Origin of the sequence: Flavobacterium sp., assembly GCF_050696275.1 — a bacterium.
Taxonomy (GTDB): Bacteria; Bacteroidota; Bacteroidia; order Flavobacteriales; family Flavobacteriaceae; genus Flavobacterium.
The window spans coordinates 1-48,713 of sequence record NZ_JBOGUT010000030.1; the positions used below are offsets into that span (position 1 = coordinate 1).

The following is a 48,713-nucleotide window of genomic DNA, read 5'->3' on the forward strand; positions in this document are numbered from 1 at the left end:
CTACTTGCGAAATAACAGCTAATTTAAAGCCCAAATTATAATCGCGTTGACTACGCTTTTCTGCGCTGTTTTCTGATCTATTCATAATAAGTCAATTTTATGTCAACTTATTTCAGGACGGGACATACCCATAAAAAAAGCTGTTCTCAATGGAACAGCTTTTTTATTTCAAATAAATCAATTAGTACATACCTCTACCCGATCTTGAAGACTTTTCTTTACCTGCAAACCTCTCAATCTTATACGTTAAAGAAAACATCAGATAACGCTTTAAAACAGTATTTTCCTCATCTCTGATTGTTGATGGAGCTATTGTTCGTATTGTGCTCTGATTCTGATTCAGCACATCATATACTTTTACTTTCGCAGTCATTTTTTTATCAAAGAAATTGTACGCCAAACTAGTATTCCATAGGTAGAAATCTTTCTTAAAACCATCCGCAATATTTGAATTATAAGTATATCCGAAATCATTTCCAAAAACCCAGTTTTTAGGCCAATAGTTTGTGGTTTGAATGTTAAACTGATGTTGGTAAGTTGATGCTGAGCCTATACTGAAATTGGTGTATTTTGTAGTATTGTAAGTGTAATTATACGAAGGATTTATTGTCAGCAATTCTCCATATTCATAGGTAAACATACTTCTTAACCTGAGTCGAACACCAAAAGCATCATACATTTCATTGTTGGCAAATCCTTTCGACATTGAAAAATTTGCTCCCGTTCCAGCGCTAAATTTGAAAGTATTTGCCTCTTTCTTAATCGTTTTATTCCAGTTGAGGCCTGACCAAGTGTAATACGTATCTTCTACGTTTTTATACGTTGTGGTTCTTTTTGCGTTATTCCCAAAAGTTGTAGAAGGAACCACTTGACTGTCGTAATAATTCCCACCAAAATAAAAACTATACCCCGAACGCGTTGCATTGTCAAAATTTCTAAAACTAAAATAAAGGTAATGGTTTTTGTTAAGGTCTAAATTCGGATTTCCAATAGTCGTATACAATGGATTAGTTAAATCTTCAACCGGTAAAACCTGGCTTGCAGAAGGAAGCTCTGATTCATATCTGTAATTTAACCATATAGATTTCGATTTACTTATTTTATAATTGAAAGTTGTACTAACAAATGGCAGAACAAATTCCTTGCTTAAGTTGGTCAGGCTTCCAAGATAGAAAGAGTGGTTATCAAATTGAATTAGCGAAGTTCCTGTAGTTAAATAGAAATTGAATTTTTTCTTTTCTATATTAAAACCAACATTAGGCTTGAAAGTTTTTGCTGTAGAAGAAATATCATTTGTCAAATTCTCATTCACATCTGAATACGACTGAGTAATTTCGTCATAATCGAATGCTTTTCTGTTCTCAGAAGATTTAATCCAATTATAATTCATCCCTACCTGAACACTTAAAGAATCCTTCAAAGGTTCCGAATAATCGAAATCGAGCGTATAGTTATCTTTTAAATTTCTACTGTTTCGAATTTGATTTCTGATATCGTCAGGATCTGTACCCTGATGAAAAATTGTAGCCGATTGATTTGAAGCAAAAACTTCGTCTTTTTTATTATCGTTCGTTAAGGAAAAATTTAAGTAGCGTCCTCTTTTGTTTAATGATTTATTGAAAACGATTTCACTGGTAAAGCCATCACTTCCTTTATCATTGAATGTCGAAGAATTACTTTCATTTAACAAATTATTATTTTCATCTCTGGATGATTGAAACATTACCTCGTTGTACTTGCTCTTTGACTTAGTGAACTTCGGTATAAACGAAAGGGTAGTCGTCGAGTCAATTTTATATTCAAATTGAAGGTTTGCATTATGAACATAGGCTTCCGTTTTAGTATTCGAGTTAGATTCGGTTGTAAAATCACCAGCTGGTAAAAAATTAATTTGCTTGACCCGATTGTTATTTTTAGTGTTTTGATTATTGAAAAAATAACTTCCATTGGTTTCAAAACCTTTGGCCCATTCATCAGAATAGTTAATTCCAACCATATCCGAATGGGTTATTCCTGCGCCGCCTCCAAAACGCATTCCATTCAAAGAAAATCCCCCATTTTCCGTATAATACATAGAAGTATTGCGGCCGCCACCCATATTATCAAATATCTCATCCATAGAGAAACCTGTTGAATTGATATTATTGGAAGAAGCCAAAACACTTATTTTTCTTTTATTCTTAAAATAATTAACCAGGCCACTGCTTTCATAACGCTTGTCTGAGCCATGCCCGGCCATAAATTTTGCAAAAAGCCCTTTGTTCTTATTCTCATCAATCGTAAGGTTGATACTGGCATTATCGGAACTTGCAGCCTTGCCTGTCAATTCTTCTTTTTTGGTTTTAGTATCAGTAATTTGGACTTTTTTAATGATTTCAGAAGGCAAATTCTGTAGTGCAACCTTCCCATCTTTATCAAAAAATGGCTTTCCATTAACCAAAATCTGATTCACCTCTTTACCATTTACAGTAATTTTCCCATCGGACCCAACTTCTACACCAGGTAATTGTTTAAGTAAAGTTTCCACATTTGAATCCGGTCTGACTTTAAACGATGCCACATTAAATTCCAAAGTATCTTTTTTGATACGAACAGGAGGCGCTTCCGATCTAACAACAATTTCTCCCAGCATTTGTGAGCCTTCTATAATCGCAACAGTCTCTAAATCGATTTCTGAAGCAATTTTTTCAATTTGTTTTTTATAATCACTAAAGCCAAGAGCAGAAACTTTAAGCAAAGTAGGTTTATCTGTAAGTTTTGTTTTCAAAGAAAATAATCCATTACGGTCAGTAATAGTATAATCAATAACTGTTGAATCCTTCACATACGAAAGATATACGGTTGCTGACTCGATTGGTAATTTGGTTTCAGAATTGATCACTTTCCCTTTAAGTCGGGTGGTAGTTTGTCCGAAGGAGATAATACTAAAGAATAAAAAGGCAAAAAGAAGGGTAAATTTTGGCATAAAAATTAGCAGTAAGTTATAAATATAATTGCCGCAAAATAAAGTTTTAAAAATGTAAGAAAAGACGATGTTAGTAAATCTTTAACAGTCTATTTCTCTCCAATACAAATAGCACTATAAACCTCTGAAAACCTTAGCTTTTACATATTTATTCCCCAGATAAGAACCACTTCTTAAGAACCAATACTGTAGTTAAGCATTCGAAAATCTTCAGTTAAACGACCATTAACATCTTAATTTATTGAAAAAAAAGCATTTTTCCTGTTTAAAAAAGGGTGCAATTCCCCCACCACAAACAGGTTTTATCCTAACTATTTTTTTATCCGAAGGTGCCGGAAATGTAAAAGACACGTTCCATTTGGTTACCAAAGAAGAAGCAAAGCAAAGAGAAGGATTGTTACTTTATAGAAAGAGAACAGATGCAAATGGAAATTTTGAAATTGAGATTGATGAAAAATACATGGGATCTGATTTTGATATCGATTTTGTGTGCGGTTCCCAGGAACAAGAAAGCATAATGGAGACTTTGGAGATTCTGACGGCAGCTCTCCTTTAGAGCAAATTTTCTTCTATGACATTTAAATAATGATCATTGAATAAACAAAAAAAGCAACATTTCGATTTTGAAATGTTGCTTTTTTATTAGGATAAAAAGAGACGTTTTATTTCTCTCTAATATAAATATCTATCGGAACTCCTGAAAAATCCCAATTTTCACGGATTTTATTCTCCAGGAAACGTTTGTAAGGTTCCTTAACATATTGTGGTAAATTAGCAAAGAACACAAACTGAGGTGTTGGTGTTGGCAACTGCATACAATATTTAATTTTCACATATTTTCCTTTCAATGCCGGTGGTGGCATATGCTCGATAATTTTCAACATATAGTCATTGAATTTTGATGTTGAAATTCTTTGACTTCTGTTTTCATGAACTTGAACCGTTGCTTCCAGTGCTTTTAGCAAACGTTGTTTTGTTAATGCAGAAACAAACAAAATCGGCACATCAGTAAAAGGCTGTAATTCCTCACGGATCTTCGCTTCATAATCACGGGTTGACATCGTGTCTTTTTCGACCAAATCCCATTTGTTAACCAAAATCACAACGCCTTTTCTATTTTTCTCAGCCAGCCAGAAAATACTTTGGTCCTGACCTTCAAATCCACGGGTTGCATCTATAATCAGAATACAAACATCTGCATGCTCAATGGCACGCACTGAACGCATTACCGAATAAAATTCTAAATCTTCTTTTACTTTTGCCTTACGACGGATTCCGGCCGTATCAACCAAGTTGAATTCAAAACCAAAACGGTCAAATTTTGTATCAATCGCGTCACGTGTCGTTCCTGCAATATCGGTAACCATAAAACGGTCTTTGCCAATTAAGGCATTTATAAAGCTTGATTTTCCAGCATTAGGACGACCCACAACTGCAAAACGAGGCAATTCAATTTCTTCTTTAGTAGGTTCTGGCTTAATTGGGAAAGACTCAATTAAAGCATCCAATAAATCTCCTGTTCCGCTTCCTGAAATACTCGCAAACGTAAAATAATCTCCTAAACCAAGGTTGTAAAACTCTACCGCGTCTTTTTCACGCATGGCATTATCTACCTTATTGACAGCCAATAAAACCGGCTTAGTCACTTTACGAAGCAATTTCGCCACCGTTTCATCCATGGGTGTGATGCCTTCTTCTACATCAACTACAAAAATGATTACGTCAGCTTCATCAATAGCCAATTCAACTTGTTTGCGGATCTCACCTTCAAAAACATCATCTGAACCTTTTATATATCCACCTGTGTCAATTACCGAAAACTCTTTTCCGTTCCATTCGCTTTTGCCGTAATTACGGTCACGGGTTACCCCTGAAACCGAATCCACAATCGCTTCTCTTCTCTGTATCAACCTGTTAAAAAGTGTCGATTTCCCTACGTTAGGCCTTCCTACAATGGCTACAATGTTATTCATAATGCTTTTGAAATATTTATTCCCTTGTTCCACCTTTTCAGAACCCGGGGTGCAAAGGTAATCTATTATTTTTGAATGTACTATCCGTTTTTGCGTGAAGGATAGTAGTGTAAATCCTTTGTTGCCTTTCTTTTGGCAACAAAGATTGAAACGAATAGCCTGACCTTTAGGTCATGCCCAAATCTAAATTATTGGTTGTAACCGAATCGTTTCAGCATATTCGCATTGCTTCTCCAGTTCTTATTTACTTTTACATAGAGTTCAATATGGATCTGCTTTCCGAAAAACTTCTCTAAATCGGCACGGGATTCCATACCTACTTTTTTCAGAGCGGCGCCTTTATGGCCAATAATAATTCCTTTTTGTGTATCGCGTTCTACCATAATAAGGGAACGGATTCTGATAATATCTTCGTCTTCAAAAAATTCTTCAGTCACTATTTCTACTGCGTATGGAATTTCTTTGCTGTAATTGATCAGGATTTTTTCACGGATCGTTTCGTTCACAAAAAAACGTTCCGGCTTGTCCGTTAATGCATCTTTTGGATAAAAAGGTGGCGAAAGCGGCAACAATTCAATGATTCTGGCAAAAACCTCTTTTACATTAAAATCCTGCAAGGCCGAAATTGGGAAAATCTCCGCATTAGGCACTTTTTCAGTCCAGAAAGTCACTTGTTCTTCCAGTTGCTCCTGATTCGAAGTATCAATTTTATTCAATAATAACAAAACAGGTATTTTAGCATGTATGATTTTATTGAAAAAAGCGTCGTCTTTTAGTTCCTTCTCTCCTATTTCAACCATATAAATTAAAATGTCCGCATCTTCGAAAGCCGATTTCACGAAATTCATCATGGATTCCTGCATTTCATAAGCCGGTTTAATAATACCTGGCGTATCCGATAGAATTACCTGAAAATCATCTCCATTTACAATTCCAAGGATTCTATGACGTGTTGTTTGTGCTTTTGAAGTAATAATAGATAATCTTTCTCCAACAAAGGCATTCATTAATGTTGATTTCCCAACATTTGGATTTCCTATGATGTTTACAAAACCTGCTTTATGTGACATTTATATCGTATTTATATTTTTACTTCGTACAATTTGACCATTGGTCTCGGGTGCAAAGGTAGTCATATCAAGTGAATAGACGAAAAAAAGAATTCATTGTTACTGAAAACTATTAAATTCCAATAAAACACAAATTTACAATCACCTAAATACCAGTAGTTTGCAATTAATATGCTCTTTTTTACGATTTTTTACGCTTTTTTGTTGCACGAGTCGAATTTCGTTGTATATTTGCACTCGAAACAGCGCGGGATAGAGCAGTAGGCAGCTCGTCGGGCTCATAACCCGAAGGTCACAGGTTCGAGTCCTGTTCCCGCTACTAAGAATGACCCATCAAAATTTTGATGGGTTTTTTGTTTTTTATTACCTCCCTCATACCTTGGAAATGTTGAAACTAAGCTAAAAATAAGGTTAACTTTTTCGGTTAGATACTGCCTGTTTTCTGCCCTAATTGACAATCCTTCAGGAAATACCAAGTTTTGAATTCTTATTTTGCGCTCAACATCTCCTTCTCTCCAGTATTTACTGATGTTCGAAACTTTTTCTACTACCTGATCAATATGTCTACTGTGGTTAGATATTTTTTTGGTGTTGATCATTATCTGGCTTTCAATTATCTTTAGTTCGGTCTCAAACTCAAGTACATATTTATTATACTTTTCGTCTCCAAAATTTGGGTTGTCAAAATAACGTTTGTCTAAATTCTCGATTTTAGTTTCTATATTTTTTTTCTTCTCTATTAAACTTTTCATTTCCTCTTTAGCCTCTTCATTCATAACATCAAATATTTTATTCAACTGCATTTTGAAAGGCTCTGCAAATCGGGAGTTTAATGAAAAATTTGACAAAAAACGTTCAAAAGAATCGTTCAAACCTTCCATTTTTGATTTTTGAGTAGTCAGCGCATTAAAACTGGCATTTGTACACTTTTGGCATTTGTAATAATGTGCCTTCTTTTTTCGAACCTCATAACTTGTCAGCAGGCATCCGCACTCACATCTCAAAAACCCTGTAAGTGGTCTAAACTCATTGACTTTAGCTTTAGAATATTCCTTAACTGTAACTTTATTGTCATGAGAAAGCATATCATCAATTTTCAAGAAGTCTTCCTGACTAATTAGTCCCGCCCAATTTCCTTTTACCGGCTCTTCAATTAATGAATTAACTAAGATTCCGCAGTAAAATGGATTACGCCACATAGAACTCATACCCTGCTTTGAAATAATCAAATTTAGTTTTTCGAGTTTTTGTCTGATTACAAAATCCCTTTCTCCTGCAAGTTTCCATTTCCAAGCTTTTTTTAAAATTTCTCCTTCTTCATTAATTGTAATAGATTGTGTATCCTGCATTAAGGCATAATCCCCTACTTTCTTTCCTCTCATAGTATAGCCTCTCGGAGCTTTCCCCAACCAGTTTCCTGATCTAAGCAATGCCTTCATCCCGGGAAGTGTTTTTTCTAATCTATCCATATTCTCCCTTCTAGCATCCAAGAGCTTGCTGTAAATATCTAGCTTGCTGTATTCATCATTAGTGCAGAGTCCTGATGAAGTCTCAATCAAATGAACCCCAAGCTTATCTACTAGTTCGTGTACAATAGTAATAGCATTACCTCCTGTTCGGGAGAATCTGCTGATAAATTTAATGGCAATTGCGAAAGGTTTCTGCTTTGCGCTTTTAACCTCCTCCAATAATTTTGTAAACTCTTTTCTTGTGAAATCTCCTGAAGCACTTTCATAAGTACCCCCAAGTATATTTTTAAGTGTATATCCATTCTTAGAAGCAAACTGCACAATTTCACTACGCTGTTCTTCCAAACTATTATTTACTAACTGTAGTTTAGAGCTTACTCTAGTGTAACCCCAAATCTCTTTTACCTCGATTCTTTGAGTGAGTTTTTCTTTTTGAAATTTTTTAAAATTTTCAATACTCATATTTTTAGTTTTAAAAATTATAAACTATTACTGCTAATTGAAATAGGCTTTCAATTATATTCCTCCCTTCTGATTCTGATACGGTTTCAAAACCTTTACAACTTCTTAATTCTTCAATAGTTAATTTTACCTGATTCTTTTCAGCTTTTTCCTTTTGATCGCAAAAAATGCTTTCTCTTTGTTCGAATCTTAAATCCAGACTTTTAGCCTGTGGCTTTATTAAGACTCTACCTACTGTATTTTTCCCTTTAACCTTTTCCTCATTTCCCATACTGCACCTCCAGCTTTAAAAAGCAAAAGACCATTTTGATAGTCTTTACTAATTATACATTATTACACTTATTTAATAAATGTAATAATGTATCTATGAAGCCATTGCAGTAATACTACTGTTGGTACTCTTTGTCTTTTAATGTCGTAATAACCAATACAAAATTACACGCGGGCATCTGTGATTTATACATTAAAGAGCTGTGATAGAACAGATACGAAAGGTACATTTTTTATGTCAAATAGCAATTAAAAAAAGAATTCTGTTTTTGCATAACCACGAAGTTATTAGGTAATGTTACAGATTAGGTGTTTTTATAATTTAAGCACTTAACCGACTGAAAAAGAAGATTAAATTTTAATTATTGAATAGAAAAAGAGACAACCTGCTGGTCGTCTCTTTCTTTTTTGTCTTTAAATAAGCCTTAAAATGCTTTTGCCTTATCTTAGTGTTTCAAATTAGGTCATGAAAATAAAATGGATATATAAACAAAAAATGAAGACCGAGTTAAGAAAAACTATATGATCTTTTACTGTTCTTTTTGTTTTCATATCCAATTTATGGTCCATGTGTCTAAAAACAGTCAAACTATCAATCAAAAAAACATTTTCATTATATAAGATCTTCTAATGAAAATTGACACCATCAGTCTTATCTAAATTTGTTGTTTCTTCTTTTTTAAGCTCTTGAATAAAAAAAGAAACTGGCATCCCAGTTCTAGTGAAGAATGCATTAGCAAATCTCTGCGTACTGCTAAACCCAACCTCCTCAGCTAGGGCTTTATTGGTATAATTCCTATATAATTTATCTTTTTGCAACAAAGAAATCAAGTAATCGACTTTAAGGTCATTGATGTAATCGACAAACTTTTTTTCTCTGTAATGGTAGATCACTTTAGATAGATATTTTGCATTTGAATCAAATGTAGCTGCTAATTTGACTGAAGTTAAGTCCTTTTCAAGAAATTTATTTTCTTTCTCAAATTTTTCCAATTGTCTCAAAAGTAATTTTACCTTATCCTGATTAATATCAGCAATTATATTATTCATCTGTTTTGCTTCAACTCTTGGTGTTTTACCTTTACTCATTAGCTCTTCGTACTTTTGTCTGTAAATACGTTTATTCCGAATGTTTCTGTATGATAAAAAGAGAAGAGATATAAATAGCAAGCCAATAACCAACCCTAGAATCAAATCATTGTACTTCCTTTTATTCAGAAGATTTTCTATACTTCTTTTGTCATGTAAAAGTTTTTTTGTGTCATACTCTTTATGAATCTTATTTGATAAGTACTGATACCTTCTGTCCAAAATATTATCAACCTTTAATAACTTTTGTATGTAGTAAAGCTGAAGACTTAAATTATCCTTTGATTTATAATAATTAATCATCAATTCATAATTTTCACGTAGATCCGGACGAACATAATTTTTAGCTTCAATAATATTAACTACTTTTTTAAAGTAAGGCAATGCTACTTCCTGCTCATTCAGTTGCCAATAGCTCTTACCTATATAAAAATAGCCAACAGCTTCGTTTGCAAAGTCTTCTTTTTCTTTTATAACAGATAATGAGTAGTTTATATGGTTAATCGCTTCCCTATAATTCTTAAGGGAATACTGATTTATACCTTCTGAGTGAATAAAGTATGAATCCATTGCTCTTTCAGACAATCTTTTCCCTTCGGCTAGCCCTTTTTTGTTTATATCAGAACATAAACCAAAATTTCCAATTCTGTTATAACATAATCCAAGTGAATGTATTGAATTTAAGTAACCTCTAACATCCTCATTTTCAAAATAGGCAATACATTCTCGAAATAATGCTATCGCTTCATAATAGAAACCTAAATAATATTTTATGTGGCCTATTGTATACTTTACCTTATAAATCAAGTAATTGTCGGTTGTTCTCGAAATATAATCATTCGCAATAAGGTAATTATCAAGTGCCTTTTTGTGTTCCTTTCGACCATAGTAGACAATTCCTTTTGATAAATAAGCAGAACCAATCAGACTGTTATTTTTGGATTGTCTTGCAACGAATATCATGCTATCTGAATAAACAAGCTTTAAATTATCTGATGAATAATGGAGGTAGTTTTTATATCCATTGACCATTTCCTCAAAGTTCTTCTCTGACTTCGCTTTTAGTAAAAACAATTTTAAATATAAGGACTGTTTGGTACTATCACTTCCGAATTCTTCAATGCGATCAAAAATATAATCAAAATCTTTGGATAGAAGAGTATCCGGAATTTTAAATGTATGCTCTTGAGCAAAAGACTGACTTCCCAAACACACAAACACAATAAACAGGTATTTTTTGAGCATAGGTTATGAATAAAAATGAATACTATGTAGCTATAATTAATCTTAAAAATGAAGGTATATCTGTTGTAATTGTCTCGCTAAAAACAAATCACACATATTTAAGGAGCTGATAGGAAATAATTTATTCATCAAATATAATTATCTTATAGTGAAATAGTTTTACACAAAAGTGTAGCAAAATAGAACATGTTTAGAAGAAATATAATTTAAAGGCATATTTAACTTATCTAAGATCAGTAAAACACAAACAGTATAAAAGTTTTTGCTACTCTAATTTTGGATTTAAGAGAAATATGAAAAAATATTTTTAGAAAGAAAAGCAGTGTGGATTTTCGGAAAATCCATACTGCTTTTTCGGAAAATCCAAAATGCTTGTGTTGTGCAACTCAAATGTGGCTTCTAGCTTTGTTCCGAATTCAAAAGCAAAATGTTTGGCATCGTGCCAAATAAAAGTTCTGCTTCTCGGGGAAAGAACTGGTGAAATAAAAGTAGCCGGTCATCTTTAACAAATCTAAACATGAAAAATTTATTACTATGGACAAGTATTATTACAATCCTATCTATTGCTTGCACAAATGATTCTGCAACTGAAATTGAGTTTGAAAAAATCAATTATCAAAAAGCATCAACTTCCAAAGCGGATAAATCGAATGTGCCCATTGTAGATCAAAACTCACTAAAAATTGCAATCAACACTCTAATTGATCAATTTTATGATCAAAGCAATTTCAGTGCAATATCTCTTTATTCCATTAATCAAGTTATCCATCCAACAGCAAACCCTACAATAATATTATATGCAGGAAATTTAAATCTTTCAAAGTCTTCAATTGCTTCAATCAGGAGTATTGCTAACCAATCACCAAGTACCCTTAATTTGAATGTAGAAAATTCAGCTATGTCATCCACTGCAAAAAGCAGTTTGTCCATTTTCGTTAAACATATGATGCAGTTCAGCAATGGTGACTATGATGGTATTCTAGCGTCAATAGAATCTTATGAATGTGAGATATCTAGTAGCCCTTATTATACTGAAGAAGATAAAGCCATTATGCTTACTATAACATCGATTGCAAACTCCTCACTTTTTTGTGAAAGAAAACGTAAAGATAAAGATTGGGAAACAGCAGTTGGTAACAAACCTGAAGATTTTATCCCTACAGATGAAGCTACTTTTAGAACAGTACGATTGGCCCTGCTCTCAGGAATTATAGAATAACTTACAAAAAAATTAATCATGTATTTAACAGCAGTAGCGGAAAAAAAGATAATAATCATATTTTGTTTATTTCTAATTCTCCTGAATCTTACAGCTCTTTATTTCATAATGGATCTTTTAAGTTATGATGAAATGATTGGATATTTATCCATGGATGAAATAAAAAGTCACAAAACCCGACCTATAGCATTTCTCTTCTTGGCCGGTACTTTTGCAAATTTACTATTCGTTTCCATTTTCTTGATGAGAATATTAATGTTTAGCCGTCTCAGTTTGGATTAAGCTAATTTAAAGAAGCTATACAAATATTTTTCCCATAAAATGCAAAAGATATGCTACATAAAGATTTGGAAATAGAAGTTCTGATTTATGAAAAGTTTCCCTCTAAACTTGCACTTGAACAGCATTTCACTGGGAGTCGTGTTATTTTACTGCTCGTAAGATCTGGATTAATAAATTTAAAGGGAAATCAAGTTCATTATTCTTTAGGACAAAACGAACTCCTAGTAATTCCGATTGCAACTGCTTGTGAGATTTTATCAATGAGTAATGCATTGCAAGTTACTTTACTGACTTTTACACAAAGTTTTATTTTTAAAAACAGTATACGAAAACCAAACATAGGTTTTTTCGAGTTCTTTGTTACAAAACTTCCTTCGAAGGTAAGCCTGCAAGATGACGATACCGCTTTATTAGAAGATTTATTTTCGATACTGGCAAATACTAATTATAAAATAGAGAAGTATCCTTTCTATAAAGAAGTAGTGATTTTGGGTTTCAATATTTTATTTTATGTGGTTGCTTCACTATACAACAGTTCTTCCTGGTCTTTAAAAGAAAGATATTCCAGAAAAGAAAAATTAGTTTTTCGCTTTTTAGAAATTTTGAATCTGCATTGTATCGAGCAACACAATGTAAAATTCTATTCGAATACTTTACTTATTTCAGAAGGTCATCTTAGCAAAGTGGTTAAAGAGATAACTAATAAGACAATTAAAGAGTTTATTATAGAAGCGATTACTGTAGAAGCAAAAATTATGTTGCAAAATAGCGACTTAACAATTTTGCAGATTGTTGAGGAATTACATTTTAGTAGTTCCTCTTCTTTCAGCAATTTTTTTAAAAAGTCTACCTCTATGTCTCCTTCTGAATATCGATTAAGATTAACATTGTGAATAGTTAATTACGAGCCAACAAATTATTTAAAAGAAGAAATAATATGAATGAATTAAATATTCGATTTATTGCTTAATATGATAATGGAGTCCACTTATAAAGATGCTCTTTACAGTATTCTGAAAAAAGAACAGGAAATAAGCCTGGAATCGGTACATATTATTGATGAATCCTATCGGATGATTATTTTCCTTCAAGAGTTGCTTTCAAATATAAAAAAATATGTTCTAGAGCATCATTTTACAGAGGAAAACGAAGAAATCGAATTCTTCAGGATCATTAAACCGCAGATACTTGGAAAGTTAATTTACTACAACAAAGTTTATAGAATAGAAACTTCCTGTCCAGTAAATAATGGAAAGATGTACTATAAATATTTTTCCAATGAATTACAGCAATTAAAAAATGATTATAAAGAACATATCTGCAATTCTGATTTTTATCGTTATTATCGTTCAGGAAGGACTGATAGGGATCACGATTTCTTCAGATTAGGAAAAATAAATCTCAACACAGGTTTGAACAGTTTTATCTTTGAAGTTGACACCCAATTCTCTACTTATTACGATTACAAAATTTCTCGTATTATAGCCGATGAACTACTTTATAATTATTTGATTATTAAAATCAATCCCGTTGATAAGCCAGACATAATTTTAAAGAATACAGAATCAACCAAAGATATTTTTTGGACTGAATCGAAAAATGCAATGATTGAATTAATATATGCTCTATATGCTTCTGGTGCGATTTCCCATGGTAAAATTGGAATCCGTAAAATTAGTTCCGTTTTTCAAATATTATTTCGCACTGAATTAGGGGATATTCATCATGCTTTTCATCGTATGAAAGACCGGGCTGGTAATCGAACTTTATTCCTAGATCAACTCAAATCTTCTCTTGAGCAATACATGGATAAAGATCTTTAATAACTACAGAATCGAAGCAATAAGAGGTGGTGTTTATTACATCACCTTTTTTATCTATACCCATTTCTGTACATTGGCAAAAACTAGCAAATTTTCCTGTCTTACTACAAAAAAAGCAATGAAACCTGAAAAAATCTGAATTTATAAATTATAAAAAAAGTCATATGCAATTGGCAAAACTTGGCATAAAATCTTATAAATGCTTTACAATTTTGTATTTGTTAATAATCAAGAAAAATTTCTATTATGAATATCGACAGAATGGAATTTATAGCATGGATGGAACGTATAATGGAGCGTTTCGATATACTTGGCGAACGATTTGAAAATGCACATAAACAAAAGACAGCTATTGATGGAGAAGAGCTGTTGGACAACCAGGATCTTTTCATGATGTTGAAAGTGAGCGCGAGGTCTTTGCAACGTTATAGATCCTCCGGCAAACTTCCATATTACACTATTAGTGGCAAACTTTATTACAAACTATCCGACGTAAACCAATTTATTCGGGAAAGTTTTTCAAACTCACAAAAAAATAAATAAAGACAATGCCTGACAAATAAGGCCAAATGGAGACTTAGTAATCCTAACTGTTTAATCTTGATTTACTTTCGACATAATTTTAACCAAATAAGAATAAAATTATGATCGAACAAGATATAGTTAAAATAGAATCCCCGGAGCAACTTACAGATATTCTCTTAGTGTTTGATAAGGAAAAAATGAAAATTGAGGCAGTAAAAGGAATTGATAAAAATGGAGAACTAACAACGACAGCGGTTAATAAAAAGAATCAAAATCAGTTCATGCGGGTAGATAAGCAGGGAGATATCTTCTCCAATTTCTTTTCCAATTTTCTAAACCAGCTGCAAAACCCCACCCGCTTCGAGTTTTTTAAAGTCCCCAAATTATTGTCTGTTAAAATTGCTAAAGAGATGCAGCAACACATAAACAATCCTACACCAGAAGGGGAAAAAATTATGAAAGAGCACCAAGTTAAGATTGAATCAATAAAAGAGAATAACAACGAAAATATAGATACTATGGAAACAGCAGAAAAAAAACAGGAAGCAAGCGAATATCGTTTCAAACCGGAAGATATTGATTGGGACACAATGTCTAATTTGGGACTGAGCAAAGAAAAACTCGAAAAAATGAATTTGCTGGACCCATTGTTAAAAGGTTATAAAACAAATGAACTTGTTCCAATCAGTCTAAATTTAGGAACAGCCATTACTAGACTAGATGCCCGACTATCCCTCCAAACTTCTGAAGATGGCAAGGTTGTGATGGCAATTCATGGCATACGAAAAGAACCACAACTGAACTTTGCTTTTTTCGGACATGAATTCAGCAAGGAAGATAAAGATAATCTACTTAAGACCGGCAATATGGGTCGTGTAGTCGACCTCACTGTTCTTAAAACAGGTGAGCAAACCCCATCAATCATTAGTGTAGACAGGCTTACAAATGAACTAGTAGCCCTACGCGTTGATAAAATAAAAATACCAGAAGAAATAAAAGGAGTTAAACTTAACGATGAGCAAAAACAAGCATTAATGGATGGTAAACCACTTCTCATTGAAGGAATGGTTTCAAAAAAAGGAGAACCATTTGATGCCGTGGTCCAGTTCAATGCTGACAAACGATATGTGGAATTCCAATTCGACAGAGCCAATAAAACTAATCAAACTCAACAACAAGAACAAAACCAGGAAGCTCCGAGAGTCATACGAGGTAAAGAACTAAATGAAAAACAGTTTGAAGATTTTAAAGAAGGGAAAACTATTTTTTTAGATGGTTTGATAGATAAGAAAGGTAAGGAATACAAAGGTTATTTCACATTCAACAGCGACAGTGGCAAAGCAGATTTTTCTTTTAGCAATCCAAATAGTGCGAAGGTTCAACCAGCGGAAGAGCATAAAACACAGACTGCTGTTAATTCCGAAGGTAAAACCAATGAATCTACCAAAAAAATCAATGAACCATTAAAATCCGCACAAAAAGAGCCTGATACCCAAAAACAACAGCAAGAACAAGAGGCGGACAGTACGCCAGCAAAAAACAGAGGCAGAAAAATGTAACCTAAAAAACCTGAGATATGAAAGCAGTAATTGCCGAGAAGCCGAGTGTAGCCCGTGAAATAGCTGCATTATTAGGCGCATCAGATAAAAAAGAAGGTTTCTATATGGGAAATGGCTATAAGGTGACTTGGGCACTAGGGCATTTGGTGGGATTGGGTATGCCTGATGATTATGGAATTTCAGGTTTTCAGAAAGAAGCCCTGCCTATTCTACCCAATCCTTTTTTATTAAAAATACGCCAGATCAAAAAAGAGAAAAAATATGTTACAGACATGGGTGCTGCAAAACAGCTTAAAATCATCGGAAAGATCATCAACAGCTGCGACAGCATTATTGTGGCTACCGATGCCGGACGTGAAGGGGAATTGATTTTCAGGTACATCTACGAATACCTACAATGTATGAAACCTTTTGAACGTCTATGGATTAGCTCACTTACTGAGAAAGCCATCAAACAGGGATTTGATAACCTGAAACCAGGAAGTGATTTTAATGGTTTGTATCTGGCCGCACGTGCTAGGAGTCATGCCGATTGGCTTGTAGGAATCAATGCCTCTCAAGCGTTGAGTATTGCAGCGGGAAACAGTATTTATTCTTTGGGTAGGGTACAGACGCCAACGCTGGCTTTAATCTGTAAGCGATATCTTGAAAATAAAAGCTTTGCCATTGAGACTTACTGGCAGATTCAGCTGACACATCAGAAAGAGTATATCGATTTTAAAAGCCTTTCCACAACTAAGTGGACGGATAAGAAACAAGCCGAAGCTATTTTTAAATCAACTCAGAGAAGCAGAACAGCTACTGTTGCTTCAATAGAAAGAAAAACCATTACGGAACAACCACCTCTACTCTTTGATCTTACAGGTTTACAAAAAGAAGCCAATAAAAAACTGAATCTTTCTGCAGAGGAAACCCTATCTATTGCCCAAACTTTATACGAAAAGAGATTCATTACGTATCCAAGGACAGGGAGCAAATATATCCCCGAAGATCTGTGGGCTGAAATCCCAAACCTGATCCGAACACTGGAAGCAAAGACTTCTTTCAAAGATGTCCAGACCAAAATAAAATGGGGACGATTAAATAAACGTATAGTAAATAATCTGAAAGTAACGGATCATCATGGGCTGCTGATTACTGACAAAACCCCGTCGGCCTTATCTGCTAAGGAAAATGCTGTTTATGACATGATTGCACTGCGTCTGTTAGAATCACTTTCTGAAGCTTGTACAAAAGAAATAACAGATATAACCGTACAGGTTTTACATTACGATTTTTCAGTAAAAGGTTTCAAGGTTCTTCAGACAGGATGGCGGGCAATTAGGGGCAATTTTTTTGACCAGGACAGTGAACACGCTCAGGATTTACCCGAACTGAAAGTTGGAGATGAGTTAAAAGTTAAAGATGCAATGCTACTGGAAAAGAAAACTAATCCTCCTGTCTTATATACGGAAGCTGGGCTTTTATCGGCTATGGAATCAGCCGGAAAGGAAATTAAAAGTGACGAAGAACGGAAAGCACTACTAAATATTGGAATAGGCACACCAGCGACAAGGGCTGCTATTATAGAAATACTTTTTACCAGAAATTATATTCAAAGACAAAAAAAATCTCTGATTCCAACTGAAAAAGGACTACAGGTTTTTAACCTTGTCAAAGATAAAAAAATTGCTGATGTAGCGATGACCGGTGAATGGGAACTGGTCTTACAAAAAATAGAAAATAACCAAATTGATGTCAATTTATTCCAAAAAGAAATTGAGGGTTATACAGTTTCCATCACTGAGGAGCTCCTCAATACTTCTATTGAAATTGAAAACTTACCTGTTCTTATTTGCCCCAAGTGCAAAAACAAAAAATTGCTCGTTAAAGATATACTTGTCAAATGTCCAGATGATAGCTGCAAATGGATACAGTTTCGTAATATCTGCGGTGTCCAGTTGAATCTAACAGACATAGAAAGCTTGATTAATAAAGGAAATACTTCGCTTATAAAAGGGATGATGAGTAAATCAGGAAAGAAATTTGAAGCTTATATCGTACTTAAGGAGAATGCTGAAACTGTTTTTGAATTTGAAAGAAATAGAAAATAAACAGATCTAGTAAGTTCATTCTATATGTAGGACAACTATAATTTGTATTTAATAGAAATTAACATTAATTACTGTTTAACCGTAATGTATGCTAAATTTTAACCATATATAAGATTAAGATTACTATATTATAGGATTTTGTAGTTTTTTTTATTTTGTTTTACTGAGAAATTTTAACAACTAAAAAAAATGAAAAAAATTGGAGTAATTTTATTTTTATCAATAATTGCTGTATGCTTAAATTCTTGTGAAAATGAAATTTATGAAACTGATGGCACAAATCAAAAATCATCGCAAGCAGTTACGATAAAAGATGGGCGTATGTTCTTTGAAAGCAAAGAAGCATTAGCAACAGTTTATCAGCAATATGCGGATGCTACGGATGAAAAATTAAGTGAATTTTTATTACCAAAATATGAAGCAGGTTTTTATTCATTAAGACCAATTGTTACAGAAAGTAATGAGCAGTTTATATATGACCACTACAATAAACTAAGGAATACTGACCTTTCAAAGAAAACAGCTTCAAGAGAAGAGGAAGAAGACCCATACGAATATTTAGATGATTTAGAGGATATCATTGGTGATGATGCTTTTGCTGCTTTTTTAAATAATCAGGCAGAGATTAGAGTTGGTGATGAAATTTTCAAGTATACAGATGTGGGATTATTTTTTTCCAAGCAAGAAAAGTATAATATCCTTCAGGATTATTTAGCTGGCAAAAATATTTCAACTGACCCTACAGTACCTACTTCAGACCTTGTTAAAAGAGAAGTTGAGAATGATTTCCCACAAAGTGGTGCTACAGACGTTAATGAGGATATTACATTCTTCAGAGTTCCACCTGCGCATTGTGAAGATTGTGGTAGTGGTGGTGGTGCACCAGGAGGCGGTGGTTATGTTCCCCACCCTAGCTCACCAGTTTCAACCGACCCTTCTTTTAATTCGTTCCTTGGCAATTTACAAAGTTGCGACCCCCATCCTGGAATTTTTGGTAATTTATTTGGAGATAATGATGTTTGCATTGATAAATATGAAAGTAGAAGACGTGTAAAAACGAAAGCTTTCAATTACAATTATTTTGTAGTTTACCATTTAGGTGTGAAATGTGTGCATCAGTATAAAGGATGGACAGGATTTTGGAGAGTTGAGGCCACGGATGAAGTTAGATTAGTTGTTGAAGCAGCACAATTTCAATATGACTTAAATCAATTAACTGGGAATACCGCAATCAATAACAACACTCCGGTCAAAGATTTTTATCTGAATGATCAAAAAATCACATATGCTCCAAATAGTATAAATATAGGCGGACCATATGGTTTTACATATTCCAATTTAAATCATTCAGCATTACCTAGTGTATTTCAAAATGAAGGTTCAGGGCTTACTTTTGAGTTTTTTGGTACAGGTTTACCATTTTTAGATAATCTGATTCAAAATGGTATTGATTCAAATTTAAATGCCCAAAAATTGAATGATCATTTTTATAACTTTCTTTATAGTGAAACTAAAAGCATTTTACAGAATGCATTAAGCAATACAACATACACACCACCGGCAAACAGGACTTTTGTAGCTAAATTTCCTGAAAACGGAAAACTAATTGTTCAGAAAGCAGTTGTAAATAAAGGATTAAATTGTGGTGTTCGACAAAAAACATTTGACTGGGGAGCAGAATTTAGATTTAATGCCTCTCAGGGCGGTGATGGAAGTTGGAGTATATCAGGCGGCCAGGGAAGTATAATGACAAGACCGACTGGATTCAGGGTTAAAATTATCGGTGCAGCAAAACATGGTACTGCATGGCATGGAAGCAAGTTTTCGGATGGGATTGACTAACTTATTTTAAACATTTTAAATCCTAAAAATTAAATTTTGCAAAGTATATGGGTCCAACTTTATGTTTAGTAAAAATTCATATACTTTGCTTAAACTATTTATAATGAAAAGAATTATTATATCATTTCTCGTATACCTGCTTTTTACCGGTTGCAGTTTACCAAACTATATACTCGAGAATAAGACACAAACAACAGGTTTGGATTTTAAAAAAGGAAAATGGCTATTGAATGAAGTTGATGCTCCGTATGAAGTTAAACAGAAATTAACAGAATTGGCAATAAAAGATTTTTCTTTAAATTTAAATGAGCGATTGAGTTATGTCCACTCAACCAAGGGATTATTATTGCCCAAAAATATTGGTCTTAATCCAAATAAAAATGATTTAAGTAATTTAAAAAAAGGGACGGGATTCGATTACTTCATTAATATTAAAGCGTCAACTATAAAAGATGAATTTGGTAGTTTGGATACTACTCCTCATAAACTTAATACAGGGGGTAAAAAGAAACAAAGTGCCATTGTTATAGAGGTTTATGATCTAAATCTATTAGTCATCATCTATTCACAAAAAGCAGTTGGATCCATAAGCCTACCTCAGGATAGTCATGATGTCCATTTTACTAAAACTGCCAATAGTTTGATTATAGGAGGTTATGGAAAAATAATTAATGATATTAATACCAAATCAATTAAATGATTATGAAAAGAATTATTTACTTTTTAATCCTATTTTCATTCACTCAAAATACATTTTCACAAGATGAAGCAAGTGTTGAAAAATCAATTTTTAATTTACAAACAGGTGTTCTTGGGATTTGGGCCAATAATGAGTTCAGATTAACCAGTGAGATAGCACTAAGGACTGAAATTGGGCTTGATGCCGGAGTTTTCGGTGGTGACTTTTATGAGAATAATGGATATGTTTTTGCTCCGGTTATTACAATTGAACCACGATGGTATTATAATCTTGAAAAAAGGGCCTCAAATGGTAAGAATACAAAATATAATAGTTCCAATTTCCTTACTACTTCAATCAGCTATCATCCTGATTGGTTTGTAATTTCAAATTATGATAACGTAAAAGTAGCTGATCAAATATCCATCATCCCGAAATGGGGAATAAGGAGACAGATAGCTGAAAGTAATTTTAATTATGAGTTAGGTGTTGGAATTGGTTATAGACATTTTTTTTTAAAACAGTATGGTTTCAAAAAAAATGAAGGAGAGGTAGCTTTAGATTTACATATTAGAATTGGATATACATTTTAATCTTAAAAATTCATGAAAATATATGCCGTATTAATTTTGTTATTATTTATAACTGCCTGCTCAAAAGACGACACAAAGCCAGAAGTAAAAGAAGGTACTATTTTTGGGAAATGGTATCACAAAGAAATTGTAGTAAACAATATTACATTTCCTTATGATGACCACGAACCTTGCGGGAAAGATTATATTGAGTTTTACGACACAAACAAAATTAAAAGCATTGATGTTTGGGCATGTGATGAAGATCTGGATTGGATCGGAAATTTCACAAAAAATAATAATTCACTCACTATAAATAATGGAAGCGAAACAAGAACAGTTGAAATTGTCGAATTAACCAATAATACTTTTAGTTATAAATATGATTATGACCAAGATGGAAATGGTGTCAACGAACATTATATAGAAAAATATGACCGCTAAAAGTTTCTAGAAAGATTACATATTTAAAAGTTAAATAGAATTTAAAGCAATGAAATATGTGTTTAATTATGAATTTATAGTGTATAAATTGAGAAAACATCATCAGTCGTCACCGCATAATACTGAATGATCGAAATTGAAAATTTACTTGTTCTTCACTGTCCTAAATGTAGAAGTAAGCGATTAATCATTAAAGATATACTTGTCAAATGTCCTGATGATATTTGTAAATGGGTATAATTTCGTAATATCTGCGGAGTTCAGTTGAGTATAAAAGAGATAGAAAACCTGATTACTAAAGGAAAAACTTCTCTCATTAAAGATATGAAATCTAAGTCCGGTAAAAAATTCAATGCATTTATTGTACTTAATGAAGATTGGAAAACAACTTTTGAATTTGAAATCCAGAATTCAGTATTTATACTTCAGTATAAATACTGAATATTTATCTCCTTATTGAAAATAATTTTAACATCCATTGCGGTAAAACCATAATAAATACTAAAAGTTAAAACAAGAAAGATTATACTTACTTAAAAGATTGTGTTTGTAGGATTTTTTAATTTGATTTGCATTCAATTTTATAGTAAATGCAAAACCAACCATTCAAAAATTCACTTAAGAATTTACTACTTAAGTCCATCACATTAATGTGTGTTGTGGTATCGTCGTGCAAAACTAAACAAACTACTGCCACTGAAACTGTTGAGAATAACTACATTCCTTATTACTTGAAAGTGTATGAAGCCGATAGCTTGTTTCTTACTGACAACTACCAAAAAAGCTATGAAATTCTAGATAGTCTCTTTCAAAAATTCGAACCTGTAAATATGCAAAATTTTAATGAATTTGGAATTTATATAGCTTCTTCTACTATGATTGGTAAAACAGACAATTTAGATGCCAATATCAGGAAAGCAATATTAGAATATGGTGGAATTGGATTTTCACATCCAAACTCTAGTGTGATATATACTAAGATTTCAGAACTGACTAGCGTTTCAAAAGAAGAGAGATCTCAGCTTTATAAAGATTATAAAAAAAAATTCGATTCTGAATTACATGAAAAATTAATACCAATGTATGTCGAGGATCAAGCAGCAAGACAACCAGAATTGAATATGGATCAAATGAATATTCTTCAGAAAAAACATAAAAAAGAAATTAAGGATATTATTAAAAGATATGGTTATCCTGGTTATCACTGTTTAAGTTCTTCTGCAGTCACACCTGAAGGAATTCCAGTTGATTTTACCATTCTTTTTGTGCATCAAAAAAGCAGTTTTAAGAGGAAATATGTTGATATGTTACATGATGGGCTCTTAAAAGGAGAAATATTTCCGAATGAATACGCAATGATTATGGATAAAATTTATTTAGAAGAACAAGGCAAATCATTATATGGTTACATTACTCATTATCCTCTCCTAAATCCTCACAAAATTGATTCGATAAGAAAGTCCATTGGATTACCAAAATTAGGATATGAGATGTGGGCATTTAATACTGTTTTTCCAAACCTTTCTGATAAGAACTAAAAAATTAAAAGATGAATCAGAATCGATATGAATCTACGTTGCAAAAAAGTATTTTTTCACTGGTACTTTTTCTATTTACATTTTCTTTTCTCTCATGTAAAACATCTAAAATAGATATAGACAATCCAAAAACTAGAAAAGAGATTAATTACATTCCCTATTACCAGAAGGTATACGAAGCAGATAGTTTGTTTCTGACCAATAATTTTGAAAAAAGTTATACGATTCTGGATAGTTTATTCAAAATATATGAGCCTTTACAACTTGAAAATGTAAATGAATATTCCACTTATATAACTTGTTCCGCTTTAACCGGCCATGTAGATAATTTTAAAGATAAAATTCAAAAGGGATATATAAAATTTGGAACTATTGGATTTAACCATCCTCAAGGTGACAGTATTTTTGAAATAATCAGCATTTACAATCCTTTTACGAAGGAGGAAAAAAAACACTTTAAGGAAATGTACATATCTCAATTTGACACTATTTTACGAAAAACGATATTAAAAATGTCAAATGAAGATCATGATGCAAGAACATTTCCTTTGGATGAAAATAGAATGAAGACTGTAACTAATAAACATCAAAAAATTATTCGTGATATTTTTAAAAAACATGGATATCCTAATTATCAGGTTGTTGGTAAAATGGGAACATTTGGAGATCACCCTGTGCAATTTATGATAATTTTCATGCATCAGAGCTACAGTTTCAAAAAGCATTATTTAAGTTCGTTACATGAATTAATGGTTCAAGGAAAATTATCTCCTGAAGAATATGCTATTATAGTGGACAGGACCTTATTAGAAAAGGACAAATCAATGTATGGTATGATACAGCAATCACAAGTGACATATCCCAAAAACATAAATAAATTAAGAAAAGAAATAGGATTGAAAGCGTTTAGATATGAACAGTGGAAAGACAGCATCCTTAATCCTGAGTTTTATAAGAAAAAGTAACTTTAAATAAATTATCGATATGAAAAATTTAAAATCATTGAAAGAATTCCAAGAAGAAGGACTAGAACTAACTTCTTCACAACAACGAACAATTTATGGCAAGGTTGCTGAAACCTCCAGATTAGAACCAACCACAGCAGGTCCTAAGGGAGATTGCGTTAGATATGCTAAGCAAGACAATCCTAGACTTCAAGACGCTGATAATAGCATAGAACACGGAACTGTTTTAGCTGAAACTACTGCGGCAAATTGTCACTTTTAATTTAGCTAATCAAAACTAAACCCTATATATATTTATAGGGTTTTTTAAGTATGATTTTAATTTTATCAGAAAATAAAGATTCATCAACCACACAAGTAATTGAGTGGCTTAACTTTTTCAATAAAAAATGGGTCAGGATTAATGGAGAAGAAAAAATCCAGATTGAATGCATTGGAGAAGATTTTTTATTTATTACCGATGATTTTCGTTTTAAACTATCTGAAATCTCTAGTTTTTGGTATAGAAGAGGCTTTTTTAATATTAAATTAAACCTGACAGAAATTAACGAATTTAATGAGCAAATCAAAAGAGAGGCAAGTGTTTTAATCCAATATATTCATTACAAACTCTTTCAGATAAAACACATTGATTCTATTAAAAATGTATCAGTAAACAAATTAATAATTAATTCACAAGCAGAAGAATTGGGTTTTCTAACCCCGAAGAGTTATATTTTTTCCAATAAAACTGAGTTAAAAAAAGTAATAGATAACAACGATGAACAATTCATAACAAAAACTATTGCTGACGGTTCTTTTTTGAATTTCAAAGATCATTTGGTTTACAACTATACGTCCAAAATCAATTTAGATAATATAGTTTCTGAAAAGTTTGCTCCTTCCCTAGCCCAGGTATATACAAAGAAAAAATATGAGTTAAGAATCTTCTACTTGCTGGGAAGATGTTACGCTATGGCTATTTTTTCTCAAAAAGATGATCAAACGACAATTGATTTCAGAAACTACAACGATGATCAGCCTAATAGAAATATTCCCTATAATCTTCCAATAGCTATTGGGACCAAAGTTTGCCAGCTTATGAAAAAACTAAATTTTGACAGCGGTTCAATAGACATGATAGTGACTCCTGACAACCAGTTTATCTTTTTGGAGTTAAATCCTTTTGGCCAGTTTGGCATGACTTCTTATCCATGTAATTATAATGTTGAAAAAATCATAGCCGAAAACCTCTAATGAAAAGCAAAAAAATAGAAACAAAACTGAAAGCTAATAAAGATAAACTTCCTCTATACTTTAATGATGCTATTTGCAAAAAAGCTGTAGATAAAGATTTCTATGTCAGTTCAAAAAAATTCAAAGATGAAGATTACGATATATACAGTTTTTATAAGCCAATAACCAGATTTTAGTCTATGAGTAATTTTGATAAATATTTTGTCTTCTTTTCTACTTGTTTTGCGGTGAATGGCTATAACAGGAGCTTGATATTAGATTTGCAAAGAAGAACTTTTCTTAGTATCCCAAATACAATGTATGAAATTATTGACTTGTTCAATTCAAAAAAGAGTATTGGAGAAATTATTGAATTTTATGGAATCGAAAATTCAGAGATTATAAATGAGTATGTGGATTACCTCTTGGAGAAAGAATTCGGTTTTATTGCTAATTACGAAGAATTTGACAATTTCCCTGCCATGAATAGGTCATTTGAAGTTCCTTCTTTAATTACAAATTCAATAATTGAAATTTCTCATATTAACTTAGGGAATATAAAAAAAATAATTCAAAATCTAAACGATTTTAATTGCACCCATGTTCAATTCATATCTTACGACAAGATTTTATTAAATGATTTGATACTTCTTTTGAAAGAATCAGAAGAAAGTGATTTTAAATCCATTCAATTTATTTTAAAATACACAGATGAAGTTTTTGAATTTCTTCCTCAAGTCATTAATTACAATAAGAGAGTAACTGAGATCTTATTTCATTCATCTGAAGACATTACTGATAAAATAATTCCGCCAACAAATTTCAATATCAATTTTCTAGAGTACGCAATCCGAAACTTCAAATTTTGTGGAGTAGTGAATGAGAAATACTTCAATCAAGTCAATAAAGAACGAGTTTTGGAATCGTTGAATCACAATTCCTGCCTTTATAAAAAAATAGCTATTGATGAGGCAGGGAATATAAAAAACTGCCCAGCGCTGAAAAAAAAATTTGGAAACATTCAGGACATAACTTTACAGAATGCTATTGAAATAAATGGTTTTACTGAATTTTGGGATATAAAGAAAGATGAAATTACAACTTGCAAAGACTGTGAGTTTAGACATGTTTGCACTGATTGTAGAGCATTCTTAGAAAATCCAAAAGATAAACACTCAAAGCCTTTAAAATGCGGATACAATCCTTACGATAATATCTGGGAAGATTGGAGTTTAAATCCACTGAAAGAGGAAGCACTGACTTATTATGGATTTGAAAATTTAAAGATGTAATCTATGGGATACGACGTTTCATTCCTATTTAGTTATTTAAAAAAGGAAAACATCTATATTGATGAAATGGATTTCTACCATAATTTTTGCTCACATAAAGAATATCCTTCGTTATTGGCTATATCAGATACATTATCCTTATTTGGCATTGAAAATCTTCCGACCGGTTGGAAAATTGAAAATATAAAAAAGCTACCTAAATATTTTGTTGGCTTAATTAAGGATGAAAGCAATTCCAATGCATTACAGCTCATTAAAAGAAAGAAAGATAGTTTTATCATAGAAAAAGCCGATTCGCTAATAAAAGAAGTTTCAACAAATGAGTTTAATGATTTATTTCAAGGCATTATTTTATTGGTTGAAGGAAAAAAAGAAGAAATAAAAACAGCTAATTTTTTTGTAGGAGTAATAATTTTAGCTACTTATTTCTATCTACTATTCCAAAATACAGAAATATCGTTTTTATGGTTGATCCCGTTAATTTCTCTTACAGGTCTTTTTTTCTCCCTACAAGCTGTTTCTCAAGAAATTGGTTTAAAAAATAAAATTTCTGAGTTATTCTGCTCATCTTCAGTTCAGAATAATTGTCATAATGTTATTAATTCTAAAAAATATAAGTTTCTAAATAAAATTAGCCTTCCCAGTTTAGCTCTAACTTTATTTGTTTCACAGTCCATTGCCATTTTATTTTTTGTCTTTTTCGAAAAAATGGAAGAATTTTATAGTCTTTATTTTATTGTTTATTTTTCAATGCTGCCAATAATTGCCCTACTGTTCAGTTATCAAAAGTTTATTCTAAAAAAATTCTGTACGGTTTGTTTAATTCTATCTGCACTTATCATTTCAGAATTTATTTTACTATACTGCTTTTCCACAGTAAAATGGTTTTCAGTTAAAACCGTTCTACTGAATCTTTTTGTTTTTTTTACCAGTTACATATTAATTCAATATTCAAAAGATATTTTCAAACAGTATATTTCTTCAAAAATAGAACTGCAAAAACTCAATCATTCAAAGAATAAATATTCTATATTTAAATCATTCCTTTTAGAATCAAAAAAGATAGAAGATTTACCAATGGAAGGTGTTTTAGAGATTGGAAATGCCAGTTCAAATGTAAAAATTATAATTGTTCTGAGTTTATTCTGCACACCCTGTAAGCTTTTATTTAATAAGTTGCTTGAGCTTATGAATTCACATGAAGAAAGAGCGAGTTTTCAAATTGTTTTCAGTTCAAATGATGATTTGATTAACTCAAGAAAAATTATTCAAAACTTAATAAGCGAGTATATAGATTTTGGTTCAGTTGCTTTTAAAAAATTATTATTTGCGTGGTATAATGATGATAAAAGTATGATTTATAAGCCTACTGAAGAAAGGCAAGATAACACAGATGTCATTGATGCTCAATCCTTTTGGATATTTAAAAACAATATAAACTCTACTCCTTCAATGATAATAAATAATTACCTATTCCCCCGTAATTATGATGAAAATGATTTAATTAATTTTATTAGTGATTTGGAGAAAGATAAATTTAATTCTGATAATTTATGATTGTCTTAATTAAAAATTGGCTTTAAAACATTTCTGAAGAGCAGTAAGCATTTTATCCGTTTTTTTCACTATTGTTACCTTTTCATATACTTCACTTAATGACATTACAATGAAAGTTACTTAAGTGTTGTGCAAAATTGCTCTTACTAATTTAATCTAGAAACTGTTTTGTATATACACTATCTCAATTTTTTGAATTGTCGCAGAACTAACTCTTCCATTAGCCAGAAGATTATTTTCTTGATGAAATCTTTTAATTGCATCTCTTAATTCAATTGTTTCGGAACCATTGATTTTACCTTTGTAATAGTTCAATAAATCCAGCCTTTCTTATATTTGACTAACTATATTAACATTCTGAGTTTTTTAATCTGACATCAATATTAATACTTATCGACCTGGTCTATCTAATCCTTGAAGTTCAATGAGGATATGGTTGAAAAGATCCATATATGTTTCAACAATTTCCGGAGTTCGAAATTCAATACTATAATGTTTTCCCCACATTCGGAATGCCAGAGAAGCCATTCCCCAAATATTATCTCGAGCATCTAAATTGAGTCGGTCAATAATATTATTTACTCGTTCATGGGCATTTGGATAATAACCGCCACGATAAAGATTTGGACTCAGAAAAAGTAATGAACACATTGCGGCCACAGCTCCATATTTAAAGGTTCTATGGTGTTGAGAATTTTCAGGAAGTAATATTTGATCAATAGCATAGTTATCTGCAGCAAGCTCATCTGCTAGAGACTGGGCGGGTGTAGCGGGTGTATATGTCACATGATTAAATACATTGTGACCAACTTCATGGCAGAAAATAAAATATAATGCTGCCAGATACATTCCGCTAGTTTTTTCAATATAATAAGCATGTTCACAATTATATTCTTCAGGGTTAGGTAAACCCCTATCCCAATCTCGATATCTATCTCTCAATGTCATTCCATATTCAAAAAGACCTAATGCAGAATCAACTTGTTTATTTTTTGGATTAATTTCACCAGTGTAATTTCCTCGTAAATGTGGCTTCTGAACAACTTCATCAAACAAAACAGTCATTGAATAACATATACACCATAAATAGGCACTAAAAGTATCATAAATGTGAATTTGGCGATTTGGATAGGTAATTTTTGCCGCGTTAACTATATTATTTTGAACAATTGGTACTCTTTGATCATTATAATTTATACTTTGACTTAATCCGTTTGTTCGCATTTGATTTATCAATGCCGAAAAAAATACTGGATTAACAGTTTTCAACCAAAGCTCAAAATGTCCTTTTAAAACTCTTATTGGTAATTCTCCGGGATGGATAGGAAGATAAAATGATTTCTTTCTTTGTATCTTAGTTCGATATAGACATTGTAGATAAAAACATGAACGTCCGAACCAGTCTTTTATAAGCGTAATTCTGAATTTAATGTTGATTTTGTGCATATTATCAAGTTTCAAATGTTGATATAATCAGTCTATCTATTTTTGGTCGTAAAAACCTCCTTCTCCTAGAGGTAACCAATAACTAAATTTAATAAATTTATTTATTCTCATTTCTTCTGGAACTAATCTTACCTGACCTGATACAATTCTTTGTTTTAAAACGCCTCTATCAGCCAAATATGCAATAGTATTTTCAAATATTGTCATAAGATTTTCTTTAACCATGGGTAAGAAAGAAGATAATGCTTCTCGTTCTAGTTTCGCTTTCCTGTAATCCATTTCAATTGTTGGCGAGATTATATTTGAATTCACCTGAATTTCAAAATCTTTTACATCGACATTTTTCAATCGATGGTCTAAACAATTTCTCAAGCCTCTAATAATTTCAAAAAATTCTAAAGTGTCTTCAATAAATTTTGTAAATGAGTCATTTTCAACATATTTAGTTTTAAATATTTCATGCAGGTTTATAAACTGTGATTGTTTATTCAAACTTGTTCCTGGATTAAATATTATTATAATCTCCATCAATATTTGGCTTATGTGATCTGCTTTTTGGAAAATTGTTTTACATCTTGTGTGAACATTACTGATTGATGGAATTATAAAAGATAGTTTTTCACCTTTTCTCTCCTCGTATTCATCAATTACCTTTGTCTCTTGTTCTAAATAACTTTTTACCTCATCATCAAATACAATTAATTCTTGCACAAGTTCTAAGGTAAGCTCTAGTGCATGATTAATATTTAGCTCTGCGGGGAAAAGTTCTTTTTGAAACAATCTTTTCGCAGTCAAAATGGTTCTCCCTATTATTTCTGAATCCGAACCTTGAGTTGCAATTAACTTATGCATATTGTTAGGTAAATCAATATTTGTTCTGTTAGGATCAACATCATCTGCCATTACAAATTCATAAATGGATCTTTCTTTTATAAAAAAAAGACGCTCGCCAATTTTCATAGTACTAGTAATAGCTCCATCTTCTTTAGTTCCAATTTCTGCTGTTCCGGCAGAATCTCTTTTTCTATCAATTGGTCGCTTTTCCTCCATATTATATTCTTATTGAATTTTTAAATTGCTGACAATATAGTTTCACAATAGCAAGATTTTACTATTTATTTCTAAAGATAATAAAAATTCAATATCCTGTTTTCCGGCTAACTAAAAGTGAACAAATTATTTCATCAAAACCATTCTTAGTAGTTTTAATTAGAAATTATATCATATTTTTGAATTGACGCCAAAACTTACTCTTCCATCAGCATGTAGATTATTTTCTTTTTGAATTTTGCATTGTCCTAAAAATTATGTCTTTTTGTATATTAAATCCGGTTAATTTTTATCGTTTTTTAGGTCAAATATTTTTATCGTATTATACATTATGTTTAATTATAAAAATTAATCAATTATGAAAACTAACGACTTTATGAATACGAATTTGAACGCTATAAAATGTATTATTAAAAAATTGCCAAATGATAAGTTCGATTCACATGAATTTATAAAGGTCTTTGCAAAAAAATTTGAACCCCAATATGTCACCCTTTTAATTCTTTATGAAATGAATCCACATAAAATCGTTAATTCACAAATTGCACTTAATCTTGCAAAAAACATGGATTATTTTGAAATTGAGAAAAATGGAAAAGTTATTAGTGAAACCGTTTTTGGTCTTAATAATCCAAATGAATTGTGGCATAAAAAATAACAAAAGAAAAAACTACCTATATATTTGCACTATATAAGGAAAATTATAGCACTAGATTTAAAAGAATTTATTTTTGAATCATTAAGAAACCAATAATTGCTATTAAAATTATTGATATAGATAATGATAATTTTGATAAATAAAAAGCCTTCAATCTTTCATCATTTACGTACCTATTATTTGAAGAGCTGTCAATATAGTAGATTAACATATGGTTTTCGAGTGCAAGTTTAATACTCTTTAACCCTTTCTTTTTAAGAATTTTATAATCCTTTTTTAGCTGATTTTCTTTTTCTTTTAATTCTAAAGAAGCTGGTAAATAGTGATATTTATAAAATCCATTGAGGTAGGCTTTCATTAAATACATAATGGAAAGACTTAATGTGCCGGCAAATAGAGAAAAAAGCAAACCGATTGCAATGATGATATATAGATTCCCATTCTGGGGACTCTTAAAGTATTGATTTTTAAACATAAATAGGCCAACTCCAATTAATAAAACTATTAAATTCGTTGGTAGAATCATTTGAGAATCAATACTGTTCTTTGTTTTAAGTTCTTCATTGTAAATCTCCTTATACAAATCAATATTAATCAATTCTTCCGTCATCTTATTTTACCTTTTTAATCATTTAAAATTAAATACTTTTCTGTGAACCCAATTTGTTTTTTTGAAATTATTTCATTTTTACAAAGCTATTCGCTACTTCTTGAATTTGTATATCAGTAAGTTTACCAGTTGCATTATAATCCTGAACTTTTTCTTTCGATATAGTTAACCCGCCATTACTAACTTGTACTCTATAACTTCCAAAATTATCATAATGCGAAACATAACTTCCAATTTCTGAATTCTTGCTTCTAGCAAGATTAGTTATAGCCTGAACCGCACCACTATCTTTAGTTGATTTTTGCATATTTTATTATGATGTTAATGTATTTTCTTTAACGATTCAAAGAACAAAAGATGTTTTAAAACATCTTATTTATGAATATCTATTTTTTTTAAATCGAAATCAAAATCTAACAAATCTTTAGGATGTATACCTAATCCTGTTGCAATACTTACCAAAGTTTCAAGAGTTGGATTTCCAGTTCCAATTTCATATTTATGATAATTACTAGAATCAAACTTAGTTGTACTATCCACACCGCTAAGAGTTTTAATTCTCTCAGCTCTAATTTTTTTTAAATTTTCGCCAAAGGCTTTCTTATAAGCTTTCAATCGTTCTTCCTTTGCCATATCACTATATTTTGAAAGAACAATATTTGACTTTTATTAAAATTATTTATGGTGATATATCACCATAAATAATTTTTTACATATATTTGTAACAATTCAATTAAAAATGAATTAATATATTTGCGATTCTTCAAAACAATATTGAAGCATTCGCTTTGAATCTCGTTTCAGAAAATTGGCGTTTTTAAAACCACGAGATGATAAGTACGATGCTCACGACCCTATGGGCGTGGGCTCACTTATTCGTGGTTGGGTATGCCAATGCCTCTGAAACAATAAGCTGAGTTCCACGCCTTTTTTTTGGTCTTAACATTACTCAGCTAAATTCTTAGCATCCTTCACTATTTACTAGTCTCGCATTAGCCATTGTCTAATCAAAAGAAATGCCTATGAATTAAAAAAAGAGTACTGCCATTTTGAATATCTGTATTGTATTTACACTTTGAATTAATTGTTGTAAAACTTGAAGACTTTGATATAGGCAGAATCTACAGAGGTTTTTGTCAGCTTCCAACAGAACCAAATAAAAAGGCCCTCTATTACCGGTCGCCAAACTAGCATAGAGAGCCACAGCAAATAAAACATTGTTTCATTTAACTAACCCAATATTATGAAAAACATTTCATTAAATAAAGGGCTGGCGGGATTTTGGTATCCGTTTATTTTCGGATTCTATCTATTTTGTACCCCAGCCTTAGCACGCAACCCCTTGCGGCTTTCAATCTATCAACAACAATTCCAGGTTTCTGGCACAGTGACCGATGGTACAAAACCACTTGTAGGAGTCAGTATCTCTGTCAAAGGAAAACCAATAGCTGTGTCATCTTATTATGATGGTAAATTCAGCATAGAAGCATCTGCAGAGGACGTACTCATTTTCTCTTATTTAGGCTTTAAAACAGTAACTATTCTAGTAGCAGATCGCAAAACAATCAATGTTCAGATGCGCGAGGATGCTACTTCTCTGCAAGAAGTCAAAATCAATGCCGGTTATTACTCTGTAAAGAATAGCCAGCGAACCGGAAGCATTTCAAAAATCAGCTCAAAAGATATCGAAAAACAGCCTGTCACCAATGTCCTTGCCGCTATGCAAGGGAGAATGGCAGGTGTTAATATTATTCAAAACACAGGTGTCTCAGGAGGCGGTTTCGATATCCAAATCAGGGGACAGAACAGTCTGCGTTCTGATGGTAACAGACCGTTGTATATTATCGATGGTGTTCCTTATTCCTCGGATGCAGTTGGCTCTGACCTGACAGGAATAGTCCTGCCCGGTCCAACGAGTCCTTTAAACAGTATCAATCCCGCAGACATAGAAAGTATTGAAGTTCTTAAAGATGCTGATGCAACAGCTATTTACGGCTCACGAGGAGCCAACGGAGTGGTGCTTATAACCACTAAGAAAGGCAAAGAAGGCAAAACAAGGTTTACCGCAAATGTATCGGGTGGACTGGGAAAAGTAACCCGTATGATGGAACTGATGAATACCCAGCAATACCTGCAAATGCGAAAAGAAGCATTTGCCAATGATGGCATTCCTTATGGACCAACCGATTATGATATTAATGGTACATGGGATCCAAACCGTTATACGGATTGGCAAAAAGTATTCATTGGAGGAACTTCAGAAATGAATGATGTGCAGGCATCAATTTCCGGAGGCTCTTCTACAACACAATTCCTAATCAACAGTAATTTTCATAAAGAAACCACTGTTTTCCCCGGCAACTACAATTACCGCAAAGGAAATCTGCATGCGAATCTGAACCATGAATCCGAAAATAAAAAGTTCCGTATTAATTTTTCTATGGGTTATACCGCACAGGAAAACAACCAACCCGGAATTGACATTACCCAACAAATCATTCTTCTACCTCCCAACGCTCCGGCATTGTATGATAGTCAAGGAAATTTAAACTGGGAAAACAGTACTTGGAATAACCCCATGAGTAATTTCGAAGGAAAATATACTTCCAAATCCAATGATCTTTTTGCTAATAGCCTAATATCTTACAATATCCTGCCAAGTTTAGTTGCCAAAGCAAGCTTTGGCTTTACCGATACTCGTTTTGACGATAGCCGTACACAGCCCTCCACCATGTACGATCCCGCTTATGGGTTGGGCAGTGAATACTCCTCCATCTATGTCAATAACACCACCAGAAAATCATGGATTATAGAACCTCAAATCTCATGGTCTAAAAAAATTGGAAATGGAAAAACCGAAATACTCTTAGGAGGAACTTTTCAGCAACAAACTTCAAACCAGTTGGTACAGGAAGCCAATGGGTTTAGCAGCAACAGTCTAATTTATAATCTTTCTTCTGCCTTTCATGTATTTGATTTGGTAGATAGTGAGTCCGTTTATAAATATCAGGCCTTTTTCGGAAGGGTTAATTTCACATGGGATGACAAATATATTTTAAACCTTACCGGACGCAGGGACGGTTCGAGCAGATTTGGTCCCGGCAGACAGTTTGCTACCTTTGGAGCTATTGGAAGTGCATGGCTGTTTTCAAATGAAAGATTCGTAAAGGAGAATTTTGATTTCTTAAGTTTCGGAAAACTACGAGCCAGTTATGGTACTACCGGAAATGATCAGATTGGTGATTACCAATTTTTGGACACCTACGGCTCATCAGGGAACAATTATGGCGGTATTAATGGTTTGGAACCAACCCGTTTGTTTAATCCCAATTTTGGTTGGGAAACCAATAAAAAACTCGAATTGGCATTGGAAGCCGGTTTTTTCAAAGACCGCATTTTTATAACAGCAGGATGGTATAACAACCGCTCTTCAAACCAACTAGTCGGTATTCCTCTTCCTGCTACAACCGGATTCAATTCGATACAGGCAAATTTAGATGCCACTGTTCAGAACAGAGGACTTGAACTGACTCTTAGAACCGTCAATTTTCAAAAAGAATCCTTTAACTGGACAAGCAGTTTTAATTTGACAATCACCCGCAACAAATTACTGTCTTTTCCCAATCTGAAAGGATCCACCTATGAGAATCAGTTTGTCATAGGTCAGCCCTTAAACATTAAAAAAGTATATCATTATACCGGAATAAATCCCATTACAGGAATCTATCAATTTGAGGATTTCAATAATGACGGCTTAATCACATCGGCTGAAGATAAGCAGTCCGTCCGGGATTTAAATCCAAAATACTTTGGCGGATTTCAAAATACCATTACCTATAAAAACTGGCAACTGGACTTTCTTTTTCAGTTTGTCAATCAGCTCAATTATAGCGGATCGTACGGTACAGGATTACCCGGCAGCATGACCAATCAGCCTGTATCGGTACTAAACCACTGGCAGAATCCCGGAGATAGTTCGTCCCATCAGCAATATACCACAGGGGTAAACAGTGAAGCTTTGGACGCCTTTTACAAGTTTTATGCCAGTGATGCTATGATAACGGATGCCTCTTACATAAGGCTCAAGAATCTGTCTTTGTCTTATACTGTACCAGAAATATGGCTTAAAGGGATAAAGTGCCGATTGTTACTTCAGGGACAAAACCTTTTGACTATTACCTCTTATAAAGGTGCTGACCCAGAGTCCAGATTTACGACCAGTCTTCCACCACTTAGAGTAGTGACCACTGGAATACAGCTTACTTTTTAACCTATAAACCTGAAGATTATGGAAAATAAATCATTTTTGCGATGTAGCAATCAATATAAAATCAGAACATTAAAGAATCGGTTGCTGTTAGGCATATGGATACTTTGCATGGTATTATTCAATGCCTGCGATAATTTTGTGGAGGTGGATCTCCCTTCATCACAACTCACAGCAAGTGCTGTTTTTCAGGACAGGGCTACTGCAAATGCGGCTATGGTAAGTATTTATGCTAAAATGCGCGACGATGGCATTTTAAGCGGAAGCGTTGCAGGGATTTCCAATCAAATGGGAAATTATGCAGATGAACTGGTTTATTACGGAGATATATCGGGGACAACCCGAAATTTTTACAACAACAGCCTGCTTGCTTCCAATGCTGAAGTCTTTAACTGGTGGAACAGCAGTTACAACCAGATTTATGCTGCAAATGCCATAATTGAGGGCGTAAACGCTTCCACAGCACTTTCTGCTATGGATAAAAAACAGCTAACCGGAGAAGCTTTATTTGTAAGATCACTATTGCATTTTTATCTTCTGAATCTCTATGGTGATGTTCCTTACATTACCTCAAGAGATTATCAGCAAAATAAAGTGGCACATAAAATGCTTACTGCACAGCTGTATTCCCATATCATTAGTGATTTGGAACTCTCAGCTTCATTACTGCCTGAAGATTATATCTCCGGTAACCGTGTACGTCCTAATAAATCCGTGGCGATGGCTTTACTGGCAAGAGTGTATCTGTATAAAGGCATGTGGGCAGAATCCGCTAATGCCGCTTCTTATAGCCTAAACAATACCGGGTTGTACACATGGGAAGATAATCTCGATGTTATATTTCTAAAAGAAAGTACCACAACCATCTGGCAATTTATGCCCCGCACGGATGGGCAGAACACACAGGAAGGAGAAACATTCATCTTTACATCAGGACCTCCACCAGTGGTTGCTTTAAGCGATCAACTGATACATGAATTTGAGCCCGGAGATCAGCGTAAAGACCATTGGGTGCAATCAGCAACCAATGGCACTGACACTTGGTATCATGTCCATAAGTACAAACAAAAATCAAATACTTCCAGTTCATTGGAATATTCTGTAATCTTTCGTTTGGCAGAGCAATACCTGATCCGTAGTGAAGCCCGAGCGCAGCAAGGCGACCTTATAGGGGCTAAAGAAGACCTCAATAAAATCAGAAATACCGCAGGTCTTGGAGCAACCACTGCCGTTAGTCAGCAAGATATACTCAGCGCCATAGCACATGAGAGAAGAGTCGAACTCTTTACCGAACTGGGACATCGTTTTTTTGATCTAAAAAGAACCAATCATTTAGATGATCTACTATCACCTGTAAAAGTAGGCTGGAATACCACAGACAGATTACTGCCACTTCCTGAATCCGAACTTACACTGAATCCCAATCTAAATCCTCAAAATCCAGGGTACTAAGATGAAAAGTAAAAACACAAAATATAGTGTAATTAAGGTTATTCTATTTCCCAATAGAGTACGGATGTGTACTGTAATGACAACCCTATTTTTGACTTCATTTGTTGGATTTGGACAAAATAATAGTAAAAAGCAACTCACTCCTATTGATTACCATTTATGGAGTTCCCTTAAGGTTGAGAGGCTCTCTGAGAATGCAAAATGGATTAGTTTTTCTCTGTATTATGAAAATGGCAATGACACCTTGTTTGTTAAAAGTACTAAAGGAGCGCCGACCTACAGTTTTCCCAAAGCAAGTAAAGGAACATTTAGTGGAGATCGCTGGTTTTTGGCAATGAATCCAAAAGCAGAATTGAAGATTCTGAATTTGCTTACTTCCAAACAAGAAACCTTAGAAGGGATTATTAAATACGATTTAAAAGAGGATGAAGTAATCATTCTTACAAAAAAGCAGGATGGTAAAAAGCAATTGCTGATAAGAAATTTAAGAACGAACAAAACAATCCTCTTAAATAACATTGACAACTATTGGTACAATCCAAAAAGCGGTTCAATAGTATATAGTGCAAAGTCCGAAAATATAGCGACAATTGCCATCATAGATTTACGAGATAAGAGAATCAACACAATAACCAGCAGTAGTGATACTGCTGGTTATTCTGATATTGCTTGGCAGGATAATGGAAATTCGATTGCTTTTTTAGAGCAACCCGTGGATCGTAAAACAAAGCGAACTTGCATAGGTTATTATAAGATTTCAGAGCAAAAATTATTCGTTTTCAATCCAGCTTTTCAAGAGGATTTCCCAGCGGATACGGAAATTATGTCTTCATCTTTTGCCAATCTACAGATTGCCCAAGATGGACAAAGGGTGTTTTTTGGATTACAGAAGATTAGCACACCATCTGATATAACACAGGTTCAAATTTGGAACACGTCAGATACATTTATTTACCCCTCGAAAGTGCAAATTGACAATTGGGATAAAATACCCAAAGTCGCTGTATGGTGGCCCGAGCAGAATCGCTTTAGATGTATTACAGACAATGAATTCCCTCACCTGATGTTAACCGGAGACCAAAAACAGGCTTTATTCTTTAACCCACAACGGTATGAACCACAGGCAAATTATGATGGCAATTTGGATTTTTATATTTCGGAACTGTCAACTGGAAAAAGGAAATTAGTGCTTGAGAATCAATCCGGAAACTCTCAATGGACTTCCGTGTCTCCGGCCGGAAAGTATGTGGTTTATTTTAAAAACAAGCATTGGTGGGTTTATGATATCTTAACAGGACTGCACAGAAATCTCACCAAAGAACTCGGAGTTTCTTTTTCAGATAATGAGTCCGATTGGCCAGAAGAAGCAAGCCCTTATGGTCATCCGGGATGGACAGATGGGGATAAAACACTTTTTGTTTATGACAAGTATGATATATGGAGCATTGCCAATGACGGTTCAACTGCTTTTCGATTGACAAATGGACGAGAAAATCAAACTACCTATAGGATTGTTTCTCGATCTAAGGATGAGTCCATGAAAATGAATTACGATGGTACTTGTAAAGAGCTTATCGGGGCTAATGACAGATTACTAACTAAGATCGAATCACTCGAACATACGGGATATTGTTTTTGGGATAAGAAAAACGGTTTACAACCATTATTGGATAAGAAAATGCATACCAGTCAATTTATAGCCTCACAGAGGAATGAAGCTCACGTGTATGTTGAAGAAAACTTTAATGCACCACCAAGGTTATTATTTAAAGAAAATCGAAATGCAAAAGAGAGAGTATTGTTTCAAAGCAACCCGCAACATTTTAAATACAATTGGGGGACTTCCAAACTGATAACCTACGCAAACTCCAAAGGCACCGTTTTAAATGGCATTTTATACTATCCTGCAAATTATGATGCAGATAAAAAATATCCGATGATTGTACACCTTTATGAAAAGCAATCTAAGGAATTGTATAACTATGTAAATCCATCAGTGAATAACCCGGCAGGATTTAATATTGCCAATTTTACTTCCAAAGGGTATTTTGTTTTTTTACCTGATATCGCATATGAAATTGGAAATCCAGGATCTTCGGCAGTAGATTGTGTTGTTTCCGCTACCAGAAAAGTCATTGCCTGTGAACCGGTAGACAGTAGCCTGATTGGGCTTATCGGACATTCTTTTGGAGGGTATGAAACGGATTACATAATCACACAAACTAACATGTTTAAAACCGCAGTGGCAGGCGCAGCCATTACCGATTATGTAAGCGGTTATCTATATGTATCGGATATGCAAAGGCCTAATTTTTGGCACTATGAATTTGGACAATTAAGAATGGGTAAATCGCTTTATGAAAATTATACTGAGTATCTGCAAAATTCTCCCATATATCATGCAGAGAAAGTTCACACGCCTCTGTTGTCGTGGGCTGGTGAGCAGGATTATCACGTGCATTATTATCAGAGTATTGAATTTCATTTAGCGCTAAGACGTCTTGGTAAAGTAAATACCATGCTGATTTATCCCGGTGAAAATCATGTGCTAATGGAAGAGAAAAACCAACGAGACTTAACTGAAAGAATTGAGCAGTGGTTTGATTATTACTTAAAAAGAGTGAAAAAACCAAAATGACTTTAAAAAAGTTAAGACCGTTAATAAAAAACAATGCAGTTCCAAATGGAACTGCATTGCAATTTCAAGCAAAATGAAATCAAGGTTTGTAAACCGGAACCTTACATTCATTAGCTGAATTTTTACCAAATAATTGCGCGCCACTTGGCACTAACCCAACTCTACAGATGGTTCCATTATTGGTTGTTGAACACATATCATGCTCTTCACAAGAGGTTGCTTCTGGGTTCAATTTGATATACCCTCGAATTGGCGCTGCTGTTTTAGAACGTTCATTCATGGCATGGGTTGTAAATGCACCAACTGTAGCAAGTGCAAATACCACAACAGGTAAAACCTGTTTGGTTAAATTTGTTTTCATGATTTATAAATTTAAATGTTAGCGATCTACTCTTTTACAGGTTTTCGATCTTGCCCCTGACACTGCAGTATATTTTCATGATGGCGTTTTATTTTTGACTTATATTTTAATACGAGTTTATTAGTCTCTTGCTTAATTTATAATGAACTAAGTAGGGTCCAATAAATCCATAAAAATTGTTACCGAGAACAAAGAAGTTTTTTAGCTTTTCATTTTTAATGTGATAGATATAAAAACTACCCTTATAGGAATTGGTATTGAGGTCGTATATATCAATAACACTGGCGTCTTTCCACATTTCAACAGGCTCATATTTTCCTAATAATGCTGAGTTGACAAACAATAATTTTTTGCAAACGGCACTTGTTTTATTGACAATTAAAGGAGGTGCTGAAAATTTCATTTCCTGCCGGCTTGAAACTGTAGTTACTTTTATCTGAGCTTTACTTATGGTATCTATGGTCTTACCACGATAGCTAAGATTAAGGGAACTATCAGCTATGATAAATTGATTTCGGTAGAGATAAATATATACCAGCTTTTGAGTATCTTTATCATAATGCAATGTCCCATCCACATCAAAAATTCCATCGATTTGTTTCTGTAGCAGGTTTTTATTGAAAAGTACTTTTGGTTTACTGCCAAAATGAAGTGACCCAAGTATGCTTTCCCCGTTTATATTACTGTTGGAACGAAATGCCAATGTGAGGGAATCCATGAGCTGGTAATGGGAGAAAGTAGTAGAACCATTCCATTTTACATATGCTTTCCAATTATTTACATTTCCTTTATAAATTACAGGAACAAAGCCGTCAATAAGATAAAAATTCGGAGGTGAAATTCTGACCTGAACCGACTGAAATAGGAAATTTGTCCGATTGGTAGAGATCTTATATTCTTTTTTCTTGTGCAATACGGTATCTAATACCGTTACCAGCAAAGGTGCAGTATGATTGCCTAGATATATTCTGTCTTTTGCAGCTCCTGCAAAATAGTAAGAGCTGAACTCCAAATCAATGTCATTAACTTTTACAGCGTTACCAGGAAACCTACGAACAAAATTATTTCGGTGGTGGATGATGTCTTCTGATAGCACAAACAGAAGGACAACAATACCAATACTAAGAAAGGCAGCCAGTGGAAAAGCGCTGGCAAGCACAATAGGTTTTAAAATACAAGGTAGTTTCGGTACCCTACTGGCCAGTAGCAAAATACCCGCGGCTGCCAGAATTATGAAAGCTGCATTAAAAAACAAATGTTCCCTCCATCCCAGTTTTTCAAGAATTCCTCCACAGGAACAGGGAACAAAAGAACTGTAATTAAGAATAATATATATGTAGGTGGTAAACATAACCATTAGGCTAAAAGCGCTAAAAAGACCAATACCCCTCCATCTTTTTAAAAGAATAAGTAGTGCAATAAATAATTCAAGTACAGGTACAATCCAGGCAATTAAACCAGCAAAAGCACTTAATAAAGGGGATTGTCCGAGTTGTACACGAAAGTTCTCAAAATCCAATAATTTGCTAATAGCAGCATATACAAACAAGAGAATGTAAAGCAGGCAAATTACTTCAATAAGAATCGACTTATGACGTTGGTTAAATTTCATTGGAGATATGGTATTCAGTTTCAAATGCCAAATTAGAAAGAAATTAAAAGAAAATACTTGTCAAAATCCCGCCAAGTTATATCTTTTCCAATCATTTTCGTCTAAAAAATGAAATCTTAATGCCAATGAATACCTTCTGATGACAAATCATGCTATCGATCCATGATATTTAACACATATTTTTATTTTTGTTTTGTAATAAAGTAAATTTACAACACCCTAATACTAAATAGTAATGGCCGCAAATAATAAACTATCATACTATTCATTAAAATTAAATCACTTATTGAAGGAAAGTTTTCCGGAACTATCCGGAGATAAAACATTTATTGCACGGCGCGGACAATTAGCTGCTAAGGTCTATAATGATGCTTTTATTGACGGCAATACTATTGAGCAATGCAATGAGATTGCCGAGTATGTATTATTTGAAGGGTTACACTTCTCAAAATTCGACACGGTATTCAAGGTCATCTGCAACGAATTCGATACCATAATGGCTGACGAGGAGCTACGACCATTTGCCTTAAAAATGCTAGGGGTCTGCGTTCCTGTATTTGAGCAATACAGACTTACAAATGATTTTGCGGACAGCCCTGAATTTGAATTGCTCTATACCGAACTCACCGGCACTATTCAAATTTGGATAGAAGACCATGGCCTTCAATAAAAGAGAACATTTAAAGAATAATATTGAGGCGTTGCAACTTGTTTTCCAACTGGAAAAAGAAAAACGCCATGCTACTGAAACCGAGCGAAAACAACTCATGAAGTATAGTGGTTTTGGCGGTCTCAAATTTGTCCTCAATCCAGCTAATACTCCTGACGATATGCAGCGCTGGGTAAAATCCGAACAGGATTTATTTCCCCTGACCCAGGAACTTCATCAACTTTTACGGGAAAATGCCCAAGACGAAAAACAATACAGTCGTTATGTAGATAGTATAAGGGCTTCTGTTCTGACAGCCTTTTACACCCCGCCTTCAGTCATTGAAGCCATTGCAGGTTCCTTTGAGGAAAACCAAATACGTATCGAACGCTTCCTGGAACCATCCGCCGGAACAGGTTCTTTCATCGAAGCCTTCAGATATGAAAGTATGTCACAGATAACGGCATACGAAAAGGAATTACTCACAGGACACTTACTAAAAGAGCTTTATCCCGATAACAACATCAGGGTTGCCGGATTTGAAGAAATTCCCGATAGAGAGAAAGAAAGCTTTGATGTCATTGCCAGCAATATTCCTTTTGGGGACGTATCGGTATTTGACCTATCTTTTGTGCGTAGCAAAGATCCGGCTCGTGTACAGGCTGCCCGAAGTATTCACAATTATTTCTTTCTAAAATCAACAGACCTGCTTCGTGATGGCGGTCTGCTGGCCTTTATTACCTCACAGGGCGTTTTGAACAGTAGTAAAAATGACCCTATACGTCAGGCTTTGATGCAGAACTGCAATCTGGTTTCTGCCATACGTTTACCCAATAATTTGTTTACCGATTATGCCGGTACCGAAGTGGGGAGCGATTTGATTGTACTCCAAAAGAACAATACCAAAACAGAACTTTCCCAAAGAGAGCAGCAATTCTGCAGCACCTATACCACTTCTGACAATACCACAAATAACCTGTTATTTGAAAACGGTCAGCATATAGTGCACAGCACTTCATACAAAGCAACCGATATGTATGGCAAGCCTGCCCTAATCTATGAGCATGAAGGAGGCGTTGAAGGAATAGCGAAAGATTTAAAAAAGATGCTGTCCGATGATATGGCCAATTATTTGGATGCCAACTTGTATAATGGACATAGAACTACAGTAACTATTTCTGAGGTTCCCATCCTTAAGCCTATCAGTCCTTTAATTGAAATTGAAAAAGAGAAATTTGATACCGGTAAATCGATGGCTGAAGCAAACTTTTTTTCGGCAGACATACAATTAAGCCTATTTAGTTTATATGAAAATACACCAGACATAAAAAGCATACCTCCAAAAAAGAAATCGGTTCACCCGGCGAAACGAAAAACGGTGTCACTCATCCGGCAGGGAAATTTATTTGATTTACCAGACAGGCAAAATGATACGATACCATCTGTTCCAAAAGAACATGCTAAAGAAATTAAGCCCGTATTGGGAGATTTATTCTCAGAGAATGCCGAACCACAGAATGTAACCACTGCGGAATTACGTATTTATACGGACAAAATACAGTTTTTTTACCGAAAGGATTGTCTGGTAACATACAAAGGCTATGTCGGTTATCTTAACGCTATAGATACTGAAGAACAAAAAGCGGAATTTAAGCTGCTGCCACTTCCCCCAATGCAAAAAATGCGGGCGGAATCCTATATTCAGGTACGTGATGCTTATCTGGACTTGTATCAGAAAGAAGCCGAACAACAAACGGAACATACACAGGAAAGGGAAACATTCAACCGTCTGTATAACGCCTTTGTTAAAAGATTTGGAAACCTGAACAGTGCCGAAAACATCCAGCTAATCAAAACTGATAGCGCCGGTAATGAAATCCCCTATCTGGAACGTGTGGTTGGCGGTGTGGTTCATAAATCGGATATCTTCCACCATCCGGTCAGTTTTTCAGTAAGTAATCAGACAGCCGATAATCCTGATGAGGCATTAGCTGCATCACTCAATAAGTATGGGACTGTCGATTTGGATTTTATGGCACAAATCAGTGGATTATCAGTTGACAATCTGAAAAAGAACCTGGAAGGACGCATTTTGTACAATCCTTTGGAAAATGAATATGAAATATCGGAGCAATGGATTTCAGGGAATGTGGTTGAAAAGGCCCAGGCCATAAATAACTATTTAGAACAAAACCCCGAAGATCTGCAAGCCAGAGATAGCCTTTCCGCGCTGCAGCAGGCTTTTCCCAGACGCATTGAATTTGAGGAGCTGGATTTTAATCTGGGTGAACGCTGGATACCCACGGGTATTTACAACCATTTTGCGTCCCATTTGTTTGATGCTGATGTACGGATTCATTACACGGAAAATACGGATGACTTTTCAATTAATTGTGATACCAAAAATATCCGTATAACGGAGAAGTATGCTATAAAATCCCAAAGCCGCACTTATGACGGAATTGCATTGCTTAAACACGCTCTGGTAAATACCACACCTGACATTACCAAAAAAGTAATGCATGGCGACCAGGAAATAAAGGTTCGGGATATGGAAGCCATTCAGATGGCCAATACTAAGATTGATGAAATCCGTAAAGCATTTTCTGAGTGGCTGTATGCTCAAAACGATGAATTTAAGAAACGTCTCACCGATAAATATAACGATACCTTCAATTGCTTTGTCCGTCCACAATATGACGGCAGTCATCAGGATTTTCCGGGGCTGGACAGAAAAGCACTGGGGATTGAAGACCTGTATTCCAGCCAAAAGGATGCAGTTTGGATGATCAAGCTAAACGGCGGAGCGATCTGTGACCACGAGGTGGGTGCAGGAAAAACACTCATTATGTGTACTGCCGCCCAGGAAATGAAACGCTTGGGATTGGTACATAAACCTATGATTATTGGACTGAAAGCCAATGTTCATGAAATAGCCGAAACGTATCGCAAAGCATATCCACATGCTAAAATATTATATCCGGGAAAAGAAGATTTTACACCTCAAAAACGCCTGCGTATTTTCGGAGAGATAAAAAATAACAACTGGGATTGTATTATCCTGACCCATGATCAATTCGGGATGATACCGCAATCATCGGAAATGCAAAAAGAGATATTACAGGCAGAACTCGATAGTGTTGAAGAAAATCTTGAGTCCTTGCAGTCACAGGGTAAAGAAATATCACGTGCCATGCTTAAGGGAGTGATCATACGAAAACAAAACCTAGAGGTAAAACTCAAAACACTGCAACATGATATTGAAAACCGCAAGGATGATATAGTCGATTTTAAAATGATGGGCATTGACCATTTGTTAGCAGATGAAAGCCATCGCTTCAAAAACCTGATGTTCAATACCCGCCATGACCGTGTTGCAGGACTCGGAAATATGCAGGGAAGCCAAAAGGCATTGAACCTGCTATTTGCCATTCGCACTATACAGGAACGAAGCGGAAAAGATTTGGGCGCTACTTTTCTTTCGGGAACCACCATTAGCAACTCACTAACCGAACTTTATTTACTGTTTAAATACCTGCGCCCGCAGGCATTGGAAAAACAGGGTATCAATTGTTTTGATGCATGGGCAGCGATCTATGCACGAAAGACTACTGACTATGAATTCTCGGTAGCCAACAATATTGTCCAAAAAGAACGCTTCCGATATTTTATCAAAGTACCGGAACTGGCTCAGTTTTACACAGAAATTACAGATTACCGTACAGCAAAAGATATTGGTATAGACCGTCCACAGAAGAATGAAATACTGCATAATATTCCACCAACCCCGCAACAGGAAATATTCATCCAAAAACTAATGGAGTTTGCCAAAACGGGTGATGCTACACTATTGGGAAGAACAATACTGTCTGCTTCCGAAGAAAAAGCAAAAATGTTAATCGCTACTGACTATGCCCGTAAGATGTCGTTAGACATGCGTATGATCAGTCAGAAATACGATGACCACCCGGACAGTAAAGCCTCCCATTGTGCAGCAAAGCTGGCAGTATATTACAATCGTTTTAATGCCCAAAAAGGAACCCAGTTTGTATTCTCCGATTTAGGTACGTACAAGCCGGGGGACTGGAATGTGTATTCGGAAATCAAACGCAAGCTGGTGGAGGATCACGGGATTCCTGCGCATGAAATACGCTTTATCCAGGAGGCAAAAACCGACAAGATGCGAAAGGAGTTCATCAGCGCAATGAATGAAGGGAAAATTAGGATACTGTTTGGATCAACCGATATGTTGGGAACAGGGGTCAATGCCCAGAAACGTGCGGTTGCTGTACATCATTTGGATACGCCCTGGAGACCGAGTGATCTGGCTCAGAGGGACGGCAGGGCCATCCGTAAAGGCAATGAGATTGCCAAATATTTTGCAGACAACAAAGTAGATGTAATCATCTATGCCGTTGAAAAATCTTTGGACAGTTACAAGTTTAATCTCTTGCACAATAAACAATTATTTATCGATCAGCTCAAAAACAATAGTCTTGGTAAACGTACCATAGACGAAGGAGGTATGGATGAAAAATCGGGAATGAATTTCTCAGAATATGTCGCCATTCTATCCGGCAATACTGATTTGCTGGAAAAAGCCAAATTGGAAAAAAAGATTACTTCTTTAGAAAGCGAAAAACAGGCTTTCACCCGCTCCAAGTCAATGTCAAGATATAAACTGGAAAATTGTACAGCAGCCCTTGAATCTGCAAAATCATTACTGGAACGAATGTCCATCGATTGGCAGAATATTGAAAAACGCATCCAAAAAAATAAAGATGGCATGATATTGAATCCAGTCCAACTCATTGGACTAACTCCGGATGCTGATACAAAACAAATTGGTCACAAACTCAACCTGCTTGCTGATAAAGCACGCACTGAAGGTCGGTATGAAGAAATCGGCTTGTTGTATGGATTTACACTTTTGGTAAAAACAGAGGTTTCGCAAAAAGAAGGAATTGTTATCAGGGATAATCGATTTTTTATTCAAGGAGAAGGTAACATCAAATACACCTTTAACAATGGACAGATGGCCACCGATCCTAAATTGGCAGCTATGAACTTTTTAAATGCATTGGAGAAACTACCTGGATTGATAAGACAGGAACAGAAGAAGATAACCGAGATTGAAAATGATATCCCAGTCCTCGAAGAGGTAGTAAATACCGTATGGACCAAAGAGAATGCTTTAGGGGAATTAAAAAACGAATTGGCAGCACTGGAAAGGGAAATACAACTTTCAATTACTCCGGAACAACAAGTACAGGACTCCGAACAAAAACCACAAGAAGATCAACCATCGCAGCCTCTTCAGAAGCTAAAAATCTCGTAATTGCAGCTCTGAAAAAAGTGTGTTTATTTGGGTGTATCGCTTTTTTTATCGTTTGATTTTGGTGCTAAATGTTGCAGGTCCGGACTATTTTTAAAACATTGACATAAAAACAGGTATAAGTACTTATAAACAAACAAGTTATTAATTTTAATTTTATTTAGATAATCTTATATACTATAATTAATAGAACCATTATCCAAAAGTAATTTAATTACGCACCATTTATTTATTACTATAAAAATTTAGATTATGGACCAACGAATAATTGAACAAAAACATGGATTTGCAATCTTTCCTTCTGTTAAGATAATGGATTATGTTGTAGATAAAAAAGGTAAAAAAAAATTTAAATGGGTCAAAGAATTACTCTTTGGAGATTGGATCGGCTTATATACTGATACACAGGGACAACCAATCTATGAAGAGATTAAAGGTATTCAGTATCTTAAGGACACGGCAGAAATAAAGATGGTTTTATAAAACC

General features: G+C 34.0%; 39 protein-coding genes and 1 tRNA gene. 26 read left to right on the forward strand and 14 right to left on the reverse strand.

Going from position 1 to position 48,713, the window contains the following annotated elements:
• Positions 1-181: 181 nt before the first annotated feature.
• Positions 182-2,965 carry an outer membrane beta-barrel protein gene (locus ACRDEC_RS13795; protein ID WP_431498941.1) on the reverse strand — a complete coding sequence of 928 codons (2,784 nt, stop codon included), beginning with the start codon at positions 2,963-2,965 and terminating at the stop codon, positions 182-184.
• Positions 2,966-3,206: 241 nt separating this feature from the next.
• On the opposite strand from ACRDEC_RS13795, the gene ACRDEC_RS13800 reads away from it, so the two are divergent.
• On the forward strand, positions 3,207-3,521 hold the full coding sequence (locus ACRDEC_RS13800) for a hypothetical protein (protein WP_431498942.1): 315 nt from the start codon (positions 3,207-3,209) through the stop codon (positions 3,519-3,521).
• A 106-nt stretch (positions 3,522-3,627) separates the two neighbouring features.
• On the opposite strand, the gene der is transcribed toward ACRDEC_RS13800, so the two are convergent.
• Both der and era read right to left on the reverse strand, forming a co-directional pair.
• On the reverse strand, positions 3,628-4,938 hold the full coding sequence (der, locus tag ACRDEC_RS13805; RefSeq protein WP_431498943.1) for a ribosome biogenesis GTPase Der: 1,311 nt from the start codon (positions 4,936-4,938) through the stop codon (positions 3,628-3,630).
• A 188-nt stretch (positions 4,939-5,126) separates the two neighbouring features.
• A complete protein-coding gene (gene era, locus ACRDEC_RS13810; RefSeq protein ID WP_431498944.1) occupies positions 5,127-6,008 on the reverse strand; it encodes a GTPase Era in 882 nt (293 codons plus the stop codon).
• Between the two features lie 246 nt (positions 6,009-6,254).
• On the opposite strand from era, the gene ACRDEC_RS13815 reads away from it, so the two are divergent.
• Positions 6,255-6,327: transfer RNA gene (locus ACRDEC_RS13815), tRNA-Met, on the forward strand.
• Here ACRDEC_RS13815 and ACRDEC_RS13820 read toward each other — a convergent pair.
• From ACRDEC_RS13820 to ACRDEC_RS13830, 3 genes are all read right to left on the reverse strand, one after another.
• Complete coding sequence (locus ACRDEC_RS13820; protein ID WP_431498977.1) at positions 6,287-7,939, reverse strand: recombinase family protein; 1,653 nt, start codon at positions 7,937-7,939, stop codon at positions 6,287-6,289. The genes ACRDEC_RS13815 and ACRDEC_RS13820 overlap by 41 nt on opposite strands.
• Before the next feature lie 10 nt (positions 7,940-7,949).
• A complete protein-coding gene (locus ACRDEC_RS13825) occupies positions 7,950-8,210 on the reverse strand; it encodes a hypothetical protein (RefSeq protein ID WP_431498945.1) in 261 nt (86 codons plus the stop codon).
• Between the two features lie 626 nt (positions 8,211-8,836).
• Positions 8,837-10,543, reverse strand: coding sequence for a helix-turn-helix domain-containing protein (locus ACRDEC_RS13830; protein WP_431498946.1), 1,707 nt, complete (start codon positions 10,541-10,543; stop codon positions 8,837-8,839).
• 517 nt (positions 10,544-11,060) lie between these two features.
• On the opposite strand from ACRDEC_RS13830, the gene ACRDEC_RS13835 reads away from it, so the two are divergent.
• The 17 genes from ACRDEC_RS13835 to ACRDEC_RS13915 all read left to right on the forward strand — a co-directional run bounded on the left by ACRDEC_RS13835 (position 11,061) and on the right by ACRDEC_RS13915 (position 28,148).
• Positions 11,061-11,762, forward strand: coding sequence for a hypothetical protein (locus tag ACRDEC_RS13835; protein WP_431498947.1), 702 nt, complete (start codon positions 11,061-11,063; stop codon positions 11,760-11,762).
• Positions 11,763-12,094: 332 nt separating this feature from the next.
• Entirely contained in the window at positions 12,095-12,937 is an 843-nt protein-coding gene (locus tag ACRDEC_RS13840) for a helix-turn-helix domain-containing protein (RefSeq protein ID WP_431498948.1), read from the forward strand.
• 84 nt (positions 12,938-13,021) lie between these two features.
• Positions 13,022-13,867 (forward strand): RteC domain-containing protein, encoded by an 846-nt coding sequence (locus ACRDEC_RS13845; protein ID WP_431498978.1) that lies wholly within the window; start codon positions 13,022-13,024, stop codon positions 13,865-13,867.
• A 246-nt stretch (positions 13,868-14,113) separates the two neighbouring features.
• Complete coding sequence (locus tag ACRDEC_RS13850; protein WP_431498949.1) at positions 14,114-14,410, forward strand: helix-turn-helix domain-containing protein; 297 nt, start codon at positions 14,114-14,116, stop codon at positions 14,408-14,410.
• Between the two features lie 101 nt (positions 14,411-14,511).
• Complete coding sequence (locus ACRDEC_RS13855) at positions 14,512-15,951, forward strand: DUF4099 domain-containing protein (protein ID WP_431498950.1); 1,440 nt, start codon at positions 14,512-14,514, stop codon at positions 15,949-15,951.
• Positions 15,952-15,968: 17 nt separating this feature from the next.
• On the forward strand, positions 15,969-18,044 hold the full coding sequence (locus tag ACRDEC_RS13860; RefSeq protein ID WP_431498951.1) for a DNA topoisomerase: 2,076 nt from the start codon (positions 15,969-15,971) through the stop codon (positions 18,042-18,044).
• 189 nt (positions 18,045-18,233) lie between these two features.
• Entirely contained in the window at positions 18,234-19,886 is a 1,653-nt protein-coding gene (locus ACRDEC_RS13865; RefSeq protein ID WP_431498952.1) for a hypothetical protein, read from the forward strand.
• A 103-nt stretch (positions 19,887-19,989) separates the two neighbouring features.
• Positions 19,990-20,586 (forward strand): hypothetical protein, encoded by a 597-nt coding sequence (locus ACRDEC_RS13870; RefSeq protein ID WP_431498953.1) that lies wholly within the window; start codon positions 19,990-19,992, stop codon positions 20,584-20,586.
• 2 nt (positions 20,587-20,588) lie between these two features.
• On the forward strand, positions 20,589-21,158 hold the full coding sequence (locus ACRDEC_RS13875; protein WP_431498954.1) for a hypothetical protein: 570 nt from the start codon (positions 20,589-20,591) through the stop codon (positions 21,156-21,158).
• A 12-nt stretch (positions 21,159-21,170) separates the two neighbouring features.
• The gene (locus ACRDEC_RS13880) at positions 21,171-21,581 is read left to right on the forward strand and encodes a lipocalin family protein (protein ID WP_431498955.1); all 411 of its coding nucleotides are present in this window, start codon (positions 21,171-21,173) and stop codon (positions 21,579-21,581) included.
• 249 nt (positions 21,582-21,830) lie between these two features.
• Positions 21,831-22,022 (forward strand): topoisomerase C-terminal repeat-containing protein, encoded by a 192-nt coding sequence (locus ACRDEC_RS13885; RefSeq protein ID WP_431498979.1) that lies wholly within the window; start codon positions 21,831-21,833, stop codon positions 22,020-22,022.
• A 149-nt stretch (positions 22,023-22,171) separates the two neighbouring features.
• Positions 22,172-23,119 carry a hypothetical protein gene (locus ACRDEC_RS13890; protein ID WP_431498956.1) on the forward strand — a complete coding sequence of 316 codons (948 nt, stop codon included), beginning with the start codon at positions 22,172-22,174 and terminating at the stop codon, positions 23,117-23,119.
• An 11-nt stretch (positions 23,120-23,130) separates the two neighbouring features.
• Complete coding sequence (locus tag ACRDEC_RS13895) at positions 23,131-24,084, forward strand: hypothetical protein (RefSeq protein WP_431498957.1); 954 nt, start codon at positions 23,131-23,133, stop codon at positions 24,082-24,084.
• A 19-nt stretch (positions 24,085-24,103) separates the two neighbouring features.
• Positions 24,104-24,346, forward strand: a complete 243-nt coding sequence (locus ACRDEC_RS13900) for a hypothetical protein (protein ID WP_431498958.1) — start codon at positions 24,104-24,106, stop codon at positions 24,344-24,346.
• A gap of 50 nt (positions 24,347-24,396) precedes the next feature.
• Positions 24,397-25,320: a grasp-with-spasm system ATP-grasp peptide maturase gene (gene gwsG / locus ACRDEC_RS13905; RefSeq protein WP_431498959.1), complete on the forward strand. Its 924-nt coding sequence runs from the start codon at positions 24,397-24,399 to the stop codon at positions 25,318-25,320.
• Between the two features lie 179 nt (positions 25,321-25,499).
• Positions 25,500-26,591, forward strand: a complete 1,092-nt coding sequence (gene gwsS / locus ACRDEC_RS13910) for a grasp-with-spasm system SPASM domain peptide maturase (RefSeq protein ID WP_431498960.1) — start codon at positions 25,500-25,502, stop codon at positions 26,589-26,591.
• Between the two features lie 3 nt (positions 26,592-26,594).
• Entirely contained in the window at positions 26,595-28,148 is a 1,554-nt protein-coding gene (locus ACRDEC_RS13915; RefSeq protein ID WP_431498961.1) for a vitamin K epoxide reductase family protein, read from the forward strand.
• 156 nt (positions 28,149-28,304) lie between these two features.
• Here ACRDEC_RS13915 and ACRDEC_RS13920 read toward each other — a convergent pair whose 3' ends face one another.
• The 3 genes from ACRDEC_RS13920 to ACRDEC_RS13930 form a co-directional block, all read right to left on the reverse strand.
• A complete protein-coding gene (locus ACRDEC_RS13920) occupies positions 28,305-28,463 on the reverse strand; it encodes a peptidoglycan-binding domain-containing protein (RefSeq protein WP_431498962.1) in 159 nt (52 codons plus the stop codon).
• A gap of 75 nt (positions 28,464-28,538) precedes the next feature.
• A complete protein-coding gene (locus tag ACRDEC_RS13925; protein WP_431498963.1) occupies positions 28,539-29,594 on the reverse strand; it encodes a phage exclusion protein Lit family protein in 1,056 nt (351 codons plus the stop codon).
• A 36-nt stretch (positions 29,595-29,630) separates the two neighbouring features.
• Entirely contained in the window at positions 29,631-30,644 is a 1,014-nt protein-coding gene (locus tag ACRDEC_RS13930; RefSeq protein ID WP_431498964.1) for a hypothetical protein, read from the reverse strand.
• A 358-nt stretch (positions 30,645-31,002) separates the two neighbouring features.
• Between ACRDEC_RS13930 and ACRDEC_RS13935 the strand changes: the two genes are divergently transcribed.
• Positions 31,003-31,302, forward strand: coding sequence for a hypothetical protein (locus ACRDEC_RS13935; RefSeq protein ID WP_431498965.1), 300 nt, complete (start codon positions 31,003-31,005; stop codon positions 31,300-31,302).
• Positions 31,303-31,369: 67 nt separating this feature from the next.
• Here the strand turns inward: ACRDEC_RS13935 and ACRDEC_RS13940 are convergent, their stop codons facing one another.
• The 3 genes from ACRDEC_RS13940 to ACRDEC_RS13950 form a co-directional block, all read right to left on the reverse strand.
• Complete coding sequence (locus ACRDEC_RS13940; RefSeq protein WP_431498966.1) at positions 31,370-31,912, reverse strand: hypothetical protein; 543 nt, start codon at positions 31,910-31,912, stop codon at positions 31,370-31,372.
• Positions 31,913-31,979: 67 nt separating this feature from the next.
• Positions 31,980-32,219, reverse strand: a complete 240-nt coding sequence (locus ACRDEC_RS13945) for a hypothetical protein (RefSeq protein WP_431498967.1) — start codon at positions 32,217-32,219, stop codon at positions 31,980-31,982.
• Between the two features lie 65 nt (positions 32,220-32,284).
• The gene (locus tag ACRDEC_RS13950; protein WP_431498968.1) at positions 32,285-32,545 is read right to left on the reverse strand and encodes a helix-turn-helix domain-containing protein; all 261 of its coding nucleotides are present in this window, start codon (positions 32,543-32,545) and stop codon (positions 32,285-32,287) included.
• A 610-nt stretch (positions 32,546-33,155) separates the two neighbouring features.
• Here ACRDEC_RS13950 and ACRDEC_RS13955 point away from each other — a divergent pair.
• From ACRDEC_RS13955 to ACRDEC_RS13965, 3 genes are read left to right on the forward strand one after another with little or no spacing between them, the layout of a single operon-like run.
• On the forward strand, positions 33,156-36,182 hold the full coding sequence (locus tag ACRDEC_RS13955) for a SusC/RagA family TonB-linked outer membrane protein (RefSeq protein WP_431498969.1): 3,027 nt from the start codon (positions 33,156-33,158) through the stop codon (positions 36,180-36,182).
• A gap of 18 nt (positions 36,183-36,200) precedes the next feature.
• The gene (locus ACRDEC_RS13960) at positions 36,201-37,631 is read left to right on the forward strand and encodes a RagB/SusD family nutrient uptake outer membrane protein (protein ID WP_431498970.1); all 1,431 of its coding nucleotides are present in this window, start codon (positions 36,201-36,203) and stop codon (positions 37,629-37,631) included.
• 1 nt (position 37,632) lies between these two features.
• Complete coding sequence (locus ACRDEC_RS13965) at positions 37,633-40,269, forward strand: S9 family peptidase (RefSeq protein WP_431498971.1); 2,637 nt, start codon at positions 37,633-37,635, stop codon at positions 40,267-40,269.
• A gap of 79 nt (positions 40,270-40,348) precedes the next feature.
• On the opposite strand, the gene ACRDEC_RS13970 is transcribed toward ACRDEC_RS13965, so the two are convergent.
• Both ACRDEC_RS13970 and ACRDEC_RS13975 read right to left on the reverse strand, forming a co-directional pair.
• Positions 40,349-40,630, reverse strand: a complete 282-nt coding sequence (locus tag ACRDEC_RS13970) for a DUF6520 family protein (protein WP_431498972.1) — start codon at positions 40,628-40,630, stop codon at positions 40,349-40,351.
• 106 nt (positions 40,631-40,736) lie between these two features.
• Complete coding sequence (locus tag ACRDEC_RS13975; RefSeq protein ID WP_431498973.1) at positions 40,737-42,242, reverse strand: MauE/DoxX family redox-associated membrane protein; 1,506 nt, start codon at positions 42,240-42,242, stop codon at positions 40,737-40,739.
• Between the two features lie 235 nt (positions 42,243-42,477).
• Between ACRDEC_RS13975 and ACRDEC_RS13980 the strand changes: the two genes are divergently transcribed.
• From ACRDEC_RS13980 to ACRDEC_RS13990, 3 genes are all read left to right on the forward strand, one after another.
• Positions 42,478-42,912 carry a DUF1896 domain-containing protein gene (locus ACRDEC_RS13980; RefSeq protein WP_431498974.1) on the forward strand — a complete coding sequence of 145 codons (435 nt, stop codon included), beginning with the start codon at positions 42,478-42,480 and terminating at the stop codon, positions 42,910-42,912.
• Positions 42,899-48,229 (forward strand): N-6 DNA methylase, encoded by a 5,331-nt coding sequence (locus tag ACRDEC_RS13985; RefSeq protein WP_431498975.1) that lies wholly within the window; start codon positions 42,899-42,901, stop codon positions 48,227-48,229. Before ACRDEC_RS13980 ends, ACRDEC_RS13985 begins: the two co-directional genes overlap by 14 nt.
• Positions 48,230-48,478: 249 nt before the next feature.
• On the forward strand, positions 48,479-48,709 hold the full coding sequence (locus ACRDEC_RS13990) for a hypothetical protein (RefSeq protein ID WP_431498976.1): 231 nt from the start codon (positions 48,479-48,481) through the stop codon (positions 48,707-48,709).
• The last annotated feature ends 4 nt before the right edge of the window (positions 48,710-48,713 follow it).

Excerpts from the sequence above, each read along its gene's own strand:
- ACRDEC_RS13795 (WP_431498941.1), bottom strand. The coding sequence starts at position 2,965 with ATGCCAAAATTTACCCTTCTTTTTGCCTTTTTATTCTTTAGTATTATC.
- der (WP_431498943.1), bottom strand. The coding sequence starts at position 4,938 with ATGAATAACATTGTAGCCATTGTAGGAAGGCCTAACGTAGGGAAATCG.
- era (WP_431498944.1), bottom strand. The coding sequence starts at position 6,008 with ATGTCACATAAAGCAGGTTTTGTAAACATCATAGGAAATCCAAATGTT.
- ACRDEC_RS13820 (WP_431498977.1), bottom strand. The coding sequence starts at position 7,939 with ATGAGTATTGAAAATTTTAAAAAATTTCAAAAAGAAAAACTCACTCAA.
- ACRDEC_RS13825 (WP_431498945.1), bottom strand. The coding sequence starts at position 8,210 with ATGGGAAATGAGGAAAAGGTTAAAGGGAAAAATACAGTAGGTAGAGTC.
- ACRDEC_RS13830 (WP_431498946.1), bottom strand. The coding sequence starts at position 10,543 with ATGCTCAAAAAATACCTGTTTATTGTGTTTGTGTGTTTGGGAAGTCAG.
- ACRDEC_RS13835 (WP_431498947.1), top strand. The coding sequence starts at position 11,061 with ATGAAAAATTTATTACTATGGACAAGTATTATTACAATCCTATCTATT.
- ACRDEC_RS13840 (WP_431498948.1), top strand. The coding sequence starts at position 12,095 with ATGCTACATAAAGATTTGGAAATAGAAGTTCTGATTTATGAAAAGTTT.
- ACRDEC_RS13845 (WP_431498978.1), top strand. The coding sequence starts at position 13,022 with ATGGAGTCCACTTATAAAGATGCTCTTTACAGTATTCTGAAAAAAGAA.
- ACRDEC_RS13850 (WP_431498949.1), top strand. The coding sequence starts at position 14,114 with ATGAATATCGACAGAATGGAATTTATAGCATGGATGGAACGTATAATG.
- ACRDEC_RS13855 (WP_431498950.1), top strand. The coding sequence starts at position 14,512 with ATGATCGAACAAGATATAGTTAAAATAGAATCCCCGGAGCAACTTACA.
- ACRDEC_RS13860 (WP_431498951.1), top strand. The coding sequence starts at position 15,969 with ATGAAAGCAGTAATTGCCGAGAAGCCGAGTGTAGCCCGTGAAATAGCT.
- ACRDEC_RS13865 (WP_431498952.1), top strand. The coding sequence starts at position 18,234 with ATGAAAAAAATTGGAGTAATTTTATTTTTATCAATAATTGCTGTATGC.
- ACRDEC_RS13870 (WP_431498953.1), top strand. The coding sequence starts at position 19,990 with ATGAAAAGAATTATTATATCATTTCTCGTATACCTGCTTTTTACCGGT.
- ACRDEC_RS13875 (WP_431498954.1), top strand. The coding sequence starts at position 20,589 with ATGAAAAGAATTATTTACTTTTTAATCCTATTTTCATTCACTCAAAAT.
- ACRDEC_RS13880 (WP_431498955.1), top strand. The coding sequence starts at position 21,171 with ATGAAAATATATGCCGTATTAATTTTGTTATTATTTATAACTGCCTGC.
- ACRDEC_RS13890 (WP_431498956.1), top strand. The coding sequence starts at position 22,172 with ATGCAAAACCAACCATTCAAAAATTCACTTAAGAATTTACTACTTAAG.
- ACRDEC_RS13895 (WP_431498957.1), top strand. The coding sequence starts at position 23,131 with ATGAATCAGAATCGATATGAATCTACGTTGCAAAAAAGTATTTTTTCA.
- ACRDEC_RS13900 (WP_431498958.1), top strand. The coding sequence starts at position 24,104 with ATGAAAAATTTAAAATCATTGAAAGAATTCCAAGAAGAAGGACTAGAA.
- gwsG (WP_431498959.1), top strand. The coding sequence starts at position 24,397 with ATGATTTTAATTTTATCAGAAAATAAAGATTCATCAACCACACAAGTA.
- gwsS (WP_431498960.1), top strand. The coding sequence starts at position 25,500 with ATGAGTAATTTTGATAAATATTTTGTCTTCTTTTCTACTTGTTTTGCG.
- ACRDEC_RS13915 (WP_431498961.1), top strand. The coding sequence starts at position 26,595 with ATGGGATACGACGTTTCATTCCTATTTAGTTATTTAAAAAAGGAAAAC.
- ACRDEC_RS13925 (WP_431498963.1), bottom strand. The coding sequence starts at position 29,594 with ATGCACAAAATCAACATTAAATTCAGAATTACGCTTATAAAAGACTGG.
- ACRDEC_RS13930 (WP_431498964.1), bottom strand. The coding sequence starts at position 30,644 with ATGGAGGAAAAGCGACCAATTGATAGAAAAAGAGATTCTGCCGGAACA.
- ACRDEC_RS13935 (WP_431498965.1), top strand. The coding sequence starts at position 31,003 with ATGAAAACTAACGACTTTATGAATACGAATTTGAACGCTATAAAATGT.
- ACRDEC_RS13940 (WP_431498966.1), bottom strand. The coding sequence starts at position 31,912 with ATGACGGAAGAATTGATTAATATTGATTTGTATAAGGAGATTTACAAT.
- ACRDEC_RS13945 (WP_431498967.1), bottom strand. The coding sequence starts at position 32,219 with ATGCAAAAATCAACTAAAGATAGTGGTGCGGTTCAGGCTATAACTAAT.
- ACRDEC_RS13950 (WP_431498968.1), bottom strand. The coding sequence starts at position 32,545 with ATGGCAAAGGAAGAACGATTGAAAGCTTATAAGAAAGCCTTTGGCGAA.
- ACRDEC_RS13955 (WP_431498969.1), top strand. The coding sequence starts at position 33,156 with ATGAAAAACATTTCATTAAATAAAGGGCTGGCGGGATTTTGGTATCCG.
- ACRDEC_RS13960 (WP_431498970.1), top strand. The coding sequence starts at position 36,201 with ATGGAAAATAAATCATTTTTGCGATGTAGCAATCAATATAAAATCAGA.
- ACRDEC_RS13965 (WP_431498971.1), top strand. The coding sequence starts at position 37,633 with ATGAAAAGTAAAAACACAAAATATAGTGTAATTAAGGTTATTCTATTT.
- ACRDEC_RS13970 (WP_431498972.1), bottom strand. The coding sequence starts at position 40,630 with ATGAAAACAAATTTAACCAAACAGGTTTTACCTGTTGTGGTATTTGCA.
- ACRDEC_RS13975 (WP_431498973.1), bottom strand. The coding sequence starts at position 42,242 with ATGAAATTTAACCAACGTCATAAGTCGATTCTTATTGAAGTAATTTGC.
- ACRDEC_RS13980 (WP_431498974.1), top strand. The coding sequence starts at position 42,478 with ATGGCCGCAAATAATAAACTATCATACTATTCATTAAAATTAAATCAC.
- ACRDEC_RS13985 (WP_431498975.1), top strand. The coding sequence starts at position 42,899 with ATGGCCTTCAATAAAAGAGAACATTTAAAGAATAATATTGAGGCGTTG.
- ACRDEC_RS13990 (WP_431498976.1), top strand. The coding sequence starts at position 48,479 with ATGGACCAACGAATAATTGAACAAAAACATGGATTTGCAATCTTTCCT.